The organism is Pseudomonas sp. ES3-33, assembly GCF_000952175.1.
GTDB classification, from domain to species: Bacteria; Pseudomonadota; Gammaproteobacteria; order Pseudomonadales; family Pseudomonadaceae; genus Aquipseudomonas; species Aquipseudomonas gregormendelii.
The window spans coordinates 56,156-113,573 of sequence record NZ_JZRI01000034.1 but is presented as its reverse complement, the minus strand read 5'-3'; the positions used below and the strand labels follow the sequence as shown (position 1 = coordinate 113,573).

Sequence of the window (57,418 nt, the reverse complement as noted above, 5' to 3'; positions counted from 1 at the left end):
AGCCAAGTAAGGAGACGCGAGATGAACGCAGCCTACTACCTGCTGGCCATCGCCGCAGGGCTTGGCATAACCCTGCAGACCACGCTGAATGGTCAACTCGCTAAAGGGGTGGGTGGAGATTCCGTAGCGGCGGCGCTGTTCTCATTTACTGCCGGTGCGGTATGCCTGGGCGTCTTTTCATTGATGCGCGGCGGGATAGTGGCCTCACTGGCGGCTATACCTGCCCAGCCCTGGTGGAGCCTGCTGGGCGGTCTGCTGGGTGCCGGTGCCTTGCTTAGTTATGTGGTGCTTGCGCCAAAAATCGGTCTGTCAGCCCTGCTGGGCCTCGCTATCGCAGGGCAGATTGTCTCGTCACTGGTTATCGATCATTTCGGAATGATGGGGGCATCGGAAAGGCCGGTGTCTCTCGTCAAGTTGGCCGGGTCGATGGTGATGCTCGCAGGCTTGGCCATCGCCCTGTTCGGTGACAGGTGGTCAGCGCTGTTCTCCAACTGACTGCCTTGTTTACCCCATCCTGTTTCGTAGGACGCAACCATGTTTAAAACCCTAACCGACACCACCAGCCTCCTTGGCGAGTGCCCTATCTGGTGTGAAAGAACGGAACGCCTGTTCTGGACCGATATCCCAGGTTGCGAACTGCTTGCTCTGGACCCCGAAAGCGGCGAAGTGCAGCGTTGCTCCCTGCCAGAGCCGCTAGGGTCATTTGCCCTCACGGCAGACGAAGACATATTGCTGATGGGACTGGCATCCTGCCTGGGCTACTACAACCTGAGCACCGGTCGTTTCAGCAAAATCACAGCCACCCCTGGCGTGGCAGGAACCCGGATCAATGATGGTCGCTGCGACCGTATGGGAAACTTCGTATTCAGCACTATGGACACCGGCGAGCCGGTGCAAACCATAGGCAGATTTCACCGGCTCAATGCCGCGACGCTCGAGACAGAAACGCTGGACCTTCTCGAAGTGGCGATCCCGAACAGCATCTGTTTTAGCCCGGGCGGTTCCACCATGTATTACGCGGACTCCCTGCAAGGATGCATTTTCTGCTGTGATTACCCGTCGCTAGAAAACCAGCGTGTATTCACTACAGTCAACGGTCAGGGTGCTCCAGACGGTTCTTGTATTGATGCGCAGGGTTTTCTCTGGAATGCGGAATGGGGCGGTAGCAGAGTCGTGCGTTACGCGACTGACGGCAAAGTTGACAGCGTGATCGACTCCCCGTGTATTCAGACCACTTGCCCGGTGTTAGCGGGACCTGATTATGAAACGCTTTACTGCACCAGCGCACGGATAGGGCTGGATAAGCCGGCAGATTTCGATGGCACGCTGATAAAAGCCGAAGCGATTGTCGCTGCGGGACTTCCAGAAGAACGATTTACAGGGCTACTGAACTGAGTAGCTAAGCGTCAGCTCTCGGCAGCCTTTGCCCCGAGAGAGGCTAATCCGACTTCTTGAACGGTTTACTGTGCATGGCATTTTTCATGGTTGTTTAATTATCCAATGTCTGAAAGCTCTGTTTTATAAAGTTTTTTTCGATCAATTGATAATAGAGTGGGAATGATTGGACGTCCGGCATTGTCCGGCACCAACTAGCAAGAAATGCCCTGAAGCCCGCGTAATTGCGGGCTTTTGGCTTTTTGGGTCTGGCAAATTCTGGCAGCTTTGTGCATCAGCCTGAAACAACAAAGCCCGCCAATGCGGGCTTTGTTGTTTCAGGCGAAGACGTTGATCAGAAGTCGTAACGCACGTTCGCAGTGAAGGTGTCGGCGTCGAAACCACTGCTGGTCAGGTAGTTGTACGTTCCTCCCACACTCCACGCACCCACGCGGTAGTTCGCGCCCACTCCCAGCTCATAGCTGTCGCGCGCCGGTGTCGCGCCTGTGGTGGTGAACGGGGTACCGCCGAGCACGAAAGTGGAGGTGGTGGCGGCCTTGTCGCCGATGAAATCGTGCCAGGCCATCAGCTTGGCTTGCGGTTCCAGGCTGCCCACACCTACGTCAAAAGCAGCTGCCAGACGGGCACCCAGGCCCATTTCGCCGATTTCATAGCGCTGGCTGCCGACGTCGAGGGCGGCTGAGCTACCTTTTTCACGGTACGAATCCATCGATACGTTGGCATAGCGCGCACCGATCTGTGGTTCCAGCAGCCACTGCTTGTCGAGCTGGAAAGTATAGCCAGCCAGTGCGTTGACGCCGAAGATCTCACTGTCGTAGTCGGCTTTGGCGCGGGTACCGGCGATGTAGCGTTTGGACTCGTTGTCGTTCCAGCCATACATCAGCGAGGTGTCGACAAAGAAGTTGTCACGAGCCCAGTTGCCGTACAGCGTCAGTGCATGGCCGCTGACGTCGGTTTTTTTGCCCAGATCGGATTTGACGTCGCTGGTCAGGTAGCTGTAAGCCAGGCCCACCGTGGTATCGGCGTTGAGCTTGCCGTCGGCACCCACGGCGATGCCGTTGGTATTTGCGTCGTAGCCGTCGACACCATGGCGGGTGTCCTGGTTGGCATCGCTGGACAGTGCTTGCATCCATACGCCTTGTTCTGCCAAGACGTCACCGGAGGACAGACCGCTACGCGCTTTGCTGGCGCGGCGGTTGATGGCACTTGCGACCAGGTTCTGGCTGTTGGTGGCGGCGTTGATGACTCCACGGCTGACGTCCGGGGTCAGAGTTTCGGCAAGTTTGGCCAGGTCTTCACTGGTGGCTGCGTTGGCGAAACTCTGGAATACCGGGTCGCTTTCGTCCATCTGGCCCATGACCGTGTTCTTGACCGGCTTGATGGCGTTTACCGCGTTGCCCGAACCACTGGCACCCTGCAGGTCTTCCGTGATCACCTCATCACTGCGGGTGGCAACCAGTGCTTTCACGTCCTGGCCTTCAATGCCGAAGTTCCTCACCTCAAGCAGCGCCGATGAGGAAACCACGGACAGATTCTGCGGGTCTTCCCAAGTGCCAGAGTTGATGAGGGTGTAGCGCGTGCCCTGGGCTGACGTGCGGAAGTCGTCGGTTCGAGCCTGCAGTTCGATCTGGCTACCTGGAGAGAAGAAAGTATTACCGGTGACTTTCAGGATCGGCGTATTGGGCAGTGTGTTGTTATCCAGCAGCAGGCGCAGGCGCGCTGTTTCGCTGTCCATGTCGAGGTCGCCCACGATCGTAGTCTGCGGGCGAAGCAGCGTCAGGCGGCCACCGTCGATATCGACGAAACCGGCGCGGATGGTCGAGCCATCGAACATCGCGTCCCCTTGTACCAGTACACCACTCAGGCCCAGCAGGTCACCCTTGACCTGGCCACCTTGCCAGTAGAAATACGAAGGGGAGGCATTGTCGTCCGCCAGAATTGCTGCAGTGCCGCCTTCGATCAGGCCGCCTGTCTGCCTGATGGATAGGGTGTTGAAACCGCCGGAGGTGTCAAGACTGCGAAAGCGGATACCGACCCCGTCAGCGGAGATAGTCCCGCTGTTGTTGATATCGCTCTGGAAGGGAGCGCCTGTCATCTGACCGGTAAAGCGTGCCTCTTCGATGTCGATACCCACAGAGTCGATGCCGCGCGCGGTGATAGTGCCCGAGTTATTGATGCGCGCCTGGGTCGAGGTTATCAGCATGCCTTCGGCTTGTTCGCCAGCCACAGTGATGTTGCCGTTGTTGTTCACTTCACCTGCGATCTTCGCCAGATACAGGTCCAGGCCGACGACGGCGTTGCCGCTCACCGTAATGTCGCCATTGTTTATCAGGTCGCCACCGACGTTGGAATTGAGGGTCATGGCGATACCGGACGGGAAGTCGGTGGGGTTCGCAGCCGTCAGGTTAATTTTGCCCTGGTTGACCAGGTTACCCGCCAGGGTCACGTTGATCAGCTCTACACCTGCGTTTTGCGACGTCCCGGTGAAGGTGGCGTTATTGAAAACATCACCGGAGCTGCTGTATGCCCCTGTGCTCAGGTCGTGGTTGAAGTCGGGTGCGGGTGCGGCATGGACCGTGGCAGTAGTAGTCGCGACGGACAGCGCCAACAACGAGCGGCGCAGGTGGGAAATGTTCAAGGCAGTATCCTTACAGGGCAGAAACCGGCAGGGAACAACCCACGCGTCAGCGTCTGTTTTAGGCATCCCTGCCAGCTTGTCAGTGAAGTGCTGATTCAAGCGCGCTCAAATTTACACGATGCTTGTAGGATAATTCATCAAAAAAAGAACAAATGACGAGAAAATAGCTAAAAAATGTGACGCTACAGTTGTTTGTTTAGGCTTTTCGGGGTTATTCAGCAATAAATGGAACTTTAGGGTCGCAGTTGCGGTCGCGCCCGGGTCAGGCCCCAGGGGGATAGGATTCGGATGTTTTAAACGAACCTGCCCACCCTGAGTTTCATGATTTTAATGTGCCAACGGAGTGTTAGCCCATCGGCTCCATGTCGCTTCCCACCCCTTATCATGGCTTACTCTTAGTACATGGACGCACTGGGAGAGCGGCGAGCCAAGCGCCTGTTGGTACCTGTCAGCTAAACTACCTGGAATAATCAGGTCTGCTTCTGCGATGAGATGACGCTGGGGTAATAGGGCGAGTCGATTACGATAGTCCAGCGGATCCAGTGAACCGTTGAGTGGCGACAGTCCTTTCATCTTCGCCCACAGACGTGGACTGAGATTGCCAGCAAGGGTTTGCACCTGGGTAACATCATTGCGCTGCGCCGCTAACAATAATGCGAGAGCGGCGCCACCTGAATACCCCACTAGTTCGAACTCCCTATTGCCATATCGCTGTTTTAATTGATCCAGCGCCTGGCTGAGGCGGGTGACCACTTCCTGAGAAAATCGTCGATTGGTCCAGAGTGCTGATTGACAGGCTGCGGCCATGACGAACTGGCAGGGGCGTGCCAGGTACGTATTCGGTGTCGGATCATCGACCGCCAACCGTGGCACTAACAGATTGTGTGGGCTCGGATCCAGGCTGGGTTGAGTGGCCGTCGCCCAGGAATGGCCATCGCCTTCCAGGTAGACACGCAGGCGAGTCATCTTTTCTGCAGTTTGCGGCGCAAGTAACAAGAGGGGGAAGGCGTGTCCCGGCAGGACCTCCAATTGTCGGCCGTGCTCATCAGCCAGTTGTTGCAGTGCCTCGCGCGGCGATTGGCAGGCGATGAGAAGCGCGCTGATCGTCACCATCCAGGCTTTAGAGAGGCCGGTGCGACAGCAAGGAAAGTATCTACTCATCATATGTCATAGTGCACCATTGCCAATGGAGGCCTCGGCAGGTTACACCAGTGTGGTGCCGTACAGTCCGTTGCGCAGATCGTTCATTACCTGCTTTCTTTTGCTGATGGGTTACCGGCGGCCTTCGCACACCGGTGATTCTCCGATGCGGCCTTCCTTGCACAGGTCAATGTTATCTGTGCGCTTGAAACCGGAGTCTTTCATGCAATAAAACTGCGTGAGTACCTGGTCAATCGGCGTCGTGTCCCCCGTCCCTGTCAGGTTGGTATAGCCGCATGCGGTCATAGCGCTTTTAACACCCTCTTGCGAGACCCCGCTTTTTTTCCAATTGGTAAATTCCGGGGGAGGCGGTTGAAAGCCCCTTCCCGTGCAGCCAACCAGTAACGCAGCGCAAAAACTCAACAGCAGGTTCCTGGTAAACATGGCGTTCTTCCTTATGGTTTGACTCGGGTTAATGTGAGACGCCGTAGGGTGAATCTCTCCAGAAGGGCTTGCAAGCGGTCCTGCCATCGTCATAGCAGCTGTGCGCTGTTTTATCGCCGTCCAGTACGTCGGTCATTGGATCTTGAGTAAATATTATAAGGTCAGTGTGGTATCGACAGAGCGGTCAATTCCACAGCAGCACCGATAGAGTACAAGGAACTTTTACTCTGCAAATGGCTCCATACAGTCCTTCTTTTAGACGGTTCAGGGATTGAATGAAAATTTCTTTGGCGTTTCCGTTAGCAATCACTTTCGCTCTTATCATGACGGGCTGCAGCAGCCGTGAGTCGGGTGACCTTACTTCAGAGCCGGTAGTTCCACTGGACATGAATGACCATCAAGCAAGCGTGACTTTCCGTACAATAGGCGGCGAGGGTGATCGTCCTGTCAGTTATACCTACGGGTATGCCAATGCTGGATTTGTGAGCGCGGGTGAACGGGTTTATGACTCTGCTTACTTCAAGCGTGTACCGGCTTATCTGAAGAAAATCGCAGGTGGTACTGACAGCATCAGTAAGCTGGTCGAGGCGGACAAAACTATGTACGTGCAAGGGGAGGTCAAGGACAAACCGTTTACCTTTAACGGTATTCCCATGCCTACGCCGTTCGACAAGGAGCAGCCTGTTGCGCAGCAATTCACGCCGCAAGCCAAGAGGAATTATGTGGTTGAAACCGTGATCGCCGACACCTGGGTCATGAACGTGTACGAAGTCTCCGCAACGGGTGAACGCAAAACCATTGGCGTTCCAAAAAGAGATGCCGGCGCAAACTGACCGCGCAGGGATCTTGGAGAGGCAAAGATCTTTTTCGGCTAGGCCCGCCTCCGGCTGCGGCCATCCGCCGCGCCGCCCTTACTGTTTCTCAACTGCAGGTGTATCGTATTCGCCTTTTACCGGCCCCCGGGCCGGTGCAGATAAGTGAGGTAGCTGAGTTCATGTCCTTTACCCGTCGCCAAATTCTCGGTGGCCTGTCCGGTCTTGTTGTCGTTGGTCTCGGAGCGGGTGGCGCCTCGCGGTACTGGCTGGGCAAGATGGCTGACGCCGACGCGGGTCATGACTACGAATTGATCGCGGCGCCACTGGACGTCGAACTGGTCCCTGGGCACACCACCCAAGCCTGGGCGTTCGGCCCTTCGGCGCCGGGCACCGAGTTGCGCGTGCGCCAGGGCGAATGGCTGCGAGTGCGTTTCATCAACCACCTGCCGGTCGCCACGACTATTCACTGGCACGGCATCCGCCTGCCGCTGGAGATGGACGGCGTGCCCTATGTGTCGCAGCTCCCGGTTCTGCCGGGTGAGTATTTCGACTACAAGTTTCGTGTCCCCGATGCCGGCAGCTATTGGTATCACCCCCACGTAAACAGCAGCGAAGAACTTGGCCGTGGCCTGGTCGGTCCGCTGATTGTGGAAGAGCGCGAGCCTACCGGTTTCAAATATGAAAAGACCTTGAGCCTGAAGAGCTGGCACGTCGATGAAGAGGGCGCGTTCGTTGCGTTCAGCATCCCTCGCGAAGCGGCCCGGGGTGGCACCGCAGGGCGCTTGTCGACCATCAACGGAGTGTCCCAGGCGGTGATCGATTTGCCCGCCGGGCAGATCACCCGCGTGCGCCTGCTCAACCTCGACAACACCCTGACCTATCGACTGAACATTCCCGGCGTTGAAGCGCAGATCTACGCGCTGGATGGCAACCCTATCGAACCGCGCCCGCTGGGCAAGGAGTACTGGCTCGGCCCGGGCATGCGCATTTGCCTGGCGATCAAGGCGCCTGCCGCGGGTGAAGAGTTATCCCTGCGCAACGGCCCGGTCCGCCTGGGGACCTTGCGCTCGGTGGCCAACACCGACGCGCCGAGCCAATGGCCCCCCGCACTGCCGCCCAACCCGGTGGCCGAGCCGGACCTGGCCAATGCCGAGAAACTCAACTTCAATTTCGAATGGGTGGGCTCGGTGTCGGTCAACGTCGATAACGGCAAGCCGCCCAGCCTTTGGCAGATCAATGGCCAGGCCTGGGACATCACCGATAAAACCTGCGCCGACCGGCCGATTGCCAAGCTCGAAAAGGGCAAGAGCTACATCTTCGAACTGAAAAACATGACCCAGTATCAGCACCCGATCCACTTGCACGGCATGAGCTTCAAAGTGATTGCCTCAAACCGTCACAAGGTCATTCCGTACTTCACGGACACCTACCTGCTGGGCAAGAACGAGCGCGCACAGGTCGCCCTGGTGGCGGATAATCCCGGCGTGTGGATGTTTCATTGTCATGTGATCGACCACATGGAAACCGGCCTGATGGCCGCCATCGAGGTGGCGTGATGCGGCAGATTCGCCCTGCTGCGATCATCGATCGCAGCCGTGACCAGGATTTCATGCGCGAGGCGCTGGCCCTCGCGGCCCAAGGCGCGGCATTGGGAGAGGTGCCCGTCGGTGCGGTGCTGGTGCAGGATGGAGAAATCATCGGTCGTGGCTTCAATTGCCCGATCAGCGGCAACGACCCCAGCGCCCATGCGGAGATGGTCGCGATCCGCGCTGCGGCATTGGCCGCCAGCAACTACCGCCTGCCCGGCAGCACGCTCTACGTAACCCTTGAACCATGCAGCATGTGCGCGGGGTTGATCGTGCATTCGCGGATTGCGCGGGTGGTGTACGGCGCCCTGGAGCCCAAGGCGGGGATTGTGCAGAGCCAGGGGCAGTTCTTTACCCAGGGTTTTTTGAATCACCGGGTGGTGTTTGAAGGCGGGGTTTTGGCCCAGGAGTGTGGCGCAGTGCTGAGCGAGTTCTTCAAGGCGCGCCGGGCCAAACCCTAATCACCAATCCCCTTGTAGGAGCGAGCTTGCTCGCGATGGTCGTCAACGAAAACGCTGGGAGCCTGATTCCCCACGGCGCTCTCGAGTTCATCGCGAGCAAGCTCGCTCCTACAGGGGGAAGTTTATTTGCGGGCTACGATGACGGCACGCATCGGCGCCGGCAGGCCTTCGATCGTCTTGCTGTGATCCTCTGGATCAAGGAAATCGTTCAACGACTGATACTTCATCCACTGCGTCCCGCGCTGTTCCTCGACAGTGGTCACGCTCACATCCACGCACTTCACTTCGGTGAAACCGGCGCGGCGCAACCAGAGCATAAGCGCCGGAACCGACGGCAGGAACCATACATTGCGCATCTGTGCGTAACGGTCTTCGGGTACCAGCACCTGCTGCTGATCGCCTTCGATCACCAGCGTCTCCAGCACCAGTTCGCCACCCTTGACCAGGCAATCCTTCAGCGCCAGCAAATGCTCGATCGGCGAACGGCGGTGGTAGAACACGCCCATCGAAAACACCGTGTCGAAGCCTTCCATGTTCGGCGGCAGGTCTTCGAACGGAAACGGCAGGTGCCAGGCATTCGGTTCGGACAGGTAACGCTGCACGGCCTGGAACTGGCAGAAGAACAGCCAGTTCGGATCAACGCCAATCACACTGTCGGCACCGGCACCGAGCATGCGCCACATGTAGTAGCCATTGCCGCAGCCGACATCGAGGATGCGTTTGCCCTTCAAATCCAGATGCGGCGCAACCCGCGACCACTTCCAGTCCGAGCGCCACTCGGTGTCGACGTGCACGCCGAACAAATCGAACGGCCCCTTGCGCCACGGTGACAAACCCATCAGCGCCGTGCGCATCTGCGCGCGGGTGTCGTCGTCGCAATCGGTGTCCAGGGTCAGGCCGTTGAGCAAATCGACTTCACTCGGCTGGATCTTCGGCAAGGCGTCCAGCGCGCTTTGCCAACGCTCCAGATCGCCATGGCCTTTTTCCATTTTCTTGTCGAGCTGGGCTTGCAGCGTGTTGGCCCAATCGGCCAGCGGGGTGCCAGCGAGACGGCGGGCGAGGGGAGACAAATCAATCATGGCAATGCAATCAACGAGGCAAAGTTAAGACACTGGAACCACGGCACGACTTTCGAGAACCCGGCCGCGAGCAGGCGCTCCCGGTGTTCTTCGAGGCTGTCGGGCTTCATGACGTTTTCGATGGCGCTGCGCTTCTGGGCAATCTCCAGCTCGCTGTAGCCGTTGGCGCGCTTGAAGGCGACGTGCAGGTCGGTGAGCAGCGCATGTTCTTCAGGATCGTTGAAGCGCAGTTTTTCCGACAGAATCAGCGCGCCTCCTGGAACCAGAGCCTGGCGGATACGCGCGAGCAGCGCGGTGCGCTGCTCCGGGGCGATGAATTGCAGGGTGAAGTTAAGTGCCACCACCGAGGCCGGCTGGAACTCGAGTGCCAGGATGTCGCCTTCGATTACCTCCACCGGCAGCAACTCCTGAAACATCGAGTCCTGGCCGTTGAGGTATTCGCGGCAGCGTTCAACCATGGCCACCGAGTTATCCACAGCGATCACGCGGCAGCCGTCCGTGCGCACGTGCCGGCGCAACGCCTGGGTCACGGCACCGAGGGACGAGCCCAGGTCATAGAGCACGCTGTCGGGCTGGGCAAACTGCGCGGCGAGCACCCCGAGATTCTCGACGATGGTTGGGTAACCCGGCACCGAGCGCTTGATCATGTCCGGGAAGACCCTCACCACATCCTCGTTGAAGGCGAAGTCAGGCACCTGGGCCAACGGCTGGGCGAAAAGGCGATCGGGTTCTTTGCTCACGGCGGTTCCAGCGGCATGGGTGGAAAAGGCCGGCATTTTAGCCAACTTGGCGCGCTGATGCGCGGGTTGTCTGATAAACCGTAAATCAAAAGATCGCAGCCTGGCAGCTCCTACCTTGCAACGCGATCCCCTGCAGGCGCTGCCGCAGGCTCGGGTCGCGTGCGGACGATTTTTTTCTCAGGCGCGGCGCGGTTCGGTGGCGAACGCCGAAGCCGCAATCCCCCACTGCCCCAGCCAATAGCTCAGGATGATCACATACGGCGCCGCCTCGAACGGCATCACGAAGCGACTGATGCCGATCACGCTGTCGGAAAACACGAAGGCCACTGCGCCGGCCGCCGCCAGCATGGCCGAACGTTGCGGCACATCGGTGCCCAGGCGGGCCAATGCGCGCCAGAGCATCGTGCTGATCGCCAGGCCGTAGACAATCACCGGGATCAGCAAAGGCCCCAAACCACTGGCAATCAGAATCCCCAATAACAGGGCACCGACAACCAGGGCCAGGATCAGCGGCATTACCGCCAACCGGCGGCAATCACTCAGATACGCCTTCAAGTACGCCAGATGCGCGACCAGAAAGGCCCCGAGACCAAAAACGAACAAATCCATCGGCCACGCCAGCAACACATCGCCCAGCAGGGAGAAAATCAGGCCGAGGCTGATCCAGCGGCGATATTCACTGGGCGGCGCATCATGCAACCAGCCGAGCAGGGCCAGTATTGGCAATGGCTTGACCAGCAGACACAGCAGCGTGGCATGCACGCTGAGGCCGTACAGGAACGTCACCGCGCCCATCAGCGCCAGAATCAGCCAGCCCATGGTCAGTTCACCGAGATCGCGCAGTCGAAGGTGTCTACCGGCAACACCTCAGGTGCCCAGGGTTGCTGGGAGGTCAGGCGCAGGCGTCCGGTGCCGGTGGCGAAGGCCTGGAAGCGCCAGGTCGAAATCCCGGCGGAGCCGACGATGCCGGCGTCTTCAGGGTTGCTGTACACCTCGGGGCCGAGGGCGTGCAGCACGCCGCCAGCCGAGTCCTGAATCGCCCAGCGGTAGCCCGTGGTCGGGTTGCTGGGCAGCGTCACAATCAGGTTCTGCCCGTTATGCAGCTTGGCCGGGCATTGGCTCTGTTTTTCCACGGTCAGGTTCTGGCCCGGTTGCGAGGAGCAGGCGGCAAGCAGAGCGAGGCTCATGGGAACAAGCAGGCGAATCGGGGACATGGGCTCAACGGCTCCGGCGGTGACGACGAACGGCGAGCATAACTGAAGATGAGACAGAGTGTGACAGTCGCTCGGAGGCGACCAGGAAGAGGGCGGCGTCACTGCCGACGCTATCGCGAGCAAGCTCGCTCCCACAGGTTTGTCGCAATCCCTGTGGGAGCGAGCTTGCTCGCGAACGGTGTTGCAGGCGCGATCAGAACAATATCTTCGCCACATCCGCAAAACGCTTGGCAAAGTGCACGGTGATCCCTTCCTTCAGGTACTCCGGCAACTCCTCAAAGCTCCCGCGATTGGGCTCCGGCAAGATCAATTCGAAAATCTTCTGCCGACGCGCCGCAATCACTTTCTCGCGCACCCCGCCAATGGGCAGCACGTGCCCGGTCAAGGTCAGTTCACCGGTCATTGCCACGCCTTTTTTCGGCGGCTGGTTGCGCGCCAGGGACAGCAGGGCGCTGGCCATGGTGACACCCGCGCTCGGGCCGTCCTTGGGCGTGGCGCCCTCTGGAACGTGCAGGTGCACAAAGGCTTCGTCGAAGAACTTCGGATCGCCGCCGAAAGACTTCAGGTTCGAGCTCACGTAGCTGTAGGCAATCTCTGCCGATTCTTTCATCACATCGCCCAGTTGACCGGTGAGCTTGAAGCCACGGTTGAGCGTATGGATGCGGGTTGCTTCGATCGGCAAGGTCGCGCCGCCCATGCTGGTCCAGGCAAGACCGGTAATGACACCCGTACCGGAGAGCACTTGCTCGTTGCGGAACACCGGGTGACCGAGGGAGGCTTCGAGGTCTTTCGGGCCGAGCTTGATCACCGCTTTGGGTTCGTCGATCAGCTTCACCACCGCCTTGCGCACCAGTTTGCCCAGTTGTTTTTCCAACTGGCGCACCCCGGCTTCACGGGCGTAGCCATCGATCAACGCTTTCAGCGCGCTGTCGCTGATCGACAGGCTGCCCTTGGAGACGCCGGCTTTTTCCAGCTGCTTGGGCCACAGGTGACGCTTGGCGATGGCGATTTTTTCTTCGGTGATGTAGCCCGACAGGCGAATCACTTCCATCCGGTCCAGCAGCGGGCCGGGAATTGAATCCAGGGTGTTGGCGGTGCACACGAACAGGACTTTGGACAGGTCCATGCGCAAGTCCAGGTAATGGTCGAGGAATTCGACGTTCTGTTCCGGGTCCAGGGTTTCCAGCAGCGCCGAGGCCGGGTCGCCCTGGTAGCTCTGGCCCATCTTGTCGATCTCGTCGAGCATGATCACCGGGTTCATCACTTCGACGTCTTTGAGCGCCTGCACCAGCTTGCCCGGTTGTGCGCCGATGTAGGTGCGCCGGTGGCCCTTGATCTCGGCTTCGTCGCGCATGCCGCCGAGGCTGAAGCGATAGAACGGACGACCCAGGGACTCGGCGATGGATTTGCCGACACTGGTCTTGCCCACACCGGGCGGCCCGACCAGCAGCACAATGGAGCCACTGATTTCGCCTTTATAGGCACCCACGGCGAGGAATTCGAGGATGCGGTCCTTGATGTCGTCCAGGCCGGCGTGGTGTTTGTCCAGTACCTTGCGGGCGTGCCTGAGGTCCAGTTTATCCTTGCCGTAGACGCCCCAAGGCACCGAGGTCGCCCAGTCGAGGTAGTTGCGGGTGACCGCATACTCCGGCGAGCCGGTTTCGAGAATCGACAGCTTGTTGATTTCTTCGGCAATGCGCTTCTGCGCCTGAGCCGAGAGTACTTTGCCTTCCAGGCGCTGTTCGAACTGTTCGATGTCGGCGCTACGGTCGTCCTTGGTCAGGCCCAGCTCCTGCTGGATGACCTTCAACTGCTCCTTGAGGAAGAACTCGCGCTGGTGTTCGCCAATCTTGCGGTTCACCTCGGCGGAGATTTCTTTCTGCAGGCGCGCGACTTCGACTTCCTTGCGCAGCATGGGCAGGACTTTTTCCATGCGCTTGAGCATCGGCACACAGTCGAGCACTTCCTGCAGCTCGTTGCCGGTGGCGGAAGTCAGGGCGGCGGCGAAGTCGGTCAGGGGGGATGGATCGTTGGGGCTGAAGCGATTGAGGTAGTTCTTCAGCTCTTCGCTGTACAGCGGGTTGAGCGGCAACAGTTCCTTGATCGCGTTGATCAGCGCCATCCCATAGGCCTTGACCTCGTCGGTCGGCTCGGTGGGCTGGTGCGGGTATTCGACTTCCACCAGATAAGGCGGGCGGTGGTGCTTGAGCCAGGTGCGAATGCGCACGCGGGTCAGGCCCTGGGCGACGAACTGCAGTTTGCCGTTTTCGCGGCTGGCGTGATGCACCTTGACCAGCGTGCCGTAGAGCGGCAGCGCCGAGGTGTCGAAATGGCGCGGGTCTTCCTGGGGCGTGTCCATGTAGAACAGGGCCAGGGAGTGATGCTCGGATTTGCTGACCAGATCCAGGGTTTCCGCCCAGGGTTCTTCATTGACGATGACCGGGAGTACCTGGGCCGGGAAGAAGGGGCGGTTGTGGATCGGGATGATGTAGACCTTGTCCGGCAGGTTCTGGCCGGGGAGTGCGAGGCCTTTGCCGGTGGAGTGGTGCTCGGCGTTCTCGGGGTCCGCGTACTCGCTGGGGTCTTCGGGGAATTCTTGCTGGTCGCTCATGGGGCACCTGCGCAATGGGATATGGGTCTTAGATGGGGCAGGTGGGGGGTGGTTTCAATGGCGAGGGATATTTCAGGGTATGTGTTCAGTGTTTTGACAGCATGGAGTCTTCGAATGCCGGACAAAATCCCGGGGCACAAAAAAGGCGACCCCCTCACAGGGGTCGCCTTTCGTTTAACCGCCGCTAATACTTACTCGGACAGTTTATAAGCAATTACGTAGTCACCCTGCTTGGTGCCCAGCGAGCCATGACCGCCGGCCATGACCAGCACGTACTGCTTGCCGTCCTTGCCGGTGTAGGTCATCGGCGTGGTTTGCGCGCCGGCAGGCAGGCGGCCTTCCCACAGCTGCTTGCCGTTCTTCACGTCGTAGGCACGCAGGTACTGGTCGAGGGTGCCGCTCAGGAAGCCCACGCCACCGGCGGTGACGAAGGTCCCGCCCAGGCTCGGAACGCCCATGCTCAGCGGGATCGGTACTGGCGAGCTGTCACGCACGGTGCCGTTCTTGTGCTTCCACAGGACTTTCGAGGTGGTCAGGTCGATCGCTGCCACGTAGCCCCAGGCCGGTGCCTGGCACGGCAGGCCCATTGGCGACAGCAGGGCTTCGAGGACGACGCCGTATGGCGCGCCTTTGTTTGGCTGCACGCCTTCGGTTTCGCTTTTACGCGGGCCTTGGGCAGCGATTTCGGCGGCCGGGATCATTTTCGATTTGAACGCCATGTAGCTTGGGTTCACGAAGGCGATCTGGCGCACCGGGTCAACCGAGATACCGCCCCAGTCGAACACGCCGAAGTTGCCTGGATACACGATCGAACCCTGCAGCGATGGCGGCGTGAACGGGCCGTCGTAGCGCATGGATTTGAAATCGATCCGGCAGATCAGTTGATCGAACGGGGTCACGCCCCACATGTCACGCTCCTGAAGCGGTGGTGGCATGAGGTTCAGGTCGGATTTGGGCTGGGTCGGCGAGGTGTGGTCACCTGCAACAGCGCCTTGCGGTACCGGCACTTCGTTGATCGGCACGATCGGCTTGCCAGTGCTGCGGTCCAGTACGTAGATGCTGCCCTGCTTGGTGGAGGCGAGCACCGCTGGCTTGACGCCATCAGCGGTTTTCAGGTCCATCAGGGTAGGCTGGCCACCGACGTCCATGTCCCACAGGTCATGGTGGGTGAACTGCATGTGCCAGCGCACCTGGCCAGTGGCGATATCCAGTGCGGTCAGGCCGGCAGCGTGCAGTTCCGACTCAGGAGTACGATCGCCACCGAATTGGTCCGGGGTCTGGTTGCCCATTGGCAGGTAGAGCATGCCGAGTTTTTCGTCGACCGCGAACATCGACCACATGTTTGGCGAGTTGCGGGTGTAGACCTGGCCTTCGGCAATCGGTGTGGTGTCGTCGGGTTTGCCGCTGTCCCAGTTCCACACCAGCTTGCCGGTGTGCACGTCGAACGCGCGAATCACGCCGCTTGGCTCGTCGGTGGAAACGTTGTCGGTGACGTGACCACCAATCACGACCAGGTCTTTGGTGACGGCGGGTGGCGGGGTGGAGTAGTAACCGCCGGCATTGAAGCCGCCGATGTTGGCGCTCAGGTCGACCTGGCCACCGTTACCGAAGTCTTCGCACATCTTGCCGGTGTCGGCGTTCAGGGCGATCAGGCGGGTGTCGGCAGTTGGCAGGAAGATGCGACGCGGGCAGGCGTTGCTGGCCGGCGCCGGGCTGGCAGTACCGGTCGGGCTTTGCTCGGAAGCGTAGACGGCGTCGTCGTGATACGACACGCCGCGGCAGGTCATGTGCGCCCAACCCTTGAAGTTCGCCGCGTTCTGCGTGGAGAGCTTCGGATCGAAACGCCAGATTTCCTTGCCGGTGTCCGGATCAAGAGCGATCACCTGGCTGTGCGGCGTGCACACATACAGCATGCCGTTGACTTTCAGCGGGGTGTTTTCCGCAGTGGTCTCGCCTGGATCGTTCGGCCCCGGGATGTCACCCGTACGGTATTCCCAGGCCGGAACCAGTTTGTGAACATTTTCCGGGGTGATCTGCGCCAATGGCGAATAGCGATCGCCGTGAGCGCTACGGCCGTAGGAGTTCCAGTCACCGTCCGGCATGGCCGGGGCGGTGTTGGCCATGCCCGGCACGCTGTCGCGGTCCAGTTGGCCCTTGATTTCACCCGGGTTGGTGAACTGGCTGGCCAGTGCGGTTGCACCGGCGATCACCACGGCCACGGCCAGAACGCCAGTGGTCATGGGGCCCGTGCCTTCGCGCAACATCGGACGGCGGAACCACGGCAGCAACATGGCGATGCCCAGGGCAAACAGCAGCGCCAGGCGTGGCACCAGTTGCCACCAGTCCAGGCCCACTTCCCACAGCGACCAGACGGTGCTGGCGAACAGCACCAGTGCGTACAGGCTCAGCGCAGCACGTCGTGCAGCGATCAGCAGCGCGCCGGTCAGCGTCAGGCCAATACCGGCCAGCAGGTAGTAAAGCGAGCCGCCCAGCATGCTCAGCTTGATTCCCCCGGCCAGCATGGCCAGGCCCATTAGCAAAAGCAGAATGCCGAGCAGAGTCGGCAATAGACGGCTTCGACTCAAAGCACCATCAGTGCTCATAGTGTGGTTCTCCGTGACGTTTTAAGTAGTCCCGCGCAAGTTCACTGTAGATGACGATCTGGCGTGGGCATGGTTCAGATAAAAAACGGCCCTCTGTAGGAGCGAGCTCGCTCGCGATGGTCGTTAACGATGACGCTGGGTGTCTGGTGCCCTGCGGTGTTCTCGGGTCCATCGCGAGCAAGCTCGCTCCTGCAGTGGGGTTAGGGTGTTGTTTAGAACGAAGACTGGATCTTGATCCCGCCAATCAGCGCGTCATCGACCTTGTCTACCCCACCCGGGTGGCGGATGTACTGCAGGTTCGGGCGCACGGTCAGCCAGTCGGTGACGTGCACGCCGTAATAGAGTTCGGCGCTGTATTCGGTGTCCTGCGGCGGCAGGTAGGTCGGATCGTCGAAGTCGGACACGGCGCGGGCCTGGTTGGTCGCCTCGGCGTTCTTGCGATAAGCCGGGTTGACGTGCACTCGCGCCATGGCGAAACCGATATCGTCCTTGGCCCGTGCATCGAACAGGCCCTTGTAAACGACCCCGGCCTGGACGTAGTTGTCGATGGCGTTGGTCTTCTTGTCGTGCATCGTGCCGTTGGCGAACACGCTCAGCCCCCGGGAGTTGTCACTGGCACGGCTGGTCAGTTGCTGCTGCACGCCTAGCCATAGGCCATGTTTGCTCGAAGCGCTGCGGTAGGCCTCGCCGCTCAGGGCTGCCGGCTGGCCATTGCTGTCCTTGTAGGCATCGGTGGCCTTGGCGTTGCTGTAGTAATAGCCGACGCGGTACTCGCCTGGCAGGCCCTTGACCTTGGGTGACCACACCAGCTCTACCGGCAGGATCGCCCCCTGGGTGCCGCTGCCACTGAGCTTGAAGCCATTGTTGCGGTCCAGGTTGGACGGGTTCTGTTCGTACGCCCCGACCTGCGCGTACAACTCCGGTGTCAGGTGATATTTGACGCGCAGGGCCCACTGGCTGACCGGCCAGTTGTACCAGATACCACCGACCCAGTTGCCGACCTGGGAGCCGCAGAACGCCAGGTTCTGGAAGTCGCACGGGAAGCTGTTGAAGTCTTCGCCTTCGCCGAAGCGGCCGGCCTTGATGTCGAGCTTCTGGTCGAAGAATTTTTGCTGGTACCACATTTGCGTCAGGCGCCAGGTCTGCCCGCGTCCCCAGACTTCCTGGGCCGAAGTAAACCCGCCGACGCGCGGGTCGTTGATGCGGTCATTACTGATGTTGTTGCCGCTGCGTTCGGTGACGGTCAGCTGGAATTCGGCCGCGTCCCAGCCGAGAATTTTCTGCAGGTCCAGATGGCTGCCCAGACCGAACTGGTCGCTGTAGCGTGCGGTGCGATCGTGGTCGTAGCCACCGTGCAGGTTGCTGCCCATTTCACCGGTGTAATCGACCTTGAAGTCATAGCCTTTTTCCGCAAGCTCGGTGCGGCTGCCGTTCCAGTCACCCAGCATCCAGGGCGATTCGCTATCGAAGGCAGGGGCGGCCTGGGCACAGGTAACCAGGCTCATCGCGGTGAAGCCGCCGATCAGGTGGAGCATTTTCAGGCGGGCAACAGGCGCACAGACAGCGCTGTCTTGCGAAACGTGCAAATCGGGCATGGGAAAAATTTCTTTGATCTTTTTCTGGGGGATGAACTGAAAAGCGCAAGGGTGGAGCAGGCAGCAGAAGCGTTTCAGCCGGGAAGGGCGTAAGGATAATGTTCTGTTACAAATAGAGAAAGCGCTTTTGCTGAGATGCAGCCTTTCGGATTTGGTAACAGTCGTGTGCGACCCCTTGCCGCAGGGATTGACAGGCAAAAACACACCCTATGGGAGCGGTCTCACATATTCCCAGGCGCCGGTATACGCCCCGGATGGCGATCACCCGGCGCATCGCGAGTCAGGCAAGTGCGCAAAACCGGAGCTGCCGAAGGCTGCGATCTTTTCTGGTTGGCCTACAGTTAATTGAGCCCTTTCACCAATCGAAGCCCTCGGCTAAGGTGCGCGGCTTCTTTAATTCTTTCTTCGCGCAAAGGCCCGGCATGACCGAACAGAACAACAACCCGCTGCACGGCGTGACCCTGGAGCAAATCCTCAACGCCCTGGTCGAGCACTATGAATGGTCGGGGCTGGCCGAGCGTATCGACATTCGCTGCTTCAAGAGCGATCCGAGCATCAAGTCGAGCCTGACCTTCCTGCGTAAAACGCCATGGGCGCGGGAAAAAGTCGAGCAGTTGTACATCAGGTTGATGCGCACCAAGCGACCGCTTTGAACAGGCTCGCCCAAGCCGTGGCAAGGCGCCGATTCGTCGCCGTGGCAGCCGTGCTCGGCTGGGCGGGGCTGAGCATTCAGCTGTACCTGATTCTCTATTCGCGCTTCACCCTTGAGGCCAGCCTGATGGGCGGGCTGGTGAGTTTCTTCAGTTATTTCACCGTGCTGAGCAACACCTTGGTGGCCACGGTCCTGACCTGTGAGCTGACCTCCCGGGAATCAGCCACGCGACGCTGGTTCCTGCAGCCATGGGTGAGCAGCGGGGTGATGGTAAGCATCGTCGTGGTCGGGGTGGCGTACAGCCTGTTGCTGCGACATCTGTGGCACCCTGAAGGCTGGCAGTTCCTGGCCGACGAGCTGATGCACGACGTGATGCCGTTGCTGTACCTGGCCTATTGGTGGTTCTGCGTACCCAAGGGCACGTTGCGCCTGCGGCACATTGGCCTGTGGGTGATTTACCCGATAATTTACTTCGTGTATGTGCTGTTTCGCGGACACGCGTTGGCGGTGTACCCCTATCCGTTCATCAATGTGGACACGTTGGGTTATCCACAAGTCCTGATCAACGCCAGTGGCGTATTGGCCGGGTTCGTGGCGAGCGCGTTGATCGTATTGTGGTTGGATCGGCATCGCTAACAGCAAGTTTCGCAGCATGAAAACTCTTGAGTAGGCTGCTACGTAATAGTCAATGACGGCGGTCATTGTACCTGCGGATTCGCTGTGAGATTTCGGAGTATTCCTATATCACTTGATTGGGTGACGTGTATATCTAGCAGTGTTCTTCCTTCATTGCAGATGCGCAGTCGGATTTTTCGATTTCTCATAAACTTTGCTGTCTGGATTGCATCCGTAATGAAAGCGCTGAGTTAATGGAGGTCGGTGCCGTATTTAATGTTTAAAGGGAAGCAAGATAAATGGACCTATCGCGTATTTCTACTTCAATACTTCTTCGCGGTTTACTGGTAGCTGTCCTCGCAGGCGCTGCAGGGATAGCCTGTGCGGCTAACGTTGATATTGATTTTGAGTTTGTGCCAGACAAGGGCGCTCCCGACAAAAAATTCACTAACAAATCGTCTATCACCGGGATCTGTGCAGAGCACCCCGATAAGTGCGCCGCACCGCACACAGGAAGTTCGAAAGTAAATGTCCGGTTCAACAGTGGCCCCATCTATGACCTCCGAGAAAATACGGTCCAGTTCAGGATACCGTCTGCCTCGCGCTTCTCGGTAAAAGGCGTCAACGGAAAGCAATATTCGGTAACACTTCATATACGCGGTGTTGGTGCCCGATATGATCTTAGCCCTGCGACCGTCTTGTCTATCACGGGCAAGAACCCACCAGAGGGGCATAAGTCTTTGTGGGTCGGTGGATGGTTTCAGGACATCAATGCTCCATGCCGCGCTGTACCTGGCCTTGATTCGGGAAAGTCGATGGGTTTGTACAATTTTTTCTGGTACGGCCCGGAGGGGGCAGTCTGCGGGAAAAAGACACGGTACAGTCTTCCCGGGCTGTATCTTGACTCGATGAACTTTATTTATGAGGTCGATACACCCAACCCTTATGAAATGGATGCAGGGATCTACGAAGGCCTCATTAATTATAATGTGGCGACCGAGTTTGAACCTGGTTATTTTCTGACGCCGTATCAGAGCAATATCTCGGTGAAAGTCACGCTGAGAGTCACTCACGTGTTGCGGGTTAATATCTTTGGTGGCAATAAAGTGGTGCTTTCCCCTCCGAGAGGCTGGGATCACTGGGAGAGCATTGGGCGACCGCCAACATTTTTGCTGGGTCAAACTGGCTTCCATCTCGACGCTTCTTCACCGTTTACCGTGAAATTACGTTGCGAGATGACCCTGTCTAGTGACTGCGCTTTGAAAAGTACGACTGGCAAGCTTGTAAAGCTGGATACCTTTTTCCAAGCGCCTGCAGGCCTGATAGATGAGGCGGGAGGCTGGGTGCCAGTTTATAAGCTCTCGGCATTGATCCCGAAAAAATTCAAAGTTTCCAATTACGTTTCAGCTCCGGGGAGACTGTCTTTTGAAATCCCGGCCAGTAGGGTCCCATCGATGGAGACCGGTACGACGTATTCGGGCACTGTCACGGTGATCTGGGATTCGCAGGTTTGAACGCAGAACCAGCCACCGTCGAGTGACTGGTTTGCCAGCGGATCAGGAACCCCGCATTTAAAGGTCGAGATCTATGATTCTAATGTAACGTTCAGCATTTTGAATTCCTCCAGCGCCTGAATCAACGCCGGCATATCGTCGTAATTCCGACGCGCATGGAGCGGGTCGCAGGCGGCCTGCTGATCCAGGCCGGGCAGCCACTGCTGGGCTGGATTCGCCGCCGTAATGCCGCATACATGAGGACAATCTTTTTTCTTCAGTACCTGCCGCAATCCCCGGTAAGGCTCGGCAGGTCAGCGACGCTTTGAGGGCGGCGTTATGCGTTGCCCTGCGCCAGCTTCATTGTTCAACCGTGTCGTCCAGCCGCCAGTAACCCGCCGCCTTGACGAATTGATCGTCCAGCCCATGCTCATCCAGCAGCACCCGGCGAATCTGCCGCGAGGTCCTGGCCTCGGTCGCCACCCAGGCGTAAAGGTTGCCTGCAGGTACCTGCAGTTGTTTGACCGTGCGCAACAGGTGGTCCTTGCCACCTTCGCGCAAGACCCAGATCACCTGGACCTCGGCCGGGCTTTCAAGCTTTTGCTGCTCGGCGCCGTTCTCCACTTCGACGATCACCAGGGCCCGCCGATTGGCCGCCAGGCCTTCCAGGCGCCGGGCGATGGCGGGCAGGGCGGTTTCGTCGCCGATCAGCAGGTAACTGTCGAAGATATCCGGCACGATCATCGACCCCCGTGGCCCGCCGATGTGCAGGAACTGCCCGGGTTCGGCCTGTTCGGCCCAGGTCGCGGCGGGGCCGTCGCCGTGCAGCACGAAGTCGATGTCCAGCTCCAGCGTATCCAGGTCGTAGCGACGCGGGGTGTAGTCGCGCATGGCCGGCAGCGGTTGCTCGGTTTTGCCGGCGCCGAGTACCAGGGTTTCCAGCGCCGCTGTTTCAGCCGCATTCTGTGGGAACAGCAGTTTGACGTGGTCATCGGTACCGAGGCTGATGAAGCCCGCCAGTTCCGGCCCGCCCAAGGTAATGCGCCGCATGCGTGGTGTCAGGTCGACCACGCGCAAGACTTCCAGGCGCCGGCGTTTAATCTCGTGCGTGACACGGTGAATGGTTTGGGTCTGCACTGCAGTCATTCGGCTTTCTCCTGGGCTGCTTGAACGGCAGGGCCGTCGACGATGGCTTTGGCGGTGTTATTGAGCAGGCTGGCGACACGGACGATTTCTGCCGCGCTCCAGCGACCGTGGTGCAGTTGCAGGGCATGGCGCAGGTTATGCACCGCTTCGTGAATTTCAGCGGGGCGGTCATGGCCGCGTAACGACCGTTTGCTGACATCGATGCGCATGCGCACGCCGTCCAGCGCCACGGCTTGCTCGCTCAGGGACAAGCGGCCGGCGTCGGTGATGCGGTAACTTTTTTTCCCGCCGTCGGCGTCGCCCTGAATCATTTCGCTTTCTTCAAGGAAGGTCAGGGTCGGGTAGATCACTCCGGGGCTGGGGCTGTAGGCACCGTCGAACAGGCCTTCAATCTGGCGGATCAGGTCATAACCATGGCAGGGCTGCTCGGCGATCAGCGCCAGCAGCAGCAGCTTCAGGTCGCCCGGGGCGAACACCCGTGGGCCACGGCCGCCCCGCTCGCGGCCTGGGCGTTTTTCGAAGCCGTCGCGGCCATCGCCGTGTTCACGGTGGGGGGAATGATGGTCTCTCATTTTTCTTGCTCTATGTCGTGTTTAGATAGAGCGTAAGATATATCTTATTGATGGGCAATGTCGCTCGACGAACGGTTGCCTGGCAGGCAATACCCTAAAAGCGTTTTGCGCAGGCGAGTGCGAGGGCATGCGTGGGCGGCCGCTTATTGAAGCCAGGGAGCGGTTTATGAATGCGCCGTTCAAAAGGTTGTCAGGATGCTTACGCTCTTGATTTTGATAAGCTTTGCCAGCGATGTTTCCATGCAATGCGCTACGTGAGGTGCAAGCCCCAAGTTGTCCTTTATCTCAAGACCTTCCTGAACGCTCGTGCGCCGGGCCGCCTTCAGCCGGCGCCAGTGTACGGTTTTTGCGCACCTGGCTTGGAAGGCCCTGACTCATGTCCTGGATCAACTGATCTTCGATGGCTTGCTGGTCTTACGAGACCTCAAGGGCGCTGCCGATGAACACAAGGCGTTGCTGCAGGGCAATTACACCCGTCAGCACCAACTGCAACAACTGGCGGAGGCTCTTGAGCGCTTTGCGCAAAGGGTTGCCGACACTCCTGGGCCGTCACGGCAGACCTGCATGCGCTGGGCGCTTGCCTGGGCCGGATCGGCACCTGGCTCAAAAGCGTCGGCGATCAGTGGCTGACGCTGGAATTGCTCGTCTAGCAGGGTCATGCACAGCAACCACTGCTGGACAAGGCGGCGTCGCGATTAGTTCGAAGAAAGCCGAGAAACCACCGGCGGCTGGCACTGGGTCTGGCTACCGGGTTGCAGGTAGGGCGTGAGTATCGGCGCCATCCCCTTGAGCACCTGCACCGGCAGGGCAGAAGTGAACTTGAACGCTTCAGCCGTGCGACCGGGTACGAATGCGGTCATGGTGCCGAAGTGGGTATCGCCGATAAAAAACACGAAGGTGGCCGTGCGGTTGATCGACTTCGAACTGAGTATCCGCCCGCCCGAACCGATGGCTTCGATACGGTTATCCCCGGTGCCTGTCTTGCCGCCCATGGCCAATGGTTTGCCGTCGGGCGTGATGAAACTACCGGAGACCCGTTTGGCCGTGCCGGCATCTACCACCTGCGACAGGGCTTCGCGCATGGCCCTGGCAACCTCGGTTGGCATGACCCGTTTGCCGGCATCCGGATTACTGATCAAGCTGGTTTCATAGGGCGTGTTCGCCGCGAAGTGAAGGCTGTCGATGCGCAGCGTCGGCATGCGCACACCGTCGTTGAGAATGGTCCCGATCAGCTCAGCCAGCGCCGCCGGGCGATCGCCCGAGCTGCCGATGGCAGTGGCCAGTGAGGGCACCAGGTGATCGAACGGATAGCCGACTTTCTGCCAGCGCTGGTGAATGTCGAGGAAAGCCTCGATCTCCAGCATGGTGCGGATGCGACTGTCCCGGGCGCCTTTGTGTCGGCTCTTGAACAGCCAGCTGTAGACTTCCTGGCGCTCGAACTGGCTGGCCTTGACGATCTGGCTGAACTTCGCGTCGGGGTTGTTCAGCAGGTAACCCATCAACCACAGGTCCAGGGGGTGGACCTTGGCGATGAAGCCCTGGTCGGGCAGGTCGTAGGCGCCAGGACGATAGTTTTCGTAGAGCCGCTCAAGGCGTTCGTCCGTGAGTTTTTCCGTGAGCTTGGCGCCTTTGAGGTGCGAACGGACGAAGCTGTTGAAGCTTTCCTGGCTGGCTTGCGGCAGCAGGTAACGATGCACTGCGGCCATGCGAATCGGCGTCGGCCGCATGCCGTCGAGGAAGGTTTCGAGGCGCGCCTGGGTGTCCTTGTTCTTGTACTTTTTCCAGAATTTCAGCAGGAACGAAGTGCCTTCGCGGTCGGCAAAACTGGCCAGGTACTCTTGGCGTCTGGGGTCGCGGTCGTCCTTGAGCAATTCGGCACTGTTGTTCGGGCCGGAGTAGGTGGTGTAGCGCACCAGGTCGCGCATCAGGCGGATGAAAGGCAAGTTGATCGACTCACGCAGCGCGTCGCGCAAGGTGGGCAGGCGTCCGTTGTCCTCTTTGCGAAAGTTGTTGAAGGTGTGCAATCCGCCGCCGGTGAAGAAGGCTTCGCCGGGGCTGGCGGAGTATTTTCGATCAAGCGCGGCACCGAGCATGGTTTGCAGGTTGCGGTCCTTGTTCTGGATGAAGTAATCGATGGCCCAGCGGCTCAGGCGATCCTGGTCCGGGACCTCGACTTTCTTCAGTTCCGGCACGGTCATGGCGGCATATTTATCATGCAGCTCGGCGATGATTTGCAGATAAGTCGTCATCACCCGCATTTTCGCGGTTGAGCCCAGCTCCAGCTTGCTGCCTTCGTTGATGTCGAAGGGCTGGTCGGTGCTGTCGGTCTGGACTCGTACCCGGGAACCGTCCGGGGTCAGTTCGAACAGGGTGAAGCTGTAGCGCACCTGGGCGGTGCTGGTGGGGGTCAGCAGACGTTCGCCCATCAGGCCGATTTGCGCGGCGAAGACGGGGTCGGCCAAGTGCTTGAGGTACTCGGTGGCCTGGGTTTGCAGGTCGCCTTGCAGGGTGCTGGTGGCCGACAGGTCAAGCCGGTCGAGATCGTACAGCGGACGGTTGAGCAGGCCGCCGAGACGACTGCGGGCGACGCTGATGCCTTTATTGGTTTCGATCGGCTGGATAGTCGGCTGCGTGGCCCAGTCGCGATAGGTGACTTTGCTGGCCAGTGCGGCGGCCGACAGCGGCGCGTCGATCACGCCATTCTGCGCCAGTAAGCGAATGTGGCTGTCGGTGAGGCTGGCCAGTTCATCGTGGCCTTTGGTCAGGTAATGCGAAGGGCGGCGCTGGGCGATCATCAGCGATAACATTTCGCGCAGGGCCAGGCCTTTTTCCGCCAGGCTTTTCGGATCCGTCTGAGTGCTGGCCAGGCGTTGGTTGGCCTGGTTGAAATCGGCTCCGTACCAGACGCGCAAACCCTCGGCCATGCCGTGCACTTCGCCATGCCCGGGCACGGCGGACAGGGGCACGCTGTTGAGGTAGTCACGCACAACGTTTTGCCGGGCGACCAGGGTGTCGGGCCCGGCCTGATAAGCGCGCACGGTGGCTGAAATCATCTGCCGGATCTTTTCCGCACCGGACACCGTCAGGCCATCGGGCGAATGCCGGTATTTTTCCAGCTGGGTCGCCAGTGTGCTGCCGCCTGCCGACTGACCGGGCATGTGCAGCAATTTTGCAACCTGCGACCAGGCGGCCATGCCGAACCGTGGCCAGTCCACCGCCGGGTTGGCATGGGGCTGACGCGGGTCGAGCAGGAAGCGGTTTTCGATAAACAGCAGGCTGCTGACCACCACTGGCGGAATCGCATCGAAGCTTGCGTACAACTGTTGCGGGTATTTGTATTGATACAAGGGGGCCGCCCGGCAGTCAGTGATTGACAGCCCGGCCTGGATTTTTTCCGCGTAGGGGACAAACAAGCCTTTGTCGCTGTAGTCCATCAACGCCTGGGAGAAACGGGTTTGCGACTTCACCACGTAATCACGCTTGATCAGGCGTGGTAGAAATTCCCCGAGGGAGCTGTAGCCCAGGCGCAGGTCAAAAGGACCCGCGCCGGGATAGCGAATGGCATCGCTTGGACCGGGTTGCAGGTCGTAATTGAGCGTCGCGGCATACTTGCTGACCTCCCTGGACTGGAATTTCGAGGTGCGCATTTCCTTGGCGGCCGCCAAGCCGACGACGATGAGGATAATCAACAGCAACAGGAAAAAAGCCTTCCACCCATGTTTTGAACCACGGGGTTTTTCAGGTGACGGCGCTTCATCCACAGCTTCAGTCTGGACCACGGTTTTACTCGAATCGGTTTGCCACAAAGCGCCCATAGTCGACTGATCCATTCACGCAGATTGATCGGACTTGTCTGAAGCTTAGTCGGTGGTTGGCGATGGCGAAAAAATTGTGAACAAGCTTGTGCGCAGGAGCCTACAGGAGCCCGCAGGAGCCCGTAGGAGCTGTCGAGTGAAACGAGGCTGCGATCTTTTGATCTTGTGTTTAAAAAAACGGATCAAAAGATCGCAGCCTCGTTTCACTCGACAGCTCCTACAAGTTGTATTGCAAGTTGGAATGCAGGTTGGAATGCAAGTAATGCCCAGGATTTGCCCGACAGGCTTGAGATAGAGCTGTTCGCGGGTAAATACGGCCTAAGTAGGGACATGACGACGCACCAATAGCGTGCAATACTTCGCGCCGTTTTAGCTGCGAAAATTCCTACAAGGTCCAGGTAATGCCCCTCCGCAAACCGGTCTTTCCCCGAGAGTTCTCGCTGAATGTCGTGGTTTATAGAGTGAAAAACCCTGCCGTAAGCTTTTTATACTGCACGCCCCGCTGATCTTGGAGGTTTTGTCCTACAAGACGGTTCTGCCCACGAAGCAGGTCCGGTTTCAGGCAAGCAATGGCGACCCGCCCGCGCTTGGTTACTCGGTGGTCATATCCAATAACAAGACGAGGTTGTACCCCCATGCCAGTCGGCAATCACCTGCCCCACGGCGAGACCGCTCAGGGCGGCCCGCTTAAACGCGAACTCGGCGAACGGCATATTCGCTTGATGGCGCTCGGTGCCTGTATCGGCGTCGGTCTGTTCCTTGGTTCGGCCAAGGCCATCGAAATGGCCGGCCCGGCCATCATGCTTTCCTACATCATCGGCGGTCTGGCGATCCTGGTGATCATGCGCGCGCTCGGTGAGATGGCCGTGCATAACCCGGTCGCCGGGTCTTTCAGCCGTTACGCTCAAGATTACCTGGGCCCGTTGGCGGGCTTCCTCACCGGTTGGAACTACTGGTTCCTGTGGCTGGTGACCTGCGTGGCGGAAATCACCGCCGTGGCGGTGTACATGGGTGTGTGGTTCCCCGAGGTACCGCGCTGGATCTGGGCCCTGGCGGCGTTGATCAGCATGGGCTCGATTAACCTGATCGCTGTGAAAGCCTTCGGCGAATTCGAATTCTGGTTCGCCCTGATCAAGATCGTCACCATCATTGCCATGGTGATCGGCGGTGTTGGCGTGATCGCGTTCGGCTTCGGCAACGACGGCGTGGCGCTGGGGATTTCCAATCTCTGGGCCCACGGCGGTTTCATGCCCAACGGCGTACAGGGCGTGTTGATGTCCCTGCAGATGGTGATGTTCGCCTACCTCGGCGTCGAGATGATCGGCCTGACCGCCGGCGAAGCGAAAAACCCGCAGAAGACAATCCCGAACGCGATCGGCTCGGTGTTCTGGCGCATTCTGCTGTTCTACGTCGGCGCGCTCTTCGTGATCCTGTCGATCTACCCGTGGAACGAAATCGGCACCCAGGGCAGCCCGTTCGTGATGACCTTCGAGCGTCTGGGCATCAAGACTGCAGCCGGTATCATTAACTTCGTGGTGATTACCGCTGCGCTGTCGTCCTGCAACGGCGGCATTTTCAGCACCGGGCGCATGCTTTACAGCCTGGCGCAGAATGGCCAGGCCCCGGCCGGTTTTGCCACGACCTCGAGCAACGGCGTACCGCGTCGCGCACTGCTGCTGTCGATCGGCGCCTTGCTGCTGGGCGTGCTGCTCAACTACCTGGTGCCTGAGAAAGTCTTCGTCTGGGTGACGGCAATTGCCACCTTTGGCGCGATCTGGACGTGGGTGATGATCCTGTTGGCCCAGCTCAAATTCCGCAAAGGCCTGAGCGCCAGCGAACGTGCCGGCCTGAAATACAAGATGTGGCTGTTCCCGGTCAGCTCGTACCTGGCGCTGGCGTTCCTGGTGCTGGTGGTGTGCCTCATGGCCTACTTCCCGGACACCCGCGTGGCGCTGTATGTCGGCCCGGCCTTCCTGGTGCTGCTGACGGTGTTGTTCTACGTGTTCAAATTGCAGCCGACCAATGTATCCCAGGGTGCGGTGCGTTCAGCTCCCTGAGTCTACGTAGGTGAAATGCCCAAGCCCCGGTCTGTCGATCGGGGTTTTTTTTTGAAAAGGACCTCACCGCCGGTCTGAAAAATACCCCCGCCTGTGATTTCTGACAGTCGCCAAGCTCAAACCCTTATGTGCCGAGGATGACGGTAGTCAGCAACGGAGGGGGCGCCATGAGACGCTTGTGGAAAGGAATGTCCAGCTACACGGTGATCGGGATTGCAAATACGCTGATCCATTGGCAGATTTTTTTCCTGCTCAGCGTGGCGGCTGACTTCAGCCAGGCCAGCAGTAACCTCATGGCGTTCTGCGTGGCCGCCTCTTTCTCTTTCTACATGAACGCGCAATTCACCTTCGACGGCAAAACGTCGGTCGCCAACTATGCTCTATTCCTGGTGACCATGGGTGCCTTGAGTCTGGGGGTGGGCCATGTTGCCGACGTCTGGCGACTGCATGGCCTGCTCACGGTCGGGCTGTTTTCCGCATTGAGCCTGGTGCTGGGTTTCCTCTTCTCCAAATACGTTGTCTTCCGCGAGCATCAGGTATGAAAATCTCGCTCATCGTGCCGGTGTTCAATGAAGAGCAGGCCATCAATCTGTTTTACCAGGCCGTGCGCAACGAGCTGAAACTGGACCAGACCGAAGTCGAAATTGTTTTCATCAACGACGGCAGCACGGACCGTACAGCCGAACAGGCGGCCGCGCTCGCGCAGGTCGACGAGCAGGTCGTGCTGATCAATTTTTCGCGTAATTTTGGCAAGGAACCCGCGCTGTTCGCCGGCCTTGAACATGCCACCGGCGATGCGGTGATTCCCATGGACGTCGACCTGCAGGACCCGATCAGCGTAATCCCGTTGTTGATCGAACAGTGGTTGAAGGGGGCGGACGTGGTGCTTGCCAAGCGCCGTGATCGCAGCGCCGACAGCTACATGAAGCGCCACAGTGCATCACTTTTCTACCACCTGCTCAATCGCATTTCCTACACCCGCATCGAAGAAAATGTCGGCGATTTCCGGCTGATGGACCGCAAGGTCGTCGACGTGATTCGCGCGCTGCCGGAACATCAGCTGTTCATGAAAGGCGTGCTGTCCTGGGCCGGTTTCAACACCGTGGTGGTGGAGTACGAGCGCGCCTCGCGTGTGGCCGGCAACAGCAAATTCAACGGCTGGAAACTGTGGAACCTGGCGTTGGAGGGCGTGACCTCGTTCAGCACGGTGCCGTTGCGCCTGTGGACCTACATCGGTGGTGCCATTTCAGTCTTTGCCGTGCTGTATGCGGTGTACATGGTGCTGGACAAGATCTTCTTTGGTAACAGCGTCCCTGGGTACCCCTCGCTGATGACCGCCATTCTGTTTCTCGGCGGTGTTCAACTGATCGGCATCGGCATTCTCGGCGAGTACGTCGGCCGCATCTACATCGAGGCCAAGCATCGACCGCGTTATGTGATAAGGGACATCGTAGGCGCCAGGCAGGGGCGCGATCTTTAACATGGGCCGACTGCGTGACGCTCTCACCCGTGAGCTGGGGCGGCGCCAGGCCTGGTGGTTGTTTGTGCTGGCGACGCTGGTGTATGTGTTGCCGCTGATCCTTGCCGACTACCGCTATATCGATGACAACTGGCGCGCGTTGTCGGGCGGCATGGAATGGGCAGGGCAGGGACGGTTGTTCGCCGAGCTGATGTACAACGCCCTGACTTTGAGCCCTGGCGCGCCGAACATTTTTCCGTTGCCGCTGTTGATCGCCACGCTGGCCATGGCTTCGGCCTTGACCCGCCTGACGTTTCACTACTGGCGCGAGCCCAGGGTCTCCAACTGCCTGGTGGTGTTGCCCCTGTGGTACAACCCGTTTTTTCTGCAGAACCTGTCTTATCAATACGATGGCCCTGCGATGGCATTGAGCGTGGTGGCGGTCGTCTACGCGATCAGTTTTCACCACCCCTCGCGCATCCTGCAGTGGCTGGTGCCGGCCGGTCTGGTGGCGCTGGGTTTGGGCTTGTATCAGATTAGTTTTAATGTGTTCCTGGGCTTGTGCTGCCTGGAGGTCCTGAAGGGCGCCCATGACCAGCTGGAATGGCGCAAGTGGCGAGATCTGATCGGCTGGAGAATCGCCCAGGCGGCCCTTGGCGCGTTGATCTACGGCGTGACCGCCTACCCGTTTACCGAGGCAAATCGCACCTTGTTATTGAACCTGGACGCCGATCCCTGGCTGCAGGTGCTGATCAATATCGGCCGCGTACTGGAAAAGGTGCAGTTGCTGTTCCATGGCGGCTTTACCTGGGTGTTGGCCGGGCTGCTGTTGTGTGCAATAGCGGGCGCCGCAGGGCTGGGGCGCGAGATTTCCAGGCGTCCGGACAGCGCAGCCAAACGCCTGTCCATCGGCCTGGTATGCCTGCTGACCCTACCGCTGGTGACCTTGCTTGTGTCGGGCATGGCGCTGTTATTTCGCGACTTCAACGAAGGCGCCAGAACCTTGATGGGCTTCGCCGTGCTGCTGGTGCTGCTGTTCTACCTCGGCCACCTGGCATTGGCGCGGCTTCACCCGCGCCTGCCGCTGCTGCTGGCCTTACCGCTGCTGGCGATGCTGTCGCTGTCCTACGCCTACGGCCGGGTGCTGACCGTGCAGAAAGCCTTCGCCACCCAGGCCCTGGGCAGTCTTGCGCAAGACATCAGCGCCCATCGCGAGCTGCGCGAAGCCAAGCGTATCTACCTGTCGGTGACCTATTCCGACCACTGGCTGACCGGCGCGGCCGGTTCGTTCAGGCAGATGCCGGTGCTGCATTACCTGCTCAACATCGACTTCTACATACTGGCCGAGAACCTTCCCGGCGTCGGCATCACCAATGTGGTCGCCGAGAAGGAACGGCGCAATGCCACGCGCGTGGGATACCTGGCCTATCCAGCGCTGGTGGACAGGCCGTACTACCGGATATACCTGATTGGCGACTACGGGTTTATCGTCGTCAAGGAACCACCGCCGATCAAGACTTTGCGCTGGTGAACCCGCTGATGCCAGCCTCGCGGGGCGTCAGTCGACCTGGCTGCTCTGGCGAATGGGTAACTCGACCCGGAATGTGGTGCCCACGCCGACTTCACTGCGAACCGTGATTTCTCCGCGATGCTTCTTGATAATGCCGTAGGACAAGGACAATCCCAGGCCTGTGCCCTGGCCCACGGGTTTGGTGGTGAAAAACGGGTCGAAGATTTTCTGCAGGTTCTGCGGTGCGATGCCGGAGCCGGTGTCTTGCACTTCGATCCATACCGACTGCGCAGCATGCCCGGTGCGCAGGGTCAGGGTGCCGCGTTCCGGGCCAATCGCCTGGGAGGCATTGACGATCAGGTTCATGAACACCTGATTGATTTGTGAGGGCAGGCACTCGATGTCGGGTAGCACCTGATACTCCCTGAGCACATCGGCCTTGTACTTGAGTTCGTTGGCGACGATGTTCAGGGTCGACTCGATGCCCTGCTGCAGGTTGATCCACTGCCATTCCTGATTGGCGTCCACCCGGGAAAAATCCTTGAGGTCCCTGACTATCCGGCCGACCCGGTTGATGCCGTCCTTGGACTCCTTGATCAGCAGCGGAATGTCCTCGCGCAGGAAGTCCAGTTCAATCCGTTCGCGCAGCTGCTGCAGGCGTTCGGCCCACTCACCGGCCTGGATCAAGGTCTCTGCCTGTCCATAGGCATCGAGCATTTCCTGCAGTTGCTGGAAGTAGCCATCGAGCGTGCCGAGGTTGGATGAGATGAAGCCGATGGGATTGTTGATCTCATGGGCAACGCCGGCGGCGAGCTGCCCCAGCGACGCCAGTTTTTCCGATTGCACCAGTTGTGATTCAAGCTGTTTGCGCTCGTCGACTTCCCGCTGCACCAGATGCTCAAGATGATTCATCTGCAAGCTGGCCCGTTCTGTCATGTCCCATTTGGCCAGCAGGGTATTGGCCATTTGCTGCACTTCCACATTGTCGAACGGCTTTTTCAGAATCAGTACCCGGTCATGGGCGTGCAGGCGGTCGAGCAGTTCATCCCAGGAATAATCGGAGTAGGCGGTACACACCACCACTTGCAAGCGCGGGTCTGCCTGCCACAGTTGTTCGATGGTCTGGGCGCCGTCCCAGCCTTCGGGCATGCGCATGTCGACGAAGGCCAGGGCATAGGGTCGCTGTTGGTCCAGTGCCCACTTCAGTTTATTCAGGCCTTCCTGCCCTCCGTAGGCCGAATCCAGCTCAACCGTCACGCGGGTCGGTGCGGTCTCGCTGCCGAACAGGGTCGCTTCCATCGCATCCATCTCCTGCGTCTGCACCGGGGGAGGCATGAGGATCTTGCGAAAATCCGCATGAATGGACGGAGTGTCGTCGATCAGCAGGATGCGTCGGTTGAAACCCTCGCTCATGCTGGCTCCTGTACGAGGTGCAGCGGGATCCGCAAGGTGAACAGGGCGCCTTTGCCCGGGCCGTCGCTGTGGGCGGTGAGGTGGCCGTTCATCTCGATGGCGGCGAGGGCGCAGCTATGCAGACCGAAGCCGTGACCTTCCTTGCGGGTGGTAAAACCGTGGGCAAAGATCCGCGTGATGTTTTCCTCGGCAATGCCTTCGCCGTCGTCCTTGACGCTGACTTGCAGGGTTGTGTCATCGATGATTTTCACCGCCAGGGTCATTTGCCGCGCACGATTACTCAGGCCCGACATCGCGTATTTGGCGTTGCTGATCAGGTTGATCAGAATCAGCAGCAGCCGGTGCTTGTCACCCATGACTTGCGGCAATGCGCTGTAATCCTTGACCACCGTCACCTGATGTCGGGTCAGGGCGCCCGCGTTCATGCGCAGGGCGTCTTCGAGCAATTCGCTGATGTACAACGGCTCCATGAGGCTGTTGGCGCCCGCATAGGATTGCTGGGTGGCGACGATGTCCTTGATGTGATCGACGCTCTTGCTCAACTGCGCCAGTTCCTCGCTCATGCCCTGCTGCTCCAGGGCTATCGCTTCCACCAGTTGATTGAGGTAACCGGGAAGCAGTTTGCCTTTCGGGTCCTGGGTCAGGAAGGTGCCCAGATCCCCTGGATGATCGTTAATCAGCTGCATCGCCTTGGCCAGGCCCTGGGCCTTGCTGGCGCGCAGTTTACGAGTCACCAGGTCGGCGGAAATGTTGACGCTGTTGAGTACGTTGCCGACGTTGTGCAGCACGTTGGTCGCTATCTCGGCCATCCCGGCCTGGCGTGCAGTGTCGAGCAGTTCACTCTGGGTATCGCGCAGTTCACGGGTGCGTTTTTCTACCCGCAATTCGAGGTCGTCATTGGCGGCTTCCAGGGCTTGGTTGACTCGCTGGATCACCCTGAAACTGCGCATCAGGTGAATGGTCAGGTACACCAGGCACAGCACCAGCAACACTGAAAATATCAGCATGGAAAAGTGGTAGCGCTGGTCGACGGCTTCGGTCCTGTGCTGGTCAGTGTTGAGCAGGTCGGTAATGTCGTCCAGGCGTTCGGCCACGGGGATGGCCTCGATGTTTTCCAGCAGCCGGTTGACCAGTGGTTGTTCGCGCAGGATCAATGAGATATGGCTGCTGAGGATGCCGATCGGGCTGTGAAACTGCTCGGGCAGGCGTTCTTTGTTGACCTTCAGTTTGTTCAAGCCGAGCAGAATGTCGGCAGCCTTGCCATCAGAGGTGACCTGGGCGAATTCCAGGCTGCTGAGCAGCAAGTCATAGGTGTCAGTGGCGATGTTCTGCAACTGCAGTTTGTCGCCGTCCACCAGTTCGGCCAGTTGCGCCTGGATGTCGTCCTCGGCGGTGGGCAGAAACGCCAGTGAATTACGCAACACGGCGTTGTGCGACTTGAATTGTTCGACCAGGCGGGTTTTTTCCTTGAGGGCGGCAAGGAAGGCATCATGACTGGTGCGCCAGGCGGCCGAGGCATTGCGGTCGTGGCTTGACTCCATCGAATCGAATCGTTGCCAGAGCCGGGTCATCTCGGTGAGTGGCGAAACCAATGGGTCATAATTGTGGCTGATGGCGATCCTGGCCTTGAGGATTTCGGTTTCCCACTGCGCATTCAGCTGTTTGATGCGGCCGATCAAGTCCCTGGATTCGGCGTAGGTCGTGGTCTGGTCCGCGCTGGATTTGAGGTACAGGAACAGCAGCGTCGAGGCCAGCATCAGGGCGACGATGCCCAACAGCGTCATGTTGCGTCGGTAGGACAGTGTCATAAGGCTTTACCCTCCCATTCGCCGGTCAGGGTCTTGAGAAACTTGATGATCAGGTTTTTATCTTCGGCCGAAGGAATACGGCCGAGCTGGAACTTGAACATCACGTCCACCGCCTCTTCGAGCGTCGCGGCCGAGCCGTCGTGAAAATACGGCGCGGTGATTGCGACGTTGCGCAGGCTGGGCACCTTGAACACGTTGCGGTCCTCTTCGTCCCCGGTTACCAGGTATCGCCCCAGGTCGGCCTCCACCGGGTTGCCCCGCACCTGGAAGTAATCGCCCAGGACGCCGAACTTCTGGTACATGTTCCCGCCGATGTTCACCCCCTGGTGGCAAGCGATGCAGCCGTATTCCTTGAAACGCTGATAGCCGTACTTTTCCTCGCGACTGAGTATCTGGGTATCGCCCAGCAGGTACTGGTCGAACCGCGAGTTGGCGCTGATCAGCGTGCGCTCGTAACTGGCGAGGGCGTTCTGCACGTTGTCCCTGGTCACCCCGTCGGGGTAGGCGTTGGCAAATGAAGTGCGGTAGGCCGCATCGGCGGACAGGGTCTGCACCACGTGTTGCCAGTTGCTGCCCATCTCGCTGGGGCTCTGTACGACTTCGTCGATCTGGGCTTCCAGGGAGTCTGCGCGACCGTTCCAAAACTGCCGGAAATTCAGGCTGGCGTTGAGTACGCTGGGGGTATTGACCGCCACCGGAAGACCGGTAAAGCCAATCGAAAAGGCCTTGTTGTCGGCGCCGCCCCTGGTCAGATGGTGGCAGCTGGCACAGGACAGTGAACCATTGACCGACAAACGCGTTTCGTTGAACAACTGGCGCCCCAGTGCTACCCGCTGAGCGTCCTGTTGAGGCACCGCCGGCAGGGGTTTGAGCGGTTCGTCCAGCGGCGCGGCTTCGGCGCTCAGGCACACCCCGAGCACGGGTATCAGCAGCAGGTGGTGAAAGCGCAACCTCATCTGGTGTTTCCTTGGCGCTGGGCATGAGTGTCGTTGGATCGGATTCACGGGAGGTTCGACAAGGAGGGCCTCAGCGACTCCACATAGCGAACGAATACCTCGGGCTCCACCGCTTTGCTGAAGTAGTAGCCCTGGACTTCCTCACAGTGCTGGGCCTTGAGGAAGTCCAGTTGCTCAGCGGTTTCCACCCCTTCGGCAATGATGGTCAGCTTGAGGCTGCGCCCCAGGCTGATGATGGCGCTGACCAGCGCTGCGTCGTTGCTGTCGCTGCCCAAGCCGCGAATGAATGACTGGTCGATTTTCAGGACGTCGATGGGAAAGCGCCGCAAGTAACTCAGGCTGGAGTAACCGGTGCCGAAGTCGTCGATGGCCAGGCGCACCCCCAGTGCCTTGATCCGTTGCAGGGAGGTAACGGTGGACTCGATGTTTTGCATCAACACGCTTTCGGTGATCTCCAGCTCCAGAAGGGCCGGCTCCATGCCGGTTTGCGCGAGGATCTGCTCGATGCCATCGACAAAATCCCGCTGACGGAAATCAATGGCTGACATATTCACTGCCATGCAGATCGGTGGCAGCCCGGCTGCCCGCCACGCGCAGCTCTGTCGACAGGCTTCGGCCAGGACCCATTTGCTCAGCGGCACGATCAGGCCGCTGTCTTCGGCCACTGCGATGAATGCCGATGGATAGACCAGGCCGTGGCCGGGCTTGTGCCAGCGGATCAAGGCCTCGGCGCCGACCACCTGGCCACTGCGAAGGTCCAGCTTGGGTTGGTAGTGCAGGACAAATTCGTTGCGAGCCAGCGCCAGGCGGATGCCGGTCTCCATGCTTTGCTGGTACAAGGCGCGCTGGTTCATTTCTTCGATGAAAAAGCGGTAGCTGTCCGGGCCGGTCTCCTTGACGTTGCGCATTGCGGTTTCCGCTTTCTTGATCAGCGAAATCGCATCAAAACCGTCGTCCGGATAGAGGCTGATACCCAGGCTGGCGGTGACCCTCAATTCGTGGCCGGCAATGTGCTGGGGCGCCCGGATCGCGTTCAGGAGTTTCTCGGCGATGCCGGTGGTCTGCTGGGGATGGCGAATGTCGGCGAGGATCACCACGAACTCGTCCGAGCCATAGCGGAACACCGAGTCGGACGCACGCACCGCCGCCACCATGTTGCGCCCGACCAATTTGAGCATCTGGTCGCCGGCGGGATGGCCGAGCGCGTTGTTGATGCGCTTGAAGCGATCGAGCCCGAAAAACATCACCGCCAGTTGTTTGTCATGGCGCCGGGACAGGGCCAGTGACTGGTTCAAGCGGTCCCCGAGTAACGTGCTGTTGGGCAGTTCGGTGAGCACATCGTATTGCAGCAGGTGCGAGACCTTGAGCAGTTCGTGCACCCGTGCCTCGATGGTCTGTTCCAGGCTCAAGACTTTTAATGCCGCGTCCTGGGCCATCTGCCATTTCCAGGTCATGGCGCTGGCCATCTGGCGGATTTCCAGGCTGTCGAAAGGCTTTTTCAGCACCAGCAATTGATCGCCGAATTCCAGCCGCTCGGCGATGTCTTCCCAGCTGTAGTCGGAGTAAGCCGTACACAGGGCGATCTGCAGCTGCGGGTCGGCCTTCCACAGTTGCTCGATGGTTTCCAGGCCATCCCAGCCCGGTGGCATGCGCATGTCGATGAAGGCCATCGCATAAGGTCGCCCCTCCACCAGGGCCTGCTGGACTCGCGCCAGGGCTTCCTGCCCCTGATAGGCGGAGTCGAGCTGGAATGTCAGGCGCTCCACCGGCTGCGTGCCGAACAGGGCTTCCTCGGCGTCGGCCAGGGCCAGTTCGTCGTCGATGGCGGGAGCGAGGATCTTGCGGAAATCCGCATGAATCGACGGTGCATCGTCGATGATCAGAATGCGCCGGTTGGTCCGCGCCAGCAGGGTCGTCATTGACGTGAGCCGAAGCCGGCAACGGTTTCGTGGAGTGTGCTCATAGGAGGGGTATCCTTTCCCTGATCACCTGGCCGAACGTACAGATAAAGGATCCGAGTCACCTGAGCATAGACCTCTGGCCAGTGCTTCGCGCTGGCAAAATGAAATCATTTGCCGGAAGGCGCTCAATTTCATCTAGCCTGTAGGCCAGACTCCGCTTTCAGGCGCTGTCCACCCCGCCCGGACCCGGCGATGCAGCAGTGTTATCCGAGGTGACATCATGGAAGAGCAACCCCCCACCACTTTGAGTCAAAAGCCCAAAGTGCTGCTGGTTGATGATGAGGAGTCGATTCTCAATAGCCTGCGCCGCCTGCTGCGCGGTCAACCCTACGACGTGCTGCTGGCAACCGGTGGTGCCCAGGCGCTGGAGATCATGGCGCTGCAGCCCATCGACCTGGTGATGAGCGATGCCCGCATGCCCAATATGGATGGCGCCACGTTCCTGGCGCATGTCCACCAGCTTTATCCCCATACCACGCGAATCATGCTTACCGGCTACGCCGATCCCGCGGCCATCATCAAGGCGATCAACGAAGGGCAGATTCATCGTTACATCAGCAAGCCCTGGCACGATGAGGAGCTGCTGCTCACCCTGCGCCAATCACTCGCCTACCAGCACTCGGAGCGCGAACGCCTGCGCCTGGTGCAGGAAACCGATCAGCAGAACGAGCAGCTGAAGCGACTCAATGCCACGCTGGAAAAGCATGTGGCCGCGCGCACTGCCGAATTGCAGCAGACGGCCGATATGCTCGACCTGGCCTACGAAGAGCTCAAGCGCAGCTACGTCACGGGTACCGAGGTGTTTTCACTGCTGGCCAATTTGCGCTTGCCGCCGGCCAAGCAGACCAATCGCCAGATCATCGAGCTGGTGCGGGTGTACTGCAACCGCCATGGGGTGGATGAAGGCACCGGTCGCGACCTGACCATGGCCGCAGCGCTCTACAACATTGGCAAGCTGAGCTGGACGGACAGCATGATGACCGCCCCGGCGGACTTGCTGCATCACAACGACCGCGAACGTTATCGCGGTTATCCGAAACAAAGCGAGACGTTGCTGATGACCCTCGACCCGATGAAGGATGCGGCCCGCCTGATTCTTCACCATCAGGAGCGTTGGGACGGCACCGGTTTTCCCGACCGGCTCAAGGGCGAGGCCATTCCCTTCGGTTCGCGGCTGCTGAAACTGGCGGTGGATTTCATCGAGTTGCAACGCGGGCTGATTCTGGAGCGGCAGATGAACAGCGATGAAGCTCTGCTCTATATCCGCAACTATGCGGGACGGCTCTATGACCCGGGGATGGTGGAAGATTTCATTCAGGTCTGCGCCGCCTGCCAGAGCGATGTCTCGCTGGCCGACCCTGCGGTCAAGGTGCTGACTACTCGCGACGTGGCGGCGGGCATGATCCTGGCGCGCAACCTCAATGCTGACAATGGCATGCTGCTGCTTAACGCCGGCAAGGTGTTGAACGGGGCACTGGTGGAGAAACTCATCGCCTTTGAAGCCATGGAAGGGGCGAAGTACAGCATCTTTGTAAAGGTCCCGCAGGAGCCGCCGGCTAATGTTGCGCACGCGCAGGAGAGGGCTTAGGCGTTGTACTGATCCATTGGGAACGGACAGGCGGACCTGTATCCTTGGGTTTTTTATCCAGGGCAGGTTTTCCTTCATGACCGTTACTTCAACCCCCCGCGTCATCCACATTGCCGCGGCGCTGCTGATCGGCCCGGACGGGCGCACGCTGCTGGTACGTAAACGCGGTACCACCGCCTTCATGCAGCCCGGTGGCAAGATCGAAGCCCAGGAGCAACCGGTGCACGCGCTGGCGCGGGAGTTGGAGGAAGAGTTGGGGCTGTTGATCGATCCTGCGCACGCCGCCTACCTCGGCCAGTTCAGCGCCCCGGCCGCCAATGAGCCGGGTTTTGTCGTGCAGGCAGAGCTGTTTCAGCTGGCGATTGCGACTGACGTGTCGCCGGCGGCGGAGATCGAAGAGGTGATCTGGATCGATCCGGCCACCGATGGCGATGTCTTGCTGGCGCCATTGACGCGGGACCTGATCCTGCCGTTTTATCGAGCTTCGCTCATCGCGACTGCCTGATCTTTTACGGACGAAGGATTGCCCATGATTCCACTCCACGACCTGTTGATTTTCGCCGCCGCGGCGTTGCTGATGGTGCTCACGCCCGGGCCGAACATGATCTATCTCATTTCCCGCTCCATCTGCCAGGGACGCAAGGCTGGCGTGGTTCGTGCACAACCCGGGCTGGCTGGCAGTGCAGCGGTATTTCATGGGGGGTGTGCTGGCGGCGCTGGCGGTGCGCTTGATGCTGGAGCAGCGTAAGGCAACCTGAAAAGCCCAGGGACGGCTCAGGCTGTGAGGCTTTCCACGTAATCGATGTCAGCCGAACCGTGTAGGAGCGAGCTCGCTCGCGAAAAACCTGAGTGCGCCGAGGGGTGTCAGGTTTCCCGCGTCATCGTTGGCGTCCATCGCGAGCTAGCTCGCTCCTACCGGACGGCACTGACGCCATCGAGCGTCGAGAACGAGGTGTCCTTGGCGGTCAGCAGGAAGTCGCGCATGTAAGGCGCATCCAGCATGTCCGCACGAATTCCCGCGTACAACGTCGCGAACAAGCCTTTCTCGCCAAGGCGCTTGGCCTTCACATAACCCCGTGAGCTGTATTCATGCAATGCCCAATGGGGCATGCCGCATACGCCGCGACCGCTGGCCACCAGTTGCATCATCATCACCGTGAGTTCGGAGGTGCGAACCTGCGCCGGTTCGATGTCCGCCGGCTCCAGGAAGCGGGTAAAGATGTCCAGCCGGTCGCGTTCCACCGGGTAGGTGATCAAGGTCTCGCTGATCAGGTCTTCGGGCACGATGTACGCCTTGCTCGCCAGACGATGCTGATTGGCCACTGCAAGCATTGCCTCGTAAGTGAACAGCGGCACATAGGTGATACCCGCCAGCTCCTGCGGGTCCGAAGTCACCACGAGGTCCAGATCGCCGCGCGCCAGGGCCGGCAGCGGGGCGAAGGAAAAGCCCGAGGCCAGGTCCAGTTCGACTTCCGGCCAGGCGTCGCGGAACTGGTCGATGGTCGGCATCAGCCACTGGAAGCAACTGTGGCATTCGATAGCCATGTGCAAGCGTCCCGCCGTGCCGCCAGCCAGCCGGGCAATGTCGCGCTCGGCGCCACGCAGCAGCGGCAGTGTCGCATCAGCCAGTTGCAGCAGGCGCAAACCCGCGCTGGTGAAGCGCACAGGCTTGGTTTTGCGCACGAACAGCGGCATGCCCATGCGTTCTTCCAGCTCTTTGAACTGGTGGGACAGGGCCGACTGGGTCAGGTGCAGGCGGTCGGCCGCATCGACCAGGCTGTCAGCTTCGCGCAAGGCGTGCAGGGTTTTCAGGTGGCGGATTTCAAGCACCGGGGGGTCTCCATGAGGAAAACTTGTGATCAACACGAAAAGGTTGAGTTTGTCTCATGTTGCCCTATCTGTCGACAATAGCGCCATGTTTCACGTCCCCTTTTGATTGAGAGCATTCCCCATGGCGTTGGCCCACACACTTGGTTTTCCCCGCATCGGCGCAGACCGCGAACTGAAAAAAGCCCTTGAATCGTATTGGAAGGGCGACCTCGACCAGGATGCGCTGCACAGCGTCGGCCGGCAGTTGCGTGCCACCCATTGGCAGCTGCAGAAAGACGCCGGCATCGATTTGCTGCCGGTAGGCGACTTCGCCTGGTATGACCAGGTGCTGACCCATTCCCTGACCTTCGGCGTGATCCCACAGCGTTTTGACGGCGCCAAAGACGAGAACGGCCTGCCGACCCTCGATACCCTGTTCGCCATGGCCCGTGGCGCCACCGCCAGCTGCTGCGGCAGTGAGCATGGCCAGGCGCAATACGCCCAGGAACTGACCAAGTGGTTCGACACCAACTACCACTACCTGGTCCCGGAGTTCAGCGCCGATCAGCAGTTCAAACTCAGCTGGGAGCAACTGTTCGACGAGGTCGACGAAGCCTTGGCGCTCGGCCACACCGTCAAGCCGGTGATCATCGGCCCGCTCACCTACCTCTGGCTGGGCAAGGCCAAGGGCGACGACTTCGACCGGCTCGATCTGCTCGAACGGCTGTTGCCGGTCTACAACGAAATCCTCAGTCGCCTTGCCGCGCAAGGCGTGGAATGGGTACAGATCGACGAACCGATTCTGACCCTGGACCTGCCCCAGGCGTGGAAAAGCGCATTCGAACGCGCCTACCACATCCTCCAGTACTCACCGCTGAAAAAACTCCTGGCGACCTACTTCAGTGGTCTGCAAGACAACCTCGGCCTGGCGGTCGGCCTGCCGGTGCAAGGCCTGCACATCGACGCCGTGCGTGCGCCGGATCAACTCGGCCAGGTGCTTGATCGCCTGCCGACCTACAAAATCCTGTCCGTGGGCCTGGTGAACGGGCGCAATGTGTGGCGCTGCGAACTGGAATCGGTGCTGGCGCAATTGCAACCGGCCCAGGAACGCTTTGGCGACAACCTGTGGGTCAGCAGTTCCTGCTCGCTGCTGCACAGCCCCGTGGATCTGGACCGCGAAGACAAACTCGATCCGGAACTGAAAAGCTGGTTGGCGTTTGCCGTGCAAAAGTGTGGCGAGATCGCCGTGCTGCGTGACGCGCTTAACGATCCACAAGCGCCCAAGGTGCGAGCGGCGCTGGCTGAAAGCAATGCCATTGAGGCCAGTCGTGCCGAATCGCCGCGTATTCACAAAACTGCCGTGCAGGCTCGTGTTGCGGCGGTAAGTGCCGCTGACAGCCGGCGCCAATCACCGTTTGCCCAGCGTATTGAACAACAGCGTGCTCGCCTGCAGTTGCCAGCATTTCCCACGACCACCATTGGCTCGTTCCCGCAGACCGGTGCGATCCGCCTGGCGCGCCAGGCATTCAAGCAGGGCAAGCTGTCTGCCAACGACTATACCGATGCCATGCACAGCGAAATCCGGCACGCCGTGCAAGTCCAGGAGCGCCTGGGCCTGGATGTGCTGGTGCATGGTGAAGCCGAGCGCAACGACATGGTCGAGTACTTCGCCGAGCAGCTCGACGGTTATGCCTTCACCCGGTTCGGCTGGGTACAGAGTTACGGCTCCCGTTGTGTGAAACCGGCGATCATCTATGGCGACCTGAGCCGTCCCAAGGCCATGACGGTGGACTGGATTACCTATGCCCAAAATCAGACCGAGAAGGTGATGAAGGGCATGCTGACCGGGCCGGTGACCATGCTGATGTGGTCGTTCCCACGGGAAGATGTTTCGCGCAAAGTCCAGGCTCAACAGTTGGCCCTGGCACTGCGTGACGAAGTGGTGGACCTGGAAAAAGCCGGCATCAAGATCGTGCAAATCGATGAGGCTGCGTTCCGCGAAGGCCTGCCAATGCGTCGGGCGCAATGGCAGGAGTACCTCGACTGGGCGGTGGAAGCGTTCCGATTGACCGCCTCGGGTGTCCGTGACGAAACCCAGATCCACACCCATATGTGCTACAGCGAATTCAACGACGTGATCCAGGCCATCGCGGCCATGGATGCCGATGTAATCACCATCGAAACCTCACGTTCGGATATGGAATTGCTGGAGGCTTTCAAGGCGTTCGACTACCCGAATGATATCGGCCCGGGCGTCTACGACATCCACTCGCCGCGAGTGCCGGATACTGTCGAGATGATCAACTTGCTGCGCAAGGCCGCCAAGCGGATTCCGGCCGAGCGCCTGTGGGTCAATCCCGATTGCGGACTGAAGACCCGTGCATGGCCGGAGACCGAAGCTGCGCTGGTGAACATGGTTGCGGCGGCTCGGCAGTTGCGCACTCGATTGGCATAGCCTGGCGGCGCATGCTCCGGGCGGCGATCCGACCATCAACGATCGCATGGTTGCGAATATGACCGCTCGGCACTCTTCATCAAACTGTCATGGAACTGTGGCAGCGCGCTTGAACAAACTTCATCAGACTCGCGCTCTACTGGGGTTCTGCGTTTCGGTGTTTTTTCATGCGTTTATTTCTTTTACTGGCCGCGTTGTTGTTCGGCCTGCCGTTGATGGCGGCTTCGCGTTGCGATGTCGATGTTCCAACTGAACGAGCCGATCTGGCACAGGTAAGCCTGGCTTATCAGAGTATTGGCCGTGCTTCGGATCCGGCGCTGTTGCTGGTGATGGGACTTGGCGGCCAGTTGATTCACTGGCCGGACGAAGTGGTTGTCGCGCTGTGTCAGCAAGGCTTTCGGGTGATCCGTTATGACAACCGCGATGTCGGTCTCTCGACGTGGCGCCAGGCACCCGTCGACGCCAACCTGACCTTCGAGGTGCTGCGCTACAAACTTGGTTTGCCAGTGTCCGCGCCCTACACCCTGACCGACATGGCTGATGATGCGTTTGGGTTGATGGATGCCTTGCACGTTGAGCAGTTCCACGTGCTGGGCGCGAGCATGGGCGGAATGATTGCCCAGCACATGGCGGCGATGGCGCCGCAACGGGTCGAGAGCCTGACCCTGATCATGACCAGTTCCGGTGCCGAAGGACTGCCGGCACCGAGTGCGGCGTTGGTGCAGTTGCTTGCGCGTCGTGGTGCGCCGAATCGCGAAGCAGCGCTGGAACAACAGGCTGATCTGCTCGCGGCGCTGGGCAGCCCGACGGTGAGTGATGATCGCCAGGCGTTGCTGCAACAGGCGGCGCAATCCTATGACCGGGCGTTCAACCCCGAAGGCGTGAAACGCCAGATCATGGCCATCCTCGCGGAACCGAGTCGGGTGGCGCTGCTCAATCAACTGCGGGTGCCAACCCTGGTGGTGCACGGTACGGCTGATCCGTTGCTGCCGGTCATGCATGGCGTGCACCTGGCGGCGCATATTCACGGAAGTCAGTTGAAGCTGATTCCGGGACTGGCACATCGATTCCAGGAAGCGTTCAAGGCGCCGCTGTTGGCGGCGGTGCTGCCCTATTTGCAGGCTCACCGCGAAGACACGTCGCATTGGGCGCAGATCGATCCGCTGCCGGCCCCCAATCTCCTCTAACCCCCCTACAGGTGTATCGTCTGGGCTTTGCGACGCGTTCCAGTCTTCGAGGTGAGTGATGACTACCCCCCTGAAAATCGATTTTGTCAGCGATGTGTCCTGCCCCTGGTGTGTCGTCGGCCTGTACGGCCTGACCCAGGCCCTTGATCTGTTGGGTGACGAGGTCCAGGCCGAGATCCGGTTCCAGCCATTCGAGCTGAACCCGAAGATGGGACCCGAAGGCCAGAACATCACCGAGCACATCACCGAGAAATACGGCTCCACGCCTGAGCAGTCGCAGAAAAATCGCGAGATGATCCGCGAGCGCGGTGCCGAGGTCGGTTTTGCTTTCCGCACGGACGGCAACAGCCGCATCTACAACACCTTCGATGCCCATCGCCTGTTGTATTGGGCAGGGCTGGAAGGGTTGCAGTTCAACCTGAAGGAGGCGCTGTTCAAGGCGTATTTCAGCGATGGAGCCAACCCGTCCGATCATCAGCAACTGGCGCGGATTGCCGCGAGTGTCGGGCTGGATCAGCAGCGGGCCGAGGCGATCCTGGCGTCAGACGAATTCGCCCGGGAAGTTCGGGAAGAAGAACAGCTCTGGTTGTCCCGCGGAGTGAGTTCGGTACCGACCGTGGTCTTCAACGGTCAGTATGCGATCAGCGGCGGACAACCTGTGGAGACGTTCGTGGGTGCAATTCGGCAGATCATGAGTGAAGCCAAGGGCGGCACGGTGAATCAATAGCTCAGGTTTGAAAGCGCACCCACACGCCGACCAACACGGTGGCCGCAATCAGCCAGGCCACCGCTGCCACCGCCAGTGAGGCTTCCAGCCGCATCTTGTCGACCATCACGTACAACGTGGCCAGGTAGATGAAGTACGGGATGATCGACCACATGCCAAACACGATGGTGGTCTTCAGATCATCCAGCGACCGGCCTTTGCCGACGATGTAATGCGCGATCAGGGCAAAGGTCGGGAACAGGGGTACCAGCCCGGCGATGTAATAGTTTTTGGTCCTGGCCAGCGCGGCGAGGATCAGCACCACCGCCGCGCCCAGGCTCGCCTTTAGAATCAAGTCCATCAGTGGCTCAACCCGTATTTTTTCACTTTGTCGAACAGCGTGGTCTTGGCCATTCCAAGTTCCTGGCTCGCCTGGGTCAGATTGCCGCCGCTGCGCTGCAACGCATCCACCAGCAAATTGCGCTCGAAGGCTTCGACCGCTTCGGCGAACGCCAGGCCCTGATTGCTGCCGCTGGCGCCGGATTTCTTGAAGGCCGGCAGGCCGAGGGCGAAGCGCTCGGCGACGTTGCGCAATTCGCGCACATTCCCCGGCCAGTCATGGCTCATCAGGTTCGACAGGGTCTGGTTGTCCAGGTCAGGCACCGCGCGGTCGAAGCGCAGGGAGGACTGCTGCAGGAAATGCTCGAACAGTTGCAGGATATCCTCGCGGCGTTCTCGTAGCGGTGGCAGTTCCAGTGTGACCACATTGAGTCGGTAATACAGGTCGCTGCGGAACTCACCCGCTTTGCTCGATTCGTCCAGGTCGGATTTGGTCGCGGCGATCACCCGGCAGTCCACCGCCACGCTCTGGTTCGAACCGAGGCGCTCCAGGGTCCGTTCCTGCAGAACCCGCAGCAGTTTGATTTGCAGCGGTAACGGCATGCTTTCCACTTCATCGAGGAATAGCGTGCCGCCGTCGGCGTGTTCGATCTTGCCGATGCGCCGTTTGCCCGCGCCGGTAAAGGCATTGGCTTCGTGACCGAAGATCTCGCTTTCGAACAGATTCTCCGGCAGGCCGCCGCAGTTCAACGCGACGAACTGCCTGGCATGGCGCCGGCTGAAATCGTGCAGGCAACGCGCGACCAGCTCCTTGCCGGTGCCGGTCTCGCCTTCGATCAGTACGTTGGCCGAGGTGTCGGCGACGTTGGCGATCAACTCCCGCAGATTCTGCATGGCCGGTGAGCGGCCGATAATCCGGCCTTCCAGCGAGTCGCGCTCGGCCAATTGCCGGCGTAGCGAGGAGACTTCCCGCGCCAGGCTACGTTGCTCCAGCGCGCGACGGGCGACGTCGACCAGGCGTTCCGGGGAGAACGGCTTCTCCATGAAGTCATAGGCGCCTTTTTGCATGGCGCCGACCGCCATGGAAATGTCGCCATGCCCGGTAATCAACACCACGGGCAGGCTGCGGTCACGTTCCTTGAGCCGGGTCAGCAGTTCCAGGCCGTCGATGCCAGGCAGGCGGATATCGCTGATGACAATCCCGGCAAAGTTTTCGCCGACCCGCTCCAGTGCTTCCTCGGCGCTGCCCACGCCTTCGCAGGGAATGTCTTCCAGGGTCAGCGCCTGCTGGCAGCCCAGCAGCACATGAGGGTCGTCTTCGACGATCAGCACACTCAGTTCGTGGTTCATAGGGGCTCGGCGTGAAGGGGGCTTACCAACGGTAAACTGAGAACGAAGGAGGTTCCACCATTGGCCGGGTGCTCGACACCCAGGTGCCCGCCAGTGGCGGCGGCCAGGCTGGCGGACAGGGTCAGGCCGAGGCCCAGGCCCTGTTCGCCGGGTTTGGTGGTGAAGAAGGGTTCGAACAGATGTTTGCGCGCCTCGGCGTCGATGCCATGGCCATTGTCACGCACCCGCAGGCGATATTTGCCATCGTGGGGTTCACCCTCCAGCCACAGTTGCGGCAGGGGCTGGGCCTGCATGGCATCCAGGGCATTACCGATCAGGTTGACCAGAATCTGCTCAAGGCGAGTCTGGTCGATCTGCACCTGGACATCGGCGAATTCGCGGTGCAGCTGCAAGTGCGCGCTTTCCAGACGGGCACCGAGCAGTTGCAGCGCAGCCTCTACCGCCTTGCCGAGGCTGGCCTGGCCCTTGTCGTCACCACGACGGGCGAAGGAACGCAGGCTGGCGGTGATCCGGCCCATGCGATCGATCAGCTCGTTGATGGTCTTGAGGTTGGTACTGGCGACGTCGAGCTGACCGCGTTCCAGAAAACGCACGGTGTTGCCGGACAAGGTCCGCAGGGCGGCGAGCGGCTGGTTCAGTTCGTGAGCAATGCTGGTGGACATCTGGCCAATCGCCGCCAGTTTGCCTGCCTGTACCAGTTCATCCTGGGCCCTGCGCAACGTCTCTTCAGCCTGGCGCCGTTCGCGGATCTGGCCCTTGAGTCGTTCATTGCTGGCGCGCAGGTCACTGGTGCGTTCGGTAATCCGACGCTCGAGTTGATTGTTCGCTTCCTGCAGGGCTTCCCGGGCGGCAAGGCGGGTAGCGATAACCTTGCGCCGTTCGTTCCAGGCAATCAGCAGGAACGCCACGAGGGCGAACGCGACAGCCACCAGGATGCCCTGGTTGATCGCTTCACGGCGCAAGTCCTGCAGGGGCGTGAGCAGGGTGAAATTCCAAGGTGTGTCGCTCAAGGGGCGGGTCTGCGACAGGTAGCTGATGTCCTCCTGGGCGGACTCCACCTCGCTGTTGGCGGGGAAGGTCAGTTTCTCCTCACCCTCGGCCAGTTTTTCCCGCGCCAGGGGTTGCAGCTCATTCAGCGGGAACCAGTAATACTGCAGGCTGCGGGCGAGTTTTTCCTTGGTTTCGTCGCTCAACGGGATGACCGACTTGAGCCGTCGTGCCGGATCGCTGGACAGAATGATGATGCCGTTTTCATCACTGACGAAGGCTTCCAGGCGAGCACGCTGCCAGCGTTCTTCCATGGCTTCCAGCCTCACCTTGACCACCGCGACGCCGATGATCTTGCCCTGTTCCTCAAGGCCGTGGGCCAGGTAATAACCCGGTTCGCCGTTGGTGCTGCCAATTCCGTAGAAGCGCCCCGGCTGACCGCGCACGGCGTTCTGGAAATAGGCGCGAAAGGACAGGTCTTCGCCCAGGTAACTGTCGACATCGCGCCAGTTGCTGGTGGCCATGACGCGGCCGGTGGTGTCCATGACATAGATGGCCCGGCTGCGGCTGCGCCGATTCAGGCCTTCGAGGTATTCATTGACCGTCTGCCGGTGTTCCGGCGATGGCTCGTCGAGCAGCTTTGACACGCTGGATTCAAGTTCCAGCAGGCTGGGCAGGTAGGTGTATTTGCTGATTTCGCTTTCGACGGCGCGGGCATGCAGTTCCAGCTGGCGCTGGCCGTTTTCGCTGAGGCTGCGGATGCCGAAATGTTCACTGACCCAGAAGCCGACGTAACCCAATCCAATCATCAGGGCGATGACCAGTGGCGGCAGGAACAGATGGCGAATCAGACGGGGTTTCACGGCGAGTGATGGCGGCGCGGCGCGATAGAGAGTGGGGTCGCATTTCATCACAGATGCCTTGGGTCAACCACAACACAAATCTTGAAACCGCCATCGTCCCCTGTAGGAGCGAGCTTGCTCGCGATGGTCGTCAACGATGGCGCGTCCATTCTGGATGTACGCGAGGTCATTGAGTTCATCGCGAGCAAGCTCGCTCCTACAGGGGAGGGCGTGCGGCTTTTAGTGCTGCAGAATCTTGTTGAGGAAATGCTGCGTACGCTCGGCGCGGTGGCTGATGTCGCCGAAGAATTCCTCTTTCTTGCAGTCTTCGATGATCTTGCCTGCGTCCATGAAAATCACGCGGTCGGCCACTTTGCGGGCAAAGCCCATTTCGTGGGTCACGCACATCATGGTCATGCCTTCGTGGGCCAGTTGCACCATCACGTCGAGCACTTCGTTGACCATCTCCGGGTCGAGCGCCGAGGTCGGTTCGTCGAACAGCATGACGATAGGGTCCATCGCCAGTGCGCGGGCAATCGCCACGCGCTGCTGCTGGCCACCGGAAAGCTGGCCCGGATGCTTGTGCGCATGGGCAGACAACCCGACCCGCTCAAGCAACTGCAGGCCCTTTTTCGTAGCTTCTTCCTTGCTGCGGCCGAGCACCTTGATCTGCGCGATGGTCAGGTTTTCGGTGATGGTCAGGTGTGGGAACAGTTCGAAGTGCTGGAACACCATGCCGACGCGCGAGCGCAGTTTTGGCAGGTTGGTCTTGGGGTCGGCGATGGATGTGCCATCGACTACCACGTCACCTTTCTGGAAGGGTTCCAGGGCGTTCACGCACTTGATCAGGGTGGATTTGCCGGAACCGGAAGGCCCGCACACCACGATCACTTCGCCTTTCTTGACCTCGGTGCTGCAGTCAGTCAGTACCTGGAAGTCGCCATACCACTTGTTGACATTCTTGATAGAGATCATACGGCAAACCTTTTTTGCAGACGCTTGACCAGCAGCGAGGCGGCAAAGCTGATTGTGAAGTACACGAGACCTGCGAAGATCAGGAACTCATTGGAGCGGCCGATGATGTCGCCACTGGCGCGCGAAGCATTGAGGAAGTCCACCAGGCCGACGGCGTAGACCAGCGAGGTGTCCTGAAACAGAATGATGCTCTGTTGCAGCAGCAGCGGGGTCATCTTGCGGAACGCCTGGGGCAGGATGATCAACCGCATCATCTGGCTGTACGTCATGCCCAGGGCCTGGGCCGCGCCCATTTGTCCCTTGGGAATCGACTGCACGCCGGCCCGGACGATTTCGCAGAAGTACGCCGCTTCAAACATCATGAACGCCACGATGCACGAGGCGAACGCGCCGATCGGCGTGTCTTCGCCGGTGATCCAGCGCAGCACGAACGGCACCGCCAGGTAGAACCAGGTGATGACCAGCAGCAGCGGGATCGAACGGAAGTAATTGACGTAGGCACCGGCAATGTTCGACAGCACTTTGCTGTGGGACAGGCGCATCAACGCAAGGATGGTGCCCAGGATGATCCCGCCGACGACGCCCAGCGCCATCAGTTGCAGGGTCATGACCATGCCGTTCCACAAGCCCGGCAGGGACGGGATGATGCCCGAGAAGTCGAATTCCATCATTTACCCCCTACGGAGATCAGGCCCGGCACGGCAACTTTCTTCTCGATCAGGCGCATCAGCAGCATCAGGCTCATGTTCAAGGTGAAGTAGATCAGTGTCGCCAGGGTGAAGGCTTCGAACAGGTTGGCGGAGAACTCGGCGGTCTGCTTGGTCTGTGCGAGCAACTCCATCAGGCCGATCAGCGAGGCGACGGACGTGTTCTTGAAGACGTTGAGAAATTCCGAGGTAAGCGGCGGAATGATGATCCGGTAAGCCTGGGGCAGCAGCACGTTCCAGTAGATCTGCGACAGCTTGAAGCCCATTGCGCGAGCAGCGGCTTCCTGGCCACGGGGCAATGCCTGGATGCCGGTACGCACCTGTTCGCAAACGCGAGCGGTAGTGAACAGGCCAAGGCACACCACGACGCTGAGGAAGGCCGAAGTGGTCGGGTTGAGGTCCTGCTTGTACCAGTCCTGCAGATTCTGCGGCAGCAGGTCGGGCACCAGGAAGTACCAGATGAACAGCTGTACCAGCAGTGGCACGTTACGGAAAAGTTCGACGTAGCAGGTCGCGATGCCCGATACGAAGCGGTTCGGTACGGTGCGCATGACACCCAGGATCGAGCCCAGTGTCAGGGCAATGATCCATGCCACGATGGCGATGGCGATGGTCCAGCCCAGACCGGTGAGATACCAGTCGAGATAGATCTCGCTGCCCACGCCGGTGGACTTGAAGAACACGCTCCAGTCCCAGTTGTAATTCATTCGGGTCTCCCCTCGGATCGATATACAAGTGCCCGCTTGGGGAAGCTCCGTTCCCGCCCCGACCATAATAGTCAGGCACACACGAGCGGCTCGACAGCCACCGGTTCGAGTGTTTCCAGAAAATGCCAGCAGGGAGTGACAACCTCCTGAAGGGATTTTGGTCCCGTCAGGAGGTAAGGTTAGTCAGAAATCAGGATTTCTTGTCGTCAGCCGCTTTATCGGTCGGATTGGCGATCAGGGCCTTGAGCTCGTCGCTCATCGGGAAGTTCAGGTTCAGGCCTTTTGGCGGGATTGGCGCCATGAACCATTTTTCGTAGATCTTGTTGATCTCGCCCGACTTGTAGGTGGCCACGATGGCAGCGTCTACAGCCTTCTTGAACGGCTCGTCGCCCTTGCGGACCATGCAGCCGTAGATTTCGTAGGACTGTGGATCACCGGTCACTGCCCAATCAGTGGCCTTCTTGGCTTTGGCGGCTTCACCGGCCAGCAGTGCGTCGTCCATCATGAACGCAACGGCGCGGCCCGATTCCAGCATCTGGAAGGACTCGCCGTGGTCTTTGGCGGAAATGACGTTCATGCCCATTTGCTTGTCGGCGTTCATCGACTTGAGCAGGCGCTCGGACGTGGTGCCCGCAGTGGTCACGACGTTCTTGCCCTTGAGGTCGTCGAAGTTCTTGTACGTGGAGTCTTTCTTGGAGAGAAGACGAGTACCGATTTCGAAGATGCCGACGGAGAAGTCCACTTGCTGCTGGCGTTCAACGTTGTTGGTGGTTGAACCGCACTCAAGATCCACGGTGCCGTTCTGCACCAGCGGGATACGGGTTTGCGAGGTGACCAGGTTGTATTTGACCTTCAGGTCCGGGAGGTCCAGGTCTTTTTTCAGCGCTTCGACCACTTTCAGCTGAATGTCGTGGGAGTAGCCGACCGGTTTACCGGAAGCGTCCGCGATGTAGGAAAACGGAATGGAAGCGTCACGATGCCCGAGGGTGATGGTGCCGGACTCTTTGATCTTCTTCAGTGTGCCGGTGAGTTCGGCGGCGAAAACTGGAGTGCTAATCAGAGCGGCAGCAATGGCTGCGCCCAGGAGGTGGGGAACGATACGCATCAAATTTTCCTCGACATTGTTTTTTTTATGGAGCCAGTTCATCGGCCCTTTTTGTGCTTCGAATGCCTGGTGCGCCTGATGGATCGGCACAACAGGTATTCGTCCAAGAGTGTAGAGCATGACTCGTGCCAGGCCTGGGGCTGTAGATCAAAGTGTTGATTTATAAGGGGATTAATTATTTGTTGCGGGTTTTAGAGAGTGCAATGATCCGGTTAACCGAATAGATCGACAGGTAGCGTTCGGAAAACCGAATGCGATGCAGGGATTAGCTGCGCGAGCAACTGTCTTCTCCCTGCCACATCAACGTCGAATGTGCAGACGCCATCGCGGGCAAGCCCGGCTCCCACAGTGATCTGCGCCGAACACAAATGCTGCGTCCACCACCAACACCCTGTGGGAGCGGGCGCCTGCAAGTAACCTGGAGTGCAGCGCAGAATGCAAAAACCCCTGGATCTCACAATCCAGGGGCTTTGCGTACCGCCAGCTAACGATCAGGCCGCTTCAATCTTGCTGCGGTTCTGCTCGACCTTGCTCAGGTAATCCGCCAGCTTCTGTTGCTCTGCCGGGGTGGTGAACAGCCCCAGTTTGCTGCGGCGCCACAGGATATCGTGGGCGGTGGTTGCCCATTCTTCGCTGCACAGGTAGTCCACTTCGCGGGTATAGAGACCGCCGCCGATGTGTTCGCCCAAGTCGTTCAGGTCGCGCACGCCTTCGAGCATGCGCCAGGTGCGGCTGCCATAGGTGGTGGCCCAGCGGCGGGCGATTTCGGTGGGCACCCAGTCGAACTTGTCACGGATCAAGGCGCTTAGCGCCTGCGGGGTGCTCATGTCCTCGCCACCGGGCAGGGTCGCGTGGGCGGTCCAGCTTGGCTTGATGTGCGTGAAATACGGGGTCAATTGCGCCAGGGCCGACTCGGCCAGCTTGCGATAGGTCGTCAGCTTGCCGCCGAATACCGAGAGCAATGGCGCTTCTTCGCCGCTACCAGACAGCGCCAGGGTGTAATCCCGGGTCACGGCCGACGGGTTATCGGATTCGTCATTGCACAGAGGACGCACTCCCGAATAGCTGTGCAGAATGTCTTCGCGGCTGACCTGCTTCTTGAAGTGCGCATTCACCACTTTGAGCAGGTAATCGGTCTCGCCTTCGGTAATCGCAACTGCCGCCGGGTCGCCGGTGTACTCGCGGTCGGTGGTGCCGATCAAAGTGAAGTGATTCAGGTAGGGAATGGTGAACACGATGCGCTGGTCTTCGTTTTGCAGAATGTGCGCGTGTTCGCCTTCGTACAGCTTCGGCACGATCAGGTGACTGCCCTGGATCAAGCGGATGCCGTAGGGCGATTCCATCTTCAAGTCGTCACGAATGAATTTCGCCACCCATGGCCCGGCAGCATTCACCAGGGCCTTGGCGCGGATCGAAAACAGGCTGCCGTCGGCGCGTTCCAGGTGCAGATGCCACAGGCCCTTGGTGCGACGGGCGCTGACGCAGCGGGTCTGGGTGTGAACGTGGGCGCCTTTCTCGCGGGCGGCCATGGCGTTGAGTACCACCAGGCGTGCGTCGTCTACCCAACAATCGGAATATTCGAAGCCTTTGGTGATTTCGCTCTTCAGCGGGCTGTCTGGACCGAACTTGAGGCTTTTTGAACCTGCCAGCTTTTCCCGTTTGCCGAGGTTGTCATAAAGGAACAGGCCGGCACGGATCATCCACGCCGGACGCAGGTGCGGGCGGTGGGGCAGCACAAAACGCATCTGCTTGACGATGTGTGGCGCCTTGGCCAGCAGCACTTCACGTTCGGCGAGAGCTTCACGCACCAGGCGGAATTCGTAATGTTCGAGATAGCGCAGGCCACCGTGGATCAGCTTGCTGCTGGCCGAGGAGGTGTGGCTGGCCAGGTCGTCCTTTTCGCAAAGGAACACAGAAAGGCCGCGACCGGCCGCATCCGCTGCGATCCCCACGCCATTGATCCCGCCACCGATGACGGCAACATCGTAGACCTCGGAGAGTGGGGGGGTAGGCAAGGTAGAAGTGGGCATCGGCTAGCCTCTGGTTTTTGGTTATCTATATTTGAATTCGAACATTAATGTTCATTTGTGAAAATGGTAGCCCATAAATACGCGCACAGCCAGCCAACTTCGATTGAAAATACTGATCGAAGGGCGGGGAAAGGAAAATTTTCGAACATTTAAAGCAAAAGATCGCAGCCTCCGGCAGCTCCTACAGGGGTGAGTGAACCTGTAGGAGCTGCCGAAGGCTGCGATCTTTTGAGGCAGAAAGCCTTAAACGACTTCCAACCGAATCTTGTGCTGACTCAACAACTGCGCCAACGCCGGCACGGGTGGCTGATCAGTCACCAGGCAATCGATCAGGCTGATCGGCCCCAGGCGAATCATGGCATTACGCCCGAACTTGCTGGAGTCCGCCGCGAGTATCACCTGCCGGGCATTGGCAATGATCGCCTGGGAAACCCGCACTTCCTGATAGTCAAAATCCAGCAGACTGCCATCTTCATCAATGCCACTGATCCCGACCAGGGCAAAGTCGACCTTGAACTGGTTGATGAAGTCGACACTGGCCTGGCCCACCACGCCGCCGTCTCGGCGCACATTGCCGCCGGTCAGCAGCACGTCGAAGTCATCCTTGGCGCTGAGCATCGAGGCCACGTGCAGGTTGTTGGTGATGATCTTCAGGTGGCTGTGGTTGAGCAGGGCGCGGGCAATCGACTCGGTGGTGGTACCGATGTTGATGAACAGTGAGGCGTGATCAGGGATTTGTGCGGCAATCGCTTCGCCAATCCGCTGTTTTTCATCGCGCATCTGGTCGGCGCGCATGGCGTAGGCGGTGTTTTCGACGCTGGAATCATAGGCTGCACCACCGTGGTAGCGGCGCAATAAATTGGCTTCCGCGAGCTGATTGATGTCGCGGCGGATAGTCTGCGGTGTGACGACGAACAGCGTAGCCATTTCCTCGATACTCACGTAGCCGCGTTCGCGGACCAGTTCGAGGATTTGCTGCTGACGGGGAGGCAGATTCATGGGGCTTCCTTTGGGCTGCCGGGCAAAATTTGCCCATGATGCCGCAGGAATCTGCTCCCGACCAGTTACATGCCGATACTGAGTGCCTTGGCTGGCTTATTCATCGCCTTCGTGGGGTTCCCAGTCGCGGGTGCGGCTCACGGCTTTTTTCCATCCGGCGTAGAGTTTTTCCTTGGCGGTTTCGTCCAGGGTCGGTTCGAATTCACGCTCGATCACCGCCTTGCCGCGCAGCTCATCGAGGCTGCCCCAGAAGCCGCAGGCAAGGCCCGCCAGGTACGCAGCGCCGAGTGCCGTGGTTTCGCGCATTTGCGGACGCTCGACCTGGGTGCCGAGGATGTCGGCCTGGAACTGCATCAGGAAGTTGTTCGCTACCGCGCCGCCGTCCACGCGCAGGGCCTTGAGGCGTTCGCCGGAGTCCTGTTGCATGGCGTCCAGGACATCGCGGGTCTGGTAGGCAATCGACTCCAGCGCGGCACGGATGATGTGATCCACGCGCACGCCGCGGGTCAGGCCGAACAGTGCGCCACGGGCATACGGGTCCCAGTACGGCGCGCCGAGGCCGGTGAAGGCGGGCACCAGGTACACGCCATTGCTGTCTTTGACCTTGTTGGCGAAGTACTCGGTGTCGTGGGCGTCATTGATGATTTTCAGTTCGTCACGCAGCCATTGAACGGTCGAGCCGCCGTTGAACACGGCGCCTTCCAGCGCGTAAGCGACTTCACCGCGCGGGCCACAGGCGATGGTGGTGAGCATGCCGTGTTGGGATTTCACTGCCTTGTCGCCGGTGTTCATCAGCAGGAAGCAGCCGGTGCCGTAGGTGTTTTTAGCCTGGCCAGGCTCGACGCACATCTGGCCGAACAGCGCGGCCTGCTGATCGCCTGCGATGCCCCCGATGGCGATGCCGCTCTTGGTGTGGCCGTAGATTTCCGAGGAGGACTTAACTTGCGGCAGCATCTCGCGCGGAATATCCAGCACCTCCAGCATTTTCGCATCCCACTCCAGGGTGTGGATGTTGAACAGCATGGTGCGCGAGGCATTGGTGTAGTCGGTGACGTGCACTTTGCCGCCGGTAAATTTCCAGATCAGCCAGCTGTCGACGGTACCGAACAGCAATTCGCCGTTGCGCGCACGCTCGCGGCTGCCTTCGACGTTGTCGAGGATCCACTTGAGCTTGGTTCCGGAGAAGTAGGGGTCGGTGACCAGGCCGGTGGTGTCGCTGATGTATTGCTCGTGGCCGTCGCGCTTGAGCTGCTGGCAGATCTCGGTGCTGCGCCGGCATTGCCAGACGATCGCGTTGTAGATCGGCCGGCCGGTGGTCTTGTCCCAGACCACGGTGGTTTCGCGCTGGTTGGTAATACCAATGGCGGCCACCTGGTCGTGGTGCAGGCCGGCTTGCGCCAGGGCTTCGACCATCACGGCGCTCTGGGTGGCGAAGATTTCCATCGGGTCATGCTCGACCCAACCGGCTTGCGGGTAATGCTGCACGAATTCGCGCTGGGCGGTGCACACCACGTTTGCATCACGGTCGAAAATGATCGCGCGCGAGCTGGTCGTGCCCTGATCAAGGGCAATGATGTAGTTCTTATTCTGAATGTCGGTCATGTCGATTGCCTTGGGACGAATAAAAGGAAGTGGAGTCAGGCGCGGGACCAGATTGGCAGGATCACGCGCCTACGGTATCAAGAAGTGCGCGGTTTGCCGTCAATGGCCGGTACTGCATCCGTGGTCTCGGGCGCGGCGCTGGGCAGATGACGGGCAATCAGCCCGCGATAGGCGGCAGCGCCGAGGCAGGCACCGACAATCGGTGCAAAAATCGGAATGAGGAAGTAGGGGATATCACGCCCTCCGGTCAGG

General features: G+C 59.7%; 49 protein-coding genes and 1 pseudogene (2 of these 50 cut by a window edge). 20 read left to right on the top strand and 30 right to left on the bottom strand.

Annotated elements, in window-relative coordinates; genetic code table 11:
* The 3 genes in view from UB23_RS04135 to UB23_RS04125 are tightly spaced (at most 39 nt apart) and all read left to right on the top strand, a layout consistent with a single transcriptional unit that may run on beyond the window.
* A protein-coding gene (locus tag UB23_RS04135; protein WP_045058055.1) for an amidohydrolase family protein crosses the window boundary here: on the top strand, positions 1-10 show its end. It extends 1,388 nt beyond the left edge of the window; the window shows 10 of its 1,398 coding nt (coding positions 1,389-1,398); its start codon lies off the left edge, out of view; the stop codon is at positions 8-10.
* Between the two features lie 11 nt (positions 11-21).
* The gene (locus UB23_RS04130; RefSeq protein ID WP_045058054.1) at positions 22-495 is read left to right on the top strand and encodes a DMT family transporter; all 474 of its coding nucleotides are present in this window, start codon (positions 22-24) and stop codon (positions 493-495) included.
* A gap of 39 nt (positions 496-534) precedes the next feature.
* The gene (locus UB23_RS04125) at positions 535-1,395 is read left to right on the top strand and encodes an SMP-30/gluconolactonase/LRE family protein (protein ID WP_045058053.1); all 861 of its coding nucleotides are present in this window, start codon (positions 535-537) and stop codon (positions 1,393-1,395) included.
* 334 nt (positions 1,396-1,729) lie between these two features.
* Here the strand turns inward: UB23_RS04125 and UB23_RS04120 are convergent, their stop codons facing one another.
* From UB23_RS04120 to UB23_RS04110, 3 genes are all read right to left on the bottom strand, one after another.
* Complete coding sequence (locus tag UB23_RS04120) at positions 1,730-4,033, bottom strand: autotransporter family protein (protein WP_045058052.1); 2,304 nt, start codon at positions 4,031-4,033, stop codon at positions 1,730-1,732.
* A gap of 327 nt (positions 4,034-4,360) precedes the next feature.
* Complete coding sequence (locus UB23_RS04115; RefSeq protein WP_082069120.1) at positions 4,361-5,197, bottom strand: alpha/beta hydrolase; 837 nt, start codon at positions 5,195-5,197, stop codon at positions 4,361-4,363.
* Between the two features lie 108 nt (positions 5,198-5,305).
* Positions 5,306-5,617: a hypothetical protein gene (locus UB23_RS04110; protein ID WP_045058051.1), complete on the bottom strand. Its 312-nt coding sequence runs from the start codon at positions 5,615-5,617 to the stop codon at positions 5,306-5,308.
* A gap of 275 nt (positions 5,618-5,892) precedes the next feature.
* Here UB23_RS04110 and UB23_RS04105 point away from each other — a divergent pair, with 275 nt between their 5' ends.
* From UB23_RS04105 to tadA, 3 genes are all read left to right on the top strand, one after another.
* The gene (locus tag UB23_RS04105; RefSeq protein WP_045058050.1) at positions 5,893-6,450 is read left to right on the top strand and encodes a hypothetical protein; all 558 of its coding nucleotides are present in this window, start codon (positions 5,893-5,895) and stop codon (positions 6,448-6,450) included.
* Positions 6,451-6,611: 161 nt separating this feature from the next.
* Positions 6,612-7,988 carry a multicopper oxidase family protein gene (locus tag UB23_RS04100; protein ID WP_045058049.1) on the top strand — a complete coding sequence of 459 codons (1,377 nt, stop codon included), beginning with the start codon at positions 6,612-6,614 and terminating at the stop codon, positions 7,986-7,988.
* Entirely contained in the window at positions 7,988-8,479 is a 492-nt protein-coding gene (tadA, locus tag UB23_RS04095) for a tRNA adenosine(34) deaminase TadA (protein ID WP_045058048.1), read from the top strand. The genes UB23_RS04100 and tadA overlap by 1 nt, the downstream gene beginning before the upstream one ends.
* Before the next feature lie 122 nt (positions 8,480-8,601).
* Here the strand turns inward: tadA and cmoB are convergent, their stop codons facing one another.
* The 7 genes from cmoB to UB23_RS04060 form a co-directional block, all read right to left on the bottom strand.
* Complete coding sequence (cmoB, locus tag UB23_RS04090) at positions 8,602-9,558, bottom strand: tRNA 5-methoxyuridine(34)/uridine 5-oxyacetic acid(34) synthase CmoB (RefSeq protein ID WP_045058047.1); 957 nt, start codon at positions 9,556-9,558, stop codon at positions 8,602-8,604.
* Positions 9,555-10,334, bottom strand: coding sequence for a carboxy-S-adenosyl-L-methionine synthase CmoA (gene cmoA, locus UB23_RS04085; protein WP_177328525.1), 780 nt, complete (start codon positions 10,332-10,334; stop codon positions 9,555-9,557). The genes cmoB and cmoA overlap by 4 nt, the downstream gene beginning before the upstream one ends.
* Positions 10,335-10,475: 141 nt before the next feature.
* Positions 10,476-11,117 carry a lysoplasmalogenase gene (locus UB23_RS04080; protein WP_045058046.1) on the bottom strand — a complete coding sequence of 214 codons (642 nt, stop codon included), beginning with the start codon at positions 11,115-11,117 and terminating at the stop codon, positions 10,476-10,478.
* Between the two features lie 2 nt (positions 11,118-11,119).
* Positions 11,120-11,512: a protease inhibitor I42 family protein gene (locus tag UB23_RS04075; RefSeq protein ID WP_045058045.1), complete on the bottom strand. Its 393-nt coding sequence runs from the start codon at positions 11,510-11,512 to the stop codon at positions 11,120-11,122.
* Positions 11,513-11,705: 193 nt separating this feature from the next.
* Positions 11,706-14,123: an endopeptidase La gene (gene lon / locus UB23_RS04070; RefSeq protein ID WP_045058044.1), complete on the bottom strand. Its 2,418-nt coding sequence runs from the start codon at positions 14,121-14,123 to the stop codon at positions 11,706-11,708.
* Between the two features lie 191 nt (positions 14,124-14,314).
* Positions 14,315-16,726, bottom strand: a complete 2,412-nt coding sequence (locus UB23_RS04065) for a glucose/quinate/shikimate family membrane-bound PQQ-dependent dehydrogenase (protein ID WP_045058043.1) — start codon at positions 16,724-16,726, stop codon at positions 14,315-14,317.
* A gap of 212 nt (positions 16,727-16,938) precedes the next feature.
* Entirely contained in the window at positions 16,939-18,321 is a 1,383-nt protein-coding gene (locus UB23_RS04060) for a carbohydrate porin (RefSeq protein WP_045058042.1), read from the bottom strand.
* Between the two features lie 422 nt (positions 18,322-18,743).
* On the opposite strand from UB23_RS04060, the gene UB23_RS04055 reads away from it, so the two are divergent.
* The 3 genes from UB23_RS04055 (at position 18,744) to UB23_RS29125 (ending at position 21,102) form a co-directional block, all read left to right on the top strand.
* Positions 18,744-18,974: a VF530 family DNA-binding protein gene (locus UB23_RS04055; RefSeq protein ID WP_045058041.1), complete on the top strand. Its 231-nt coding sequence runs from the start codon at positions 18,744-18,746 to the stop codon at positions 18,972-18,974.
* Positions 18,971-19,609: a Pr6Pr family membrane protein gene (locus tag UB23_RS04050; protein WP_045058040.1), complete on the top strand. Its 639-nt coding sequence runs from the start codon at positions 18,971-18,973 to the stop codon at positions 19,607-19,609. Before UB23_RS04055 ends, UB23_RS04050 begins: the two co-directional genes overlap by 4 nt.
* Before the next feature lie 278 nt (positions 19,610-19,887).
* A complete protein-coding gene (locus tag UB23_RS29125; RefSeq protein ID WP_152644238.1) occupies positions 19,888-21,102 on the top strand; it encodes a hypothetical protein in 1,215 nt (404 codons plus the stop codon).
* A 71-nt stretch (positions 21,103-21,173) separates the two neighbouring features.
* On the opposite strand, the gene UB23_RS29120 is transcribed toward UB23_RS29125, so the two are convergent.
* The 3 genes from UB23_RS29120 to UB23_RS04035 all read right to left on the bottom strand — a co-directional run bounded on the left by UB23_RS29120 (position 21,174) and on the right by UB23_RS04035 (position 22,799).
* Positions 21,174-21,374: a hypothetical protein gene (locus UB23_RS29120; protein WP_152644237.1), complete on the bottom strand. Its 201-nt coding sequence runs from the start codon at positions 21,372-21,374 to the stop codon at positions 21,174-21,176.
* Between the two features lie 67 nt (positions 21,375-21,441).
* Entirely contained in the window at positions 21,442-22,227 is a 786-nt protein-coding gene (locus UB23_RS04040; RefSeq protein WP_045058038.1) for a siderophore-interacting protein, read from the bottom strand.
* A complete protein-coding gene (locus UB23_RS04035; RefSeq protein ID WP_045058037.1) occupies positions 22,224-22,799 on the bottom strand; it encodes a PadR family transcriptional regulator in 576 nt (191 codons plus the stop codon). The genes UB23_RS04040 and UB23_RS04035 overlap by 4 nt, the downstream gene beginning before the upstream one ends.
* A gap of 306 nt (positions 22,800-23,105) precedes the next feature.
* Between UB23_RS04035 and UB23_RS04030 the strand changes: the two genes are divergently transcribed.
* A complete protein-coding gene (locus UB23_RS04030; protein ID WP_045058036.1) occupies positions 23,106-23,429 on the top strand; it encodes a hypothetical protein in 324 nt (107 codons plus the stop codon).
* A 65-nt stretch (positions 23,430-23,494) separates the two neighbouring features.
* On the opposite strand, the gene UB23_RS04025 is transcribed toward UB23_RS04030, so the two are convergent.
* The gene (locus tag UB23_RS04025; RefSeq protein ID WP_045058035.1) at positions 23,495-26,614 is read right to left on the bottom strand and encodes a transglycosylase domain-containing protein; all 3,120 of its coding nucleotides are present in this window, start codon (positions 26,612-26,614) and stop codon (positions 23,495-23,497) included.
* A gap of 635 nt (positions 26,615-27,249) precedes the next feature.
* Between UB23_RS04025 and UB23_RS04020 the strand changes: the two genes are divergently transcribed.
* The 4 genes from UB23_RS04020 (at position 27,250) to UB23_RS04005 (ending at position 31,661) form a co-directional block, all read left to right on the top strand.
* A complete protein-coding gene (locus tag UB23_RS04020) occupies positions 27,250-28,671 on the top strand; it encodes an amino acid permease (RefSeq protein WP_045058034.1) in 1,422 nt (473 codons plus the stop codon).
* A 167-nt stretch (positions 28,672-28,838) separates the two neighbouring features.
* The gene (locus UB23_RS04015; RefSeq protein WP_045058033.1) at positions 28,839-29,213 is read left to right on the top strand and encodes a GtrA family protein; all 375 of its coding nucleotides are present in this window, start codon (positions 28,839-28,841) and stop codon (positions 29,211-29,213) included.
* Positions 29,210-30,151 (top strand): glycosyltransferase family 2 protein, encoded by a 942-nt coding sequence (locus UB23_RS04010; protein WP_045058032.1) that lies wholly within the window; start codon positions 29,210-29,212, stop codon positions 30,149-30,151. Before UB23_RS04015 ends, UB23_RS04010 begins: the two co-directional genes overlap by 4 nt.
* Before the next feature lies 1 nt (position 30,152).
* On the top strand, positions 30,153-31,661 hold the full coding sequence (locus tag UB23_RS04005; RefSeq protein ID WP_045058031.1) for a glucosyltransferase domain-containing protein: 1,509 nt from the start codon (positions 30,153-30,155) through the stop codon (positions 31,659-31,661).
* Positions 31,662-31,688: 27 nt separating this feature from the next.
* Here UB23_RS04005 and UB23_RS04000 read toward each other — a convergent pair whose 3' ends face one another.
* Genes UB23_RS04000 through UB23_RS03985 form a run of 4 tightly spaced genes read right to left on the bottom strand, consistent with a single transcriptional unit; the run spans position 31,689 to position 37,736 of the window.
* The gene (locus UB23_RS04000) at positions 31,689-33,053 is read right to left on the bottom strand and encodes an ATP-binding protein (RefSeq protein WP_045058030.1); all 1,365 of its coding nucleotides are present in this window, start codon (positions 33,051-33,053) and stop codon (positions 31,689-31,691) included.
* Positions 33,050-34,861: a DAHL domain-containing protein gene (locus UB23_RS03995; RefSeq protein WP_045058029.1), complete on the bottom strand. Its 1,812-nt coding sequence runs from the start codon at positions 34,859-34,861 to the stop codon at positions 33,050-33,052. The genes UB23_RS04000 and UB23_RS03995 overlap by 4 nt, the downstream gene beginning before the upstream one ends.
* Complete coding sequence (locus tag UB23_RS03990; RefSeq protein ID WP_045058028.1) at positions 34,858-35,817, bottom strand: cytochrome-c peroxidase; 960 nt, start codon at positions 35,815-35,817, stop codon at positions 34,858-34,860. The genes UB23_RS03995 and UB23_RS03990 overlap by 4 nt, the downstream gene beginning before the upstream one ends.
* A 44-nt stretch (positions 35,818-35,861) precedes the next feature.
* Positions 35,862-37,736, bottom strand: coding sequence for a putative bifunctional diguanylate cyclase/phosphodiesterase (locus UB23_RS03985; protein ID WP_045058027.1), 1,875 nt, complete (start codon positions 37,734-37,736; stop codon positions 35,862-35,864).
* 262 nt (positions 37,737-37,998) lie between these two features.
* Here UB23_RS03985 and UB23_RS03980 point away from each other — a divergent pair, with 262 nt between their 5' ends.
* From UB23_RS03980 to UB23_RS28235, 3 genes and pseudogenes are all read left to right on the top strand, one after another.
* Positions 37,999-39,366, top strand: coding sequence for an HD domain-containing phosphohydrolase (locus tag UB23_RS03980; RefSeq protein WP_045058026.1), 1,368 nt, complete (start codon positions 37,999-38,001; stop codon positions 39,364-39,366).
* Between the two features lie 76 nt (positions 39,367-39,442).
* Entirely contained in the window at positions 39,443-39,871 is a 429-nt protein-coding gene (locus UB23_RS03975) for an NUDIX hydrolase (RefSeq protein ID WP_045058025.1), read from the top strand.
* Positions 39,872-39,895: 24 nt separating this feature from the next.
* A pseudogene (locus UB23_RS28235) lies at positions 39,896-40,078 on the top strand (LysE family translocator); the annotation flags it as partial.
* Positions 40,079-40,278: 200 nt separating this feature from the next.
* Here UB23_RS28235 and metR read toward each other — a convergent pair.
* Positions 40,279-41,196 carry a transcriptional regulator MetR gene (metR, locus tag UB23_RS03965; protein ID WP_045058023.1) on the bottom strand — a complete coding sequence of 306 codons (918 nt, stop codon included), beginning with the start codon at positions 41,194-41,196 and terminating at the stop codon, positions 40,279-40,281.
* 121 nt (positions 41,197-41,317) lie between these two features.
* Here metR and metE point away from each other — a divergent pair, with 121 nt between their 5' ends.
* From metE to UB23_RS03950, 3 genes are all read left to right on the top strand, one after another.
* Positions 41,318-43,630 (top strand): 5-methyltetrahydropteroyltriglutamate--homocysteine S-methyltransferase, encoded by a 2,313-nt coding sequence (gene metE / locus UB23_RS03960; RefSeq protein ID WP_045058022.1) that lies wholly within the window; start codon positions 41,318-41,320, stop codon positions 43,628-43,630.
* Positions 43,631-43,797: 167 nt separating this feature from the next.
* Positions 43,798-44,817, top strand: coding sequence for an alpha/beta fold hydrolase (locus tag UB23_RS03955; protein WP_045058021.1), 1,020 nt, complete (start codon positions 43,798-43,800; stop codon positions 44,815-44,817).
* Positions 44,818-44,875: 58 nt separating this feature from the next.
* Positions 44,876-45,544 carry a DsbA family oxidoreductase gene (locus tag UB23_RS03950; RefSeq protein ID WP_045058020.1) on the top strand — a complete coding sequence of 223 codons (669 nt, stop codon included), beginning with the start codon at positions 44,876-44,878 and terminating at the stop codon, positions 45,542-45,544.
* A gap of 1 nt (position 45,545) precedes the next feature.
* Here the strand turns inward: UB23_RS03950 and UB23_RS03945 are convergent, their stop codons facing one another.
* The 11 genes from UB23_RS03945 to UB23_RS03895 all read right to left on the bottom strand — a co-directional run.
* The gene (locus tag UB23_RS03945; RefSeq protein ID WP_163019478.1) at positions 45,546-45,875 is read right to left on the bottom strand and encodes a GlpM family protein; all 330 of its coding nucleotides are present in this window, start codon (positions 45,873-45,875) and stop codon (positions 45,546-45,548) included.
* A gap of 8 nt (positions 45,876-45,883) precedes the next feature.
* Positions 45,884-47,212 (bottom strand): sigma-54-dependent transcriptional regulator, encoded by a 1,329-nt coding sequence (locus UB23_RS03940; RefSeq protein WP_045058018.1) that lies wholly within the window; start codon positions 47,210-47,212, stop codon positions 45,884-45,886.
* A complete protein-coding gene (locus UB23_RS03935) occupies positions 47,209-49,110 on the bottom strand; it encodes a sensor histidine kinase (RefSeq protein WP_045058017.1) in 1,902 nt (633 codons plus the stop codon). Before UB23_RS03935 ends, UB23_RS03940 begins: the two co-directional genes overlap by 4 nt.
* 171 nt (positions 49,111-49,281) lie before the next feature.
* The gene (locus UB23_RS03930) at positions 49,282-50,016 is read right to left on the bottom strand and encodes an amino acid ABC transporter ATP-binding protein (protein WP_045058016.1); all 735 of its coding nucleotides are present in this window, start codon (positions 50,014-50,016) and stop codon (positions 49,282-49,284) included.
* Entirely contained in the window at positions 50,013-50,684 is a 672-nt protein-coding gene (locus UB23_RS03925) for an amino acid ABC transporter permease (RefSeq protein ID WP_045058015.1), read from the bottom strand. The genes UB23_RS03930 and UB23_RS03925 overlap by 4 nt, the downstream gene beginning before the upstream one ends.
* Positions 50,684-51,430 carry an amino acid ABC transporter permease gene (locus tag UB23_RS03920; RefSeq protein WP_045058014.1) on the bottom strand — a complete coding sequence of 249 codons (747 nt, stop codon included), beginning with the start codon at positions 51,428-51,430 and terminating at the stop codon, positions 50,684-50,686. Before UB23_RS03920 ends, UB23_RS03925 begins: the two co-directional genes overlap by 1 nt.
* Before the next feature lie 190 nt (positions 51,431-51,620).
* Complete coding sequence (locus UB23_RS03915; RefSeq protein ID WP_045058062.1) at positions 51,621-52,535, bottom strand: glutamate/aspartate ABC transporter substrate-binding protein; 915 nt, start codon at positions 52,533-52,535, stop codon at positions 51,621-51,623.
* Between the two features lie 491 nt (positions 52,536-53,026).
* Positions 53,027-54,565 (bottom strand): glycerol-3-phosphate dehydrogenase, encoded by a 1,539-nt coding sequence (gene glpD / locus UB23_RS03910; protein WP_045058013.1) that lies wholly within the window; start codon positions 54,563-54,565, stop codon positions 53,027-53,029.
* A gap of 243 nt (positions 54,566-54,808) precedes the next feature.
* Positions 54,809-55,564: a DeoR/GlpR family transcriptional regulator gene (locus UB23_RS03905; RefSeq protein ID WP_045058012.1), complete on the bottom strand. Its 756-nt coding sequence runs from the start codon at positions 55,562-55,564 to the stop codon at positions 54,809-54,811.
* Between the two features lie 96 nt (positions 55,565-55,660).
* Positions 55,661-57,166: a glycerol kinase GlpK gene (gene glpK, locus UB23_RS03900; protein WP_045058011.1), complete on the bottom strand. Its 1,506-nt coding sequence runs from the start codon at positions 57,164-57,166 to the stop codon at positions 55,661-55,663.
* A 77-nt stretch (positions 57,167-57,243) separates the two neighbouring features.
* Positions 57,244-57,418, bottom strand: partial view of an MIP/aquaporin family protein gene (locus UB23_RS03895; protein ID WP_045058010.1) — the 3' portion only. 677 nt of this gene lie beyond the right edge of the window; the window shows 175 of its 852 coding nt (coding positions 678-852); its start codon lies off the right edge, out of view; the stop codon is at positions 57,244-57,246.

Excerpts from the sequence above, each read along its gene's own strand:
- UB23_RS04130 (WP_045058054.1), top strand. The coding sequence starts at position 22 with ATGAACGCAGCCTACTACCTGCTGGCCATCGCCGCAGGGCTTGGCATA.
- UB23_RS04125 (WP_045058053.1), top strand. The coding sequence starts at position 535 with ATGTTTAAAACCCTAACCGACACCACCAGCCTCCTTGGCGAGTGCCCT.
- UB23_RS04115 (WP_082069120.1), bottom strand. The coding sequence starts at position 5,197 with ATGATGAGTAGATACTTTCCTTGCTGTCGCACCGGCCTCTCTAAAGCC.
- UB23_RS04110 (WP_045058051.1), bottom strand. The coding sequence starts at position 5,617 with ATGTTTACCAGGAACCTGCTGTTGAGTTTTTGCGCTGCGTTACTGGTT.
- UB23_RS04105 (WP_045058050.1), top strand. The coding sequence starts at position 5,893 with ATGAAAATTTCTTTGGCGTTTCCGTTAGCAATCACTTTCGCTCTTATC.
- UB23_RS04100 (WP_045058049.1), top strand. The coding sequence starts at position 6,612 with ATGTCCTTTACCCGTCGCCAAATTCTCGGTGGCCTGTCCGGTCTTGTT.
- tadA (WP_045058048.1), top strand. The coding sequence starts at position 7,988 with ATGCGGCAGATTCGCCCTGCTGCGATCATCGATCGCAGCCGTGACCAG.
- cmoB (WP_045058047.1), bottom strand. The coding sequence starts at position 9,558 with ATGATTGATTTGTCTCCCCTCGCCCGCCGTCTCGCTGGCACCCCGCTG.
- cmoA (WP_177328525.1), bottom strand. The coding sequence starts at position 10,334 with ATGCCGGCCTTTTCCACCCATGCCGCTGGAACCGCCGTGAGCAAAGAA.
- UB23_RS04080 (WP_045058046.1), bottom strand. The coding sequence starts at position 11,117 with ATGGGCTGGCTGATTCTGGCGCTGATGGGCGCGGTGACGTTCCTGTAC.
- UB23_RS04075 (WP_045058045.1), bottom strand. The coding sequence starts at position 11,512 with ATGTCCCCGATTCGCCTGCTTGTTCCCATGAGCCTCGCTCTGCTTGCC.
- lon (WP_045058044.1), bottom strand. The coding sequence starts at position 14,123 with ATGAGCGACCAGCAAGAATTCCCCGAAGACCCCAGCGAGTACGCGGAC.
- UB23_RS04065 (WP_045058043.1), bottom strand. The coding sequence starts at position 16,726 with ATGAGCACTGATGGTGCTTTGAGTCGAAGCCGTCTATTGCCGACTCTG.
- UB23_RS04060 (WP_045058042.1), bottom strand. The coding sequence starts at position 18,321 with ATGCCCGATTTGCACGTTTCGCAAGACAGCGCTGTCTGTGCGCCTGTT.
- UB23_RS04055 (WP_045058041.1), top strand. The coding sequence starts at position 18,744 with ATGACCGAACAGAACAACAACCCGCTGCACGGCGTGACCCTGGAGCAA.
- UB23_RS29125 (WP_152644238.1), top strand. The coding sequence starts at position 19,888 with ATGGACCTATCGCGTATTTCTACTTCAATACTTCTTCGCGGTTTACTG.
- UB23_RS04040 (WP_045058038.1), bottom strand. The coding sequence starts at position 22,227 with ATGACTGCAGTGCAGACCCAAACCATTCACCGTGTCACGCACGAGATT.
- UB23_RS04035 (WP_045058037.1), bottom strand. The coding sequence starts at position 22,799 with ATGAGAGACCATCATTCCCCCCACCGTGAACACGGCGATGGCCGCGAC.
- UB23_RS04025 (WP_045058035.1), bottom strand. The coding sequence starts at position 26,614 with ATGGGCGCTTTGTGGCAAACCGATTCGAGTAAAACCGTGGTCCAGACT.
- UB23_RS04020 (WP_045058034.1), top strand. The coding sequence starts at position 27,250 with ATGCCAGTCGGCAATCACCTGCCCCACGGCGAGACCGCTCAGGGCGGC.
- UB23_RS04015 (WP_045058033.1), top strand. The coding sequence starts at position 28,839 with ATGAGACGCTTGTGGAAAGGAATGTCCAGCTACACGGTGATCGGGATT.
- UB23_RS04010 (WP_045058032.1), top strand. The coding sequence starts at position 29,210 with ATGAAAATCTCGCTCATCGTGCCGGTGTTCAATGAAGAGCAGGCCATC.
- UB23_RS04005 (WP_045058031.1), top strand. The coding sequence starts at position 30,153 with ATGGGCCGACTGCGTGACGCTCTCACCCGTGAGCTGGGGCGGCGCCAG.
- UB23_RS04000 (WP_045058030.1), bottom strand. The coding sequence starts at position 33,053 with ATGAGCGAGGGTTTCAACCGACGCATCCTGCTGATCGACGACACTCCG.
- UB23_RS03995 (WP_045058029.1), bottom strand. The coding sequence starts at position 34,861 with ATGACACTGTCCTACCGACGCAACATGACGCTGTTGGGCATCGTCGCC.
- UB23_RS03990 (WP_045058028.1), bottom strand. The coding sequence starts at position 35,817 with ATGAGGTTGCGCTTTCACCACCTGCTGCTGATACCCGTGCTCGGGGTG.
- UB23_RS03985 (WP_045058027.1), bottom strand. The coding sequence starts at position 37,736 with ATGACGACCCTGCTGGCGCGGACCAACCGGCGCATTCTGATCATCGAC.
- UB23_RS03980 (WP_045058026.1), top strand. The coding sequence starts at position 37,999 with ATGGAAGAGCAACCCCCCACCACTTTGAGTCAAAAGCCCAAAGTGCTG.
- UB23_RS03975 (WP_045058025.1), top strand. The coding sequence starts at position 39,443 with ATGACCGTTACTTCAACCCCCCGCGTCATCCACATTGCCGCGGCGCTG.
- metE (WP_045058022.1), top strand. The coding sequence starts at position 41,318 with ATGGCGTTGGCCCACACACTTGGTTTTCCCCGCATCGGCGCAGACCGC.
- UB23_RS03955 (WP_045058021.1), top strand. The coding sequence starts at position 43,798 with ATGCGTTTATTTCTTTTACTGGCCGCGTTGTTGTTCGGCCTGCCGTTG.
- UB23_RS03950 (WP_045058020.1), top strand. The coding sequence starts at position 44,876 with ATGACTACCCCCCTGAAAATCGATTTTGTCAGCGATGTGTCCTGCCCC.
- UB23_RS03940 (WP_045058018.1), bottom strand. The coding sequence starts at position 47,212 with ATGAACCACGAACTGAGTGTGCTGATCGTCGAAGACGACCCTCATGTG.
- UB23_RS03935 (WP_045058017.1), bottom strand. The coding sequence starts at position 49,110 with ATGAAATGCGACCCCACTCTCTATCGCGCCGCGCCGCCATCACTCGCC.
- UB23_RS03930 (WP_045058016.1), bottom strand. The coding sequence starts at position 50,016 with ATGATCTCTATCAAGAATGTCAACAAGTGGTATGGCGACTTCCAGGTA.
- UB23_RS03925 (WP_045058015.1), bottom strand. The coding sequence starts at position 50,684 with ATGGAATTCGACTTCTCGGGCATCATCCCGTCCCTGCCGGGCTTGTGG.
- UB23_RS03920 (WP_045058014.1), bottom strand. The coding sequence starts at position 51,430 with ATGAATTACAACTGGGACTGGAGCGTGTTCTTCAAGTCCACCGGCGTG.
- UB23_RS03915 (WP_045058062.1), bottom strand. The coding sequence starts at position 52,535 with ATGCGTATCGTTCCCCACCTCCTGGGCGCAGCCATTGCTGCCGCTCTG.
- glpD (WP_045058013.1), bottom strand. The coding sequence starts at position 54,565 with ATGCCCACTTCTACCTTGCCTACCCCCCCACTCTCCGAGGTCTACGAT.
- UB23_RS03905 (WP_045058012.1), bottom strand. The coding sequence starts at position 55,564 with ATGAATCTGCCTCCCCGTCAGCAGCAAATCCTCGAACTGGTCCGCGAA.
- glpK (WP_045058011.1), bottom strand. The coding sequence starts at position 57,166 with ATGACCGACATTCAGAATAAGAACTACATCATTGCCCTTGATCAGGGC.